Source organism: Ensifer sp. NPDC090286 (genome assembly GCF_044769565.1).
In the GTDB taxonomy this organism is placed as follows: Bacteria; Pseudomonadota; Alphaproteobacteria; order Rhizobiales; family Rhizobiaceae; genus Ensifer.
Genome location: NZ_JBIVYF010000004.1, coordinates 113778 through 170322, shown reverse-complemented (window position 1 = coordinate 170322; position 56545 = coordinate 113778). Strand labels below are relative to the sequence as shown.

General features: G+C 59.7%; 53 protein-coding genes and 3 pseudogenes (2 of these 56 only partly in view). 20 read left to right on the top strand and 36 right to left on the bottom strand.

Annotated features, from left to right (window positions below):
• The 5 genes from ACIQUG_RS21350 to arr all read left to right on the top strand — a co-directional run.
• A protein-coding gene (locus ACIQUG_RS21350; protein WP_402323942.1) for a thiamine pyrophosphate-binding protein crosses the window boundary here: on the top strand, positions 1–1588 show its 3' portion. 173 nt of this gene lie to the left of the window's left edge; the window shows 1588 of its 1761 coding nt (coding positions 174–1761); the start codon falls outside the window, past its left edge; it ends in the stop codon at positions 1586–1588.
• Positions 1589–1685: 97 nt separating this feature from the next.
• Positions 1686–1937 carry a SemiSWEET family sugar transporter gene (locus ACIQUG_RS21345; protein WP_402323941.1) on the top strand — a complete coding sequence of 84 codons (252 nt, stop codon included), beginning with the start codon at positions 1686–1688 and terminating at the stop codon, positions 1935–1937.
• Positions 1862–3067 (top strand): sialidase family protein, encoded by a 1206-nt coding sequence (locus ACIQUG_RS21340; protein ID WP_402323940.1) that lies wholly within the window; start codon positions 1862–1864, stop codon positions 3065–3067. Before ACIQUG_RS21345 ends, ACIQUG_RS21340 begins: the two co-directional genes overlap by 76 nt.
• A gap of 1222 nt (positions 3068–4289) precedes the next feature.
• Positions 4290–5099, top strand: coding sequence for an aminoglycoside 3-N-acetyltransferase (aac(3), locus tag ACIQUG_RS21335; RefSeq protein WP_402323939.1), 810 nt, complete (start codon positions 4290–4292; stop codon positions 5097–5099).
• A 61-nt stretch (positions 5100–5160) separates the two neighbouring features.
• Positions 5161–5574: an NAD(+)--rifampin ADP-ribosyltransferase gene (gene arr / locus ACIQUG_RS21330; protein WP_402323938.1), complete on the top strand. Its 414-nt coding sequence runs from the start codon at positions 5161–5163 to the stop codon at positions 5572–5574.
• Positions 5575–6465: 891 nt separating this feature from the next.
• Here the strand turns inward: arr and ACIQUG_RS21325 are convergent.
• From ACIQUG_RS21325 to ACIQUG_RS21305, 5 genes are all read right to left on the bottom strand, one after another.
• Complete coding sequence (locus ACIQUG_RS21325; RefSeq protein ID WP_402323937.1) at positions 6466–6768, bottom strand: hypothetical protein; 303 nt, start codon at positions 6766–6768, stop codon at positions 6466–6468.
• Positions 6753–6929 (bottom strand): hypothetical protein, encoded by a 177-nt coding sequence (locus ACIQUG_RS21320; protein ID WP_402323935.1) that lies wholly within the window; start codon positions 6927–6929, stop codon positions 6753–6755. Before ACIQUG_RS21320 ends, ACIQUG_RS21325 begins: the two co-directional genes overlap by 16 nt.
• A gap of 88 nt (positions 6930–7017) precedes the next feature.
• Positions 7018–7572: a hypothetical protein gene (locus ACIQUG_RS21315; RefSeq protein ID WP_402323934.1), complete on the bottom strand. Its 555-nt coding sequence runs from the start codon at positions 7570–7572 to the stop codon at positions 7018–7020.
• Between the two features lie 42 nt (positions 7573–7614).
• Positions 7615–8127 carry a hypothetical protein gene (locus tag ACIQUG_RS21310; RefSeq protein WP_402323933.1) on the bottom strand — a complete coding sequence of 171 codons (513 nt, stop codon included), beginning with the start codon at positions 8125–8127 and terminating at the stop codon, positions 7615–7617.
• Between the two features lie 94 nt (positions 8128–8221).
• Entirely contained in the window at positions 8222–8638 is a 417-nt protein-coding gene (locus tag ACIQUG_RS21305) for a SyrB-like regulator (RefSeq protein WP_402323932.1), read from the bottom strand.
• Between the two features lie 413 nt (positions 8639–9051).
• Between ACIQUG_RS21305 and ACIQUG_RS21300 the strand changes: the two genes are divergently transcribed.
• The 3 genes from ACIQUG_RS21300 to ACIQUG_RS21290 all read left to right on the top strand — a co-directional run bounded on the left by ACIQUG_RS21300 (position 9052) and on the right by ACIQUG_RS21290 (position 11091).
• A complete protein-coding gene (locus ACIQUG_RS21300) occupies positions 9052–9423 on the top strand; it encodes a hypothetical protein (RefSeq protein ID WP_402323931.1) in 372 nt (123 codons plus the stop codon).
• Positions 9424–9599: 176 nt separating this feature from the next.
• Positions 9600–9878: an HU family DNA-binding protein gene (locus ACIQUG_RS21295; protein WP_402324612.1), complete on the top strand. Its 279-nt coding sequence runs from the start codon at positions 9600–9602 to the stop codon at positions 9876–9878.
• 760 nt (positions 9879–10638) lie between these two features.
• Complete coding sequence (locus tag ACIQUG_RS21290; RefSeq protein ID WP_402323929.1) at positions 10639–11091, top strand: hypothetical protein; 453 nt, start codon at positions 10639–10641, stop codon at positions 11089–11091.
• Positions 11092–11206: 115 nt separating this feature from the next.
• Here ACIQUG_RS21290 and ACIQUG_RS21285 read toward each other — a convergent pair whose 3' ends face one another.
• Complete coding sequence (locus tag ACIQUG_RS21285; RefSeq protein WP_402323928.1) at positions 11207–11329, bottom strand: hypothetical protein; 123 nt, start codon at positions 11327–11329, stop codon at positions 11207–11209.
• Positions 11330–11615: 286 nt separating this feature from the next.
• Between ACIQUG_RS21285 and ACIQUG_RS21280 the strand changes: the two genes are divergently transcribed.
• From ACIQUG_RS21280 to ACIQUG_RS21270, 3 genes and pseudogenes are all read left to right on the top strand, one after another.
• Entirely contained in the window at positions 11616–12254 is a 639-nt protein-coding gene (locus tag ACIQUG_RS21280) for a hypothetical protein (protein ID WP_402324610.1), read from the top strand.
• 145 nt (positions 12255–12399) lie between these two features.
• Positions 12400–12771, top strand: a pseudogene (locus tag ACIQUG_RS21275) (cupin domain-containing protein).
• Between the two features lie 36 nt (positions 12772–12807).
• A complete protein-coding gene (locus ACIQUG_RS21270) occupies positions 12808–13119 on the top strand; it encodes an NIPSNAP family protein (RefSeq protein ID WP_402323927.1) in 312 nt (103 codons plus the stop codon).
• A gap of 60 nt (positions 13120–13179) precedes the next feature.
• Here ACIQUG_RS21270 and ACIQUG_RS21265 read toward each other — a convergent pair whose 3' ends face one another.
• A complete protein-coding gene (locus tag ACIQUG_RS21265) occupies positions 13180–13362 on the bottom strand; it encodes a DUF3606 domain-containing protein (protein ID WP_402323925.1) in 183 nt (60 codons plus the stop codon).
• Between the two features lie 647 nt (positions 13363–14009).
• Here ACIQUG_RS21265 and ACIQUG_RS21260 point away from each other — a divergent pair.
• The 3 genes and pseudogenes from ACIQUG_RS21260 to ACIQUG_RS21250 all read left to right on the top strand — a co-directional run.
• Positions 14010–14176 (top strand): annotated as a pseudogene (locus tag ACIQUG_RS21260) (DUF982 domain-containing protein); the annotation flags it as partial.
• Between the two features lie 578 nt (positions 14177–14754).
• Positions 14755–17844, top strand: coding sequence for a CheR family methyltransferase (locus ACIQUG_RS21255; RefSeq protein WP_402323924.1), 3090 nt, complete (start codon positions 14755–14757; stop codon positions 17842–17844).
• Positions 17845–17847: 3 nt separating this feature from the next.
• Complete coding sequence (locus tag ACIQUG_RS21250) at positions 17848–18243, top strand: response regulator (protein ID WP_402323922.1); 396 nt, start codon at positions 17848–17850, stop codon at positions 18241–18243.
• An 813-nt stretch (positions 18244–19056) separates the two neighbouring features.
• On the opposite strand, the gene ACIQUG_RS21245 is transcribed toward ACIQUG_RS21250, so the two are convergent.
• Positions 19057–19293, bottom strand: a complete 237-nt coding sequence (locus ACIQUG_RS21245; protein ID WP_402323921.1) for a hypothetical protein — start codon at positions 19291–19293, stop codon at positions 19057–19059.
• A gap of 60 nt (positions 19294–19353) precedes the next feature.
• On the opposite strand from ACIQUG_RS21245, the pseudogene ACIQUG_RS21240 reads away from it, so the two are divergent.
• Both ACIQUG_RS21240 and ACIQUG_RS21235 read left to right on the top strand, forming a co-directional pair.
• Positions 19354–19521: pseudogene (locus ACIQUG_RS21240) on the top strand (PepSY domain-containing protein); the annotation flags it as partial.
• 2435 nt (positions 19522–21956) lie between these two features.
• Positions 21957–22214, top strand: a complete 258-nt coding sequence (locus ACIQUG_RS21235; protein WP_402323920.1) for a hypothetical protein — start codon at positions 21957–21959, stop codon at positions 22212–22214.
• A 475-nt stretch (positions 22215–22689) separates the two neighbouring features.
• On the opposite strand, the gene ACIQUG_RS21230 is transcribed toward ACIQUG_RS21235, so the two are convergent.
• The 11 genes from ACIQUG_RS21230 to ACIQUG_RS21180 form a co-directional block, all read right to left on the bottom strand.
• Complete coding sequence (locus tag ACIQUG_RS21230) at positions 22690–22941, bottom strand: hypothetical protein (RefSeq protein WP_402323918.1); 252 nt, start codon at positions 22939–22941, stop codon at positions 22690–22692.
• Positions 22942–22951: 10 nt separating this feature from the next.
• Positions 22952–23392, bottom strand: coding sequence for a zeta toxin family protein (locus tag ACIQUG_RS21225; RefSeq protein ID WP_402323917.1), 441 nt, complete (start codon positions 23390–23392; stop codon positions 22952–22954).
• Positions 23393–23402: 10 nt separating this feature from the next.
• Positions 23403–23576, bottom strand: coding sequence for a hypothetical protein (locus ACIQUG_RS21220; RefSeq protein ID WP_402323916.1), 174 nt, complete (start codon positions 23574–23576; stop codon positions 23403–23405).
• Positions 23577–24623: 1047 nt separating this feature from the next.
• A complete protein-coding gene (locus ACIQUG_RS21215) occupies positions 24624–25073 on the bottom strand; it encodes a hypothetical protein (protein ID WP_402323915.1) in 450 nt (149 codons plus the stop codon).
• 368 nt (positions 25074–25441) lie between these two features.
• Positions 25442–26419, bottom strand: coding sequence for a siderophore ABC transporter substrate-binding protein (locus ACIQUG_RS21210; protein ID WP_402323914.1), 978 nt, complete (start codon positions 26417–26419; stop codon positions 25442–25444).
• On the bottom strand, positions 26416–27192 hold the full coding sequence (locus tag ACIQUG_RS21205; RefSeq protein ID WP_402323913.1) for an ABC transporter ATP-binding protein: 777 nt from the start codon (positions 27190–27192) through the stop codon (positions 26416–26418). The genes ACIQUG_RS21210 and ACIQUG_RS21205 overlap by 4 nt, the downstream gene beginning before the upstream one ends.
• On the bottom strand, positions 27189–28121 hold the full coding sequence (locus ACIQUG_RS21200; RefSeq protein ID WP_402323911.1) for an iron chelate uptake ABC transporter family permease subunit: 933 nt from the start codon (positions 28119–28121) through the stop codon (positions 27189–27191). The genes ACIQUG_RS21205 and ACIQUG_RS21200 overlap by 4 nt, the downstream gene beginning before the upstream one ends.
• Before the next feature lie 14 nt (positions 28122–28135).
• Entirely contained in the window at positions 28136–29080 is a 945-nt protein-coding gene (locus tag ACIQUG_RS21195; RefSeq protein ID WP_402323910.1) for an ABC transporter permease, read from the bottom strand.
• 34 nt (positions 29081–29114) lie between these two features.
• Positions 29115–30908 (bottom strand): ABC transporter ATP-binding protein, encoded by a 1794-nt coding sequence (locus tag ACIQUG_RS21190; protein WP_402323909.1) that lies wholly within the window; start codon positions 30906–30908, stop codon positions 29115–29117.
• A complete protein-coding gene (locus ACIQUG_RS21185; protein ID WP_402324607.1) occupies positions 30845–32572 on the bottom strand; it encodes an ABC transporter ATP-binding protein in 1728 nt (575 codons plus the stop codon). The genes ACIQUG_RS21190 and ACIQUG_RS21185 overlap by 64 nt, the downstream gene beginning before the upstream one ends.
• Before the next feature lie 138 nt (positions 32573–32710).
• Positions 32711–34669, bottom strand: coding sequence for a TonB-dependent receptor (locus ACIQUG_RS21180; protein ID WP_402323908.1), 1959 nt, complete (start codon positions 34667–34669; stop codon positions 32711–32713).
• A gap of 452 nt (positions 34670–35121) precedes the next feature.
• On the opposite strand from ACIQUG_RS21180, the gene ACIQUG_RS21175 reads away from it, so the two are divergent.
• Positions 35122–35757, top strand: a complete 636-nt coding sequence (locus ACIQUG_RS21175) for a TetR/AcrR family transcriptional regulator (protein WP_402323906.1) — start codon at positions 35122–35124, stop codon at positions 35755–35757.
• A 97-nt stretch (positions 35758–35854) separates the two neighbouring features.
• Here the strand turns inward: ACIQUG_RS21175 and ACIQUG_RS21170 are convergent, their stop codons facing one another.
• From ACIQUG_RS21170 to ACIQUG_RS21135, 8 genes are all read right to left on the bottom strand, one after another.
• On the bottom strand, positions 35855–36463 hold the full coding sequence (locus ACIQUG_RS21170) for a ferric reductase-like transmembrane domain-containing protein (protein ID WP_402323905.1): 609 nt from the start codon (positions 36461–36463) through the stop codon (positions 35855–35857).
• A 10-nt stretch (positions 36464–36473) separates the two neighbouring features.
• The gene (locus ACIQUG_RS21165; RefSeq protein WP_402323903.1) at positions 36474–36962 is read right to left on the bottom strand and encodes a twin-arginine translocation pathway signal; all 489 of its coding nucleotides are present in this window, start codon (positions 36960–36962) and stop codon (positions 36474–36476) included.
• A gap of 124 nt (positions 36963–37086) precedes the next feature.
• Positions 37087–38001 carry a DUF6929 family protein gene (locus tag ACIQUG_RS21160; RefSeq protein WP_402323902.1) on the bottom strand — a complete coding sequence of 305 codons (915 nt, stop codon included), beginning with the start codon at positions 37999–38001 and terminating at the stop codon, positions 37087–37089.
• A 133-nt stretch (positions 38002–38134) separates the two neighbouring features.
• A complete protein-coding gene (locus ACIQUG_RS21155; protein ID WP_402323901.1) occupies positions 38135–39202 on the bottom strand; it encodes a DUF2218 domain-containing protein in 1068 nt (355 codons plus the stop codon).
• Positions 39199–40041, bottom strand: coding sequence for an ABC transporter ATP-binding protein (locus ACIQUG_RS21150; protein WP_402323899.1), 843 nt, complete (start codon positions 40039–40041; stop codon positions 39199–39201). The genes ACIQUG_RS21155 and ACIQUG_RS21150 overlap by 4 nt, the downstream gene beginning before the upstream one ends.
• The gene (locus tag ACIQUG_RS21145; protein ID WP_402323898.1) at positions 40038–41078 is read right to left on the bottom strand and encodes a FecCD family ABC transporter permease; all 1041 of its coding nucleotides are present in this window, start codon (positions 41076–41078) and stop codon (positions 40038–40040) included. Before ACIQUG_RS21145 ends, ACIQUG_RS21150 begins: the two co-directional genes overlap by 4 nt.
• Entirely contained in the window at positions 41075–42121 is a 1047-nt protein-coding gene (locus tag ACIQUG_RS21140) for a FecCD family ABC transporter permease (RefSeq protein WP_402323896.1), read from the bottom strand. The genes ACIQUG_RS21145 and ACIQUG_RS21140 overlap by 4 nt, the downstream gene beginning before the upstream one ends.
• The gene (locus tag ACIQUG_RS21135) at positions 42118–43113 is read right to left on the bottom strand and encodes an iron-siderophore ABC transporter substrate-binding protein (protein WP_402323893.1); all 996 of its coding nucleotides are present in this window, start codon (positions 43111–43113) and stop codon (positions 42118–42120) included. The genes ACIQUG_RS21140 and ACIQUG_RS21135 overlap by 4 nt, the downstream gene beginning before the upstream one ends.
• 304 nt (positions 43114–43417) lie before the next feature.
• On the opposite strand from ACIQUG_RS21135, the gene ACIQUG_RS21130 reads away from it, so the two are divergent.
• Entirely contained in the window at positions 43418–45559 is a 2142-nt protein-coding gene (locus ACIQUG_RS21130) for a TonB-dependent siderophore receptor (RefSeq protein WP_402324606.1), read from the top strand.
• A 37-nt stretch (positions 45560–45596) separates the two neighbouring features.
• Here ACIQUG_RS21130 and ACIQUG_RS21125 read toward each other — a convergent pair whose 3' ends face one another.
• A complete protein-coding gene (locus ACIQUG_RS21125) occupies positions 45597–46496 on the bottom strand; it encodes a helix-turn-helix domain-containing protein (protein ID WP_402323892.1) in 900 nt (299 codons plus the stop codon).
• 333 nt (positions 46497–46829) lie between these two features.
• Positions 46830–47330 (bottom strand): DUF3016 domain-containing protein, encoded by a 501-nt coding sequence (locus ACIQUG_RS21120; protein ID WP_402323891.1) that lies wholly within the window; start codon positions 47328–47330, stop codon positions 46830–46832.
• Positions 47331–47861: 531 nt separating this feature from the next.
• On the opposite strand from ACIQUG_RS21120, the gene ACIQUG_RS21115 reads away from it, so the two are divergent.
• Positions 47862–48539, top strand: a complete 678-nt coding sequence (locus ACIQUG_RS21115) for a caspase domain-containing protein (protein ID WP_402323890.1) — start codon at positions 47862–47864, stop codon at positions 48537–48539.
• Complete coding sequence (locus tag ACIQUG_RS21110; RefSeq protein ID WP_402323888.1) at positions 48536–49630, top strand: peptidoglycan-binding protein; 1095 nt, start codon at positions 48536–48538, stop codon at positions 49628–49630. Before ACIQUG_RS21115 ends, ACIQUG_RS21110 begins: the two co-directional genes overlap by 4 nt.
• A gap of 358 nt (positions 49631–49988) precedes the next feature.
• Here the strand turns inward: ACIQUG_RS21110 and ACIQUG_RS21105 are convergent, their stop codons facing one another.
• The 7 genes from ACIQUG_RS21105 to ACIQUG_RS21075 form a co-directional block, all read right to left on the bottom strand.
• On the bottom strand, positions 49989–50741 hold the full coding sequence (locus ACIQUG_RS21105) for an SDR family NAD(P)-dependent oxidoreductase (protein WP_402323885.1): 753 nt from the start codon (positions 50739–50741) through the stop codon (positions 49989–49991).
• Between the two features lie 6 nt (positions 50742–50747).
• On the bottom strand, positions 50748–51500 hold the full coding sequence (locus tag ACIQUG_RS21100) for an SDR family NAD(P)-dependent oxidoreductase (RefSeq protein ID WP_402323884.1): 753 nt from the start codon (positions 51498–51500) through the stop codon (positions 50748–50750).
• Positions 51497–52528, bottom strand: coding sequence for a proline racemase family protein (locus ACIQUG_RS21095; RefSeq protein ID WP_402323883.1), 1032 nt, complete (start codon positions 52526–52528; stop codon positions 51497–51499). The genes ACIQUG_RS21100 and ACIQUG_RS21095 overlap by 4 nt, the downstream gene beginning before the upstream one ends.
• Complete coding sequence (locus ACIQUG_RS21090) at positions 52525–53994, bottom strand: aldehyde dehydrogenase family protein (protein ID WP_402323882.1); 1470 nt, start codon at positions 53992–53994, stop codon at positions 52525–52527. The genes ACIQUG_RS21095 and ACIQUG_RS21090 overlap by 4 nt, the downstream gene beginning before the upstream one ends.
• Positions 53995–54030: 36 nt before the next feature.
• Positions 54031–55263 carry an NAD(P)/FAD-dependent oxidoreductase gene (locus ACIQUG_RS21085; protein WP_402323880.1) on the bottom strand — a complete coding sequence of 411 codons (1233 nt, stop codon included), beginning with the start codon at positions 55261–55263 and terminating at the stop codon, positions 54031–54033.
• Positions 55264–55328: 65 nt separating this feature from the next.
• Positions 55329–56207 (bottom strand): 4-hydroxy-tetrahydrodipicolinate synthase, encoded by an 879-nt coding sequence (gene dapA / locus ACIQUG_RS21080; RefSeq protein ID WP_402323878.1) that lies wholly within the window; start codon positions 56205–56207, stop codon positions 55329–55331.
• 34 nt (positions 56208–56241) lie between these two features.
• Positions 56242–56545 carry the end of an amino acid ABC transporter permease gene (locus ACIQUG_RS21075; protein ID WP_402323877.1) on the bottom strand. Its footprint extends 362 nt past the window's final position, so 304 of the gene's 666 nt are visible here — the last part of the coding sequence; its start codon lies off the right edge, out of view; its stop codon occupies positions 56242–56244.

Genomic DNA, 56545 nt, shown 5'->3' with positions numbered 1-56545 from the left:
CGCCTACGCCAAATTTACCGGAAAGCTTGGCGTATGCCTTGCCACATCCGGGCCCGGCGGGACCAATTTGCTCACCGGCTTGTACGACGCGAAACTCGACCAGGTGCCGGTGCTGGCAATCACTGGCATGCAGTTCCACGACCTCATCGAAACCTTCACGCAGCAGGACGTTGATCTTACCCGAGTGTTCGACAACGTTGCCATCTACAACACGCAGGTGAATGATGCCGTGCACGTCGAGAACGTCACTAGCCTTGCATGTCGCTCCGCGATAGCAAAACGAGGTGTCGCACATCTATCGATTTCAAATGACGTGCAGGAAAAAGTCGAGGAAGAGCGCTCCAAGCGGAACCGTCCGAACCATGTGCCAAACAACTTTTTCGGCGGTCAGGAGCTGCCCGACGAAGATGCCCTCGACCATGCCGCCGCCATTCTCAATTCCGCATCCAAAGTTGCGATCCTTGCCGGGCGTGGTGCAATTCTCGCTCGCCAGGAGCTGCGCCAGGCGGCCGACCTGCTCGGCGCCCCGGTAGCCAAGGCATTGCTGGGCAAAACGGTTCTCGCCGATGACGACCCGTTTACGACCGGAGGCATAGGCATCCTCGGAACCGACGTATCGCAGAAGATCATGCAGGACTGTGACGCGGTGCTGATCGTCGGTTCGACGTTTCCCTACATCGAATACTACCCCAAGCCGAGCGCCGCCAAAGGCGTGCAGATCGATCGAAACGCTCAGCGGATTGGGCTGCGTTTCCCGGTTCAGTCGGGATTGGTAGGTGATACTAAGGCCACCCTTGGGCTGCTCAACGCCAAATTAGACCGCAAATCCGATCGCTCTTTCCTTGAAGATGCGCAGGCTCGCATGCGCGCGTGGCGCGACAAGATGGTTTTGCTGGAAAGTGATGAAAGCTCGCCTTTAAAGCCGGCCGCCGTCGTGGCGGCCTTCGGAAGGCGGATCGAAACCAACGCAATCGTCGTTGCCGACTCCGGGCAAAATACAGAGCTTGCTGCTCGACATATAAACCTCGGTGAGCAAAACGATTTCGCGGTATCGGGTTCGCTGGCATCCATGGCATCGGCGCTTCCCTATGCGATCGCAGCCGGCATTGCGAACCCCACTCGCCCCATTTATGCAGTCGTTGGGGACGGCGGTCTTGCAATGCAACTCGGTGAATTCTCGACGGCCGTGAGATACGGCATACCGCTCAAAATGCTGGTCGTCCGTAATGACATGCTCAACCAGATCGCCTGGGAGCAAATGATGTTTCTCGGCAATCCGCAATTTGCCTGCGAACTTGCGCCCATCGATTTCGCCAAGGCTGCCGACGCGATGGGCGGCCGCGGATTTACGATCGAAAGCTTCGACAGGATCGAAAGGGTGCTCGGCGACGCGTTCGCGGTTAAGGGGCCCGTGATCATTCAAGCCGTCGTCGACCGGTACGAGCCGATGATGCCGCCGAAGATGCCTGCCGACTATAGGAAGAACTTCGAGAACGCGCTTGCGAAGACGACTGGACGCGAAAAGATCAAATCGAACGCCGCCAAGGAGCCGCTCAAAAGCATGATGGGAAGTAGGACTGAAAGATGACAGCCCAATTGGAAGAAACGGCTGCGGCCAATGCACTCGGTGCGCACGCCCAGGTCACTTCGCCGCATCCGGACCTAAGCTCGAAAGGGACAACTGCATGGAGACAGCGCTCGTTGTTGGTTATCTGGCTTCCGCCTGTTCCGTCGCCAGTTTCGTCCCGCAGGTCTGGAAAGTGCTGAAGACTGGCGACACGGCGGCCATTTCCACGCGCATGTACGCTTTGACAGTGACAGGATTTGCCCTTTGGTCAATGTTCGGAATGTTGCGCCTCGAATGGCCGATCATTCTGACAAATTCGATCTGCTTCATCCTTTCCGGCTTCATCCTCATCAAAAAGCTGCGGGTGTGAGCATGCGCTTGGAACGGCAGGGCGTACGGCACAGCGAAGTGTATCGCCGCAAGGGGCAGTTTGCGGGGTGGCCAGCCAATTATGGTCTCTGGATGTGGGGCAACGAAACGGTGGTTGTCTTCGTAGCAGGTATCTTGGGCAGTGAAGGCCCGCTCCATGCGCGTGACCGCAACCACGCATTTCGTCCCCGTCAGGCACGCAGTTTGGATGGAGGGTTGACATGGGCAATCGAAGCCTTCAGCGGGGCCACGCCGGGCGGCGCTTCCCTTTCGGCGGATGAACACCTCAACGATCCGCTTCGAGCAGGCACGAACATTGCTCCGGGACGTGAATTGCTGATCCTGGATTCCCCGATCGATTTTTTTGATCCGGAAACGATTGTGATGGCGGGACGCACAGGAATTCGAGGCAATGCCATAAGCTGGTTCTATGTCAGTCGCGACCGCGCGCGGACCTGGGCCGGCCCCTTTGGCCTAGGCGATATGGGGTTACCCGGTATATCGGCTCGCACCGACATTGTCGCGCTTGGGCGCCATGACGCCCTCTTCATGCTGACGTCGACCAAATCTGACGGCGAGGAAGGCCGCGTCTTTTGCGCCCGTACCGAAGACGGCGGGCGAAGCTTTTATGTTCAAGCCTTCCTGATGGCGGAGACTGCGGGCTATTCGATCATGCCGGCGTCCGTCATGCGGCCCGACGGCGCGATACTGACGCTCGTTCGGCGGATGGAAACGACGGACACAGGCTGGATTGACGCGTTCATTTCAAAGGACCTGGGACAAAGCTGGAGGGAAATCGGCGAGCCGATCCCGACGGGATGTGGCGGCAATCCGCCGGCGGTGACAACGCTTGCAGATGGACGCATCGTCTTGGTTTACGGTTACCGCGACCGGCCCTACGGAATTCGATGTCGCACCAGTCGCGATGGTGGCGTCACCTGGTCCGCAGAAACCATCGTCCGCGACGACGGCGGCAGTCCGGATCTGGGCTATGCCCGGATTGTCGTTAGGCGGGACGGTTCCATCCTGGCAGTCTACTACTTCAACAGCCGCGAAAATCCCGAACGCTTCATTGCCGCTTCAACGTTCTCAGCCGACGCAGTGACGTGGCGAGCACACCCGCGGCTGTGACGTGGAACACCGTGGAGTCCACGTGCCGATTGTCGCTGGATCAGTGGGTCTTGCAGGCTGCTCCGTCGGTAAACAGAGGTCTGGAAGCGCTCGGCATCGATCGACTAGGGCCCTTCTTAGAGACCGAAGCGACCTCACCGCTGCGGGTTGGATAGGATTCTTGGCTCCCTTGCGCCAGGGCGATGACGACGTCCCTTGACCCCGACCGCCTCAATGCATTTGGTCAGCGCGCGCACCGCGAAATCGGCAGCATGATCTGAATTTCTGGGTAGGCATTCCCATGGGCGCAACTTGACGAGCGTGAACCAACCACCTTAATACCCGCAACTGTTGCTCCCCAGCGCAACGTTCTTGAAAATGGTTTGGCACCGAAGAAACCAAGGTTTGAGATCTCTGGTATTTCAGTAACCAGGCCCCTTGATCGGTTACCCGCGTTCAGCACGGACTGGCTTGTCGGCCGTTAGTGGTGTCTTGTCTGTTCCTTACATAAGGGACCGAACCATAGCAGCACGAGCCCTACGATCAGCGGCAACGCCATCACGAACAGTAATGTAAGGGCTATCATCAAACACTCCGAATGCCGTATGCGTTACTTGGGTATCGCCCACCTGCTGCTTATCTGCCATGACGAGCGGCCACGCCTCGAAGCGTTGCCATACAGAACCTGACGTCGCGGCAAACGTTCCTGTCCCAAATTGTCCCGTAACGATCCAGGCTTTCGTCGGGGAAACAACACGCGCCGGAAATACTGGTACTTCGACCAGCCGCCGGAGGGAGAGGGTATCGCCAACAACGCCGCTAGGTTGGACCGGCTGACGATCCGGAGATCAACAAACGGGTCGACGACTTAGGCATCGAGCAGCCGTTGACCAAGTTCGGCGGTCATGGTGCATACATAGGGTCGATCTGTTTCACGTTGCCTCGCTGTACTAAATGGGAGTTTTTAGTACAGCGAGGCAAGCCATTGAGAAACGATAGACGACGCAGCTGTACTAAATTTCTGCATGTAGCTTTGATCCCACTTTGTTCGCCACCAATCTTGTATCTCGCCTCAGCCTGGCCTGACCAACTTCCAGAACAAGGCAATAGTCGGTCGCCAACTCGGGTCCATCCCGTCCCGCCAATAACATAACGATCTGAACCGCCTATATCGTGGTTAGCCAGCCGGCTTTTTGAACGGATGCGGCAAGTGCGTCGAAATCTTTACAGGGATGGCAGCGGAATGAACACAAGGGAAACAATTACGGCGGACCTTGCACGGCTGGGTGTCCAATCCGGCGCTCTCGTCATGGTTCACGCATCGCTGAAGGCGATCGGCCCCGTCGAAGGAGGCGCAGAACCGGTAGTGTCTGCCTTGCTCGATGCCGTCGGCCCCACTGGAAGCTTGATGGGATACGCCTCGTGGGACCGGTCGCCTTACGACGAAACGCTCAATGGCGCGCGGATGGATGCGGAGTTGCGCCACCGATGGCCGCCGTTCGATCCGGCCATATCAGGCACGTATCGTGGCTTCGGTCTGCTCAACCAGTTCCTCCTCCAGACACCCGGCGCCCGGCGCAGCGCGCACCCAGATGCCTCTATGGTTGCGGTAGGGCCTCTGGCTGGCATTCTGACGCAGCCTCACGAACTTGGGCAGGCTTTCGGCCCTGGATCGCCGCTGGAGCGTTTCGTCGAGCGTGCCGGAAAGGTTCTGTTGCTCGGAGCCCCGCTCGATTCCACTACCGTTCTGCACTATGCCGAGGCCATCGCCCGTATCCCGAACAAACGGCGCGTGACCTACGAAATGCCGATCCGTAGCGAGGACGGCGGAGTGAGATGGAAAGGCGCCGAGGATTTCGACACCAACGGCATTCTGGATTGTTTCGCAATCGAAGGAGAGCCGGACGCCGTTGAGACAATTACCAATGCCTATGTGGAGCTGCGACGCCATCGAGAAGGCTTGGTCGGTCAGGCGCACTGCTACTTGTTTGAAGCGCGGGATATCGTTTCTTTCGGTATCGACTATCTTGAACGGCACTTTGGCGCGCCCTGATTCCACACATGGCATGCCCGCGATATTGAACAGAAGCGCTTAACATCGAAGGAGGGAGCCTATGTCTGCTACCGCAACCATGTTTGCCCAGTCGTTCTTCCATGGCACCAAAGCCGCTCTCGCCCCCGGTGATCTGATCGCCGTCGGCTACCGGTCGAATTTCACAGACGCGAAACCCCTATCGTGGGTGTATTTTACAGGCACCCTCGATGCGGCGATCTGGGGCGCCGAATTGGCGGGTGGCAGCGGAACGGGACGAATTTATGTCGTCGAACCGACCGGCGCCATCGAGGAAGATTCGAACCTGACGGACAAGAAGTTCCCCGGCAACCCGACACTGTCCTATCGCTCCCGCAATCCACTACGCGTGATTGCTGAAGTGACGAAATGGCAAGGACACCCGGCCAAGCGGTTGCGGGAAATGAAGGAGGGCCTAGCTCGACTGAACGCAGAAGGTGCCGAGATCATCGATTAACGTCGCTGGTCGGAGGGCATCACAGTCCGCATCGTCCCCCTTTGTCGCCGGCATAACGGGGTGAAAAACTTGCGTATCGTGTCGCAGGTCAGTCCAAATTTCCGTTGTGCCTACAAGCGGGTATGAAGACGGATTGATCATGGAAAGAGACGCTCATCCGTGAGCGTCAGTAGGATGACGACCTCGGCCTGCAGATCAGCGCAAATTTGCTGGTACTCGTTGATCAGCTCTACGCGAGCCGGATATTCCTGTCGCAGGTCTTCGAGGGTCGAAGCGGCAAGCGCATAAGCCTCGAATAGATCTAGCAGGCAAGGTTCTCTGGCCTGGCGCAGCTGGGGTCGATGACGGGGTAAAGCCATTTCAAGTCGTGCTCGTCCTAAGTGCATTAGCCTCATCGCTGACCCTCTTCCGCCTAAGCCGAGTTTGATAGGGCGACCGGCGTCGGCAGCCCAATGGCGACTGCCTGCGGAGGTTGGTTCGACAGCTCGCTGCCTACAAAAAGGTAGCCGCCGATGAGGACCATCGCCCCCAGCATCACTCCGATGGGAAGCCCAGTTGAAAAATTTCGCTCTGCTCGGCTGTACCGGTCCTGCTCGTACATTCCACGGTCCTGTGATCGTCAGCGACACCAGGGCCAACCGAAGGGACGATAAGCTGCCCTGGTGTCGTTGTTCGCCGATACACGCAGGGAAGCGGTCATCGACCAGAAGGAAATTAGGGCGCGGAACTTGGCAAGCTACGGTGTTAGGACCTTTGCGCGGGGGTTATCCGACTGAAGTCCCATCGCGGAACTTTTTGCGACACCCCTATGTTTTGAGGCGTTGCGTTGTTGGCGCGCATGCGTCCTAGGTGCCCACGCGACGTCGCGCGATCAGCGTAGGCTGCACTGTTTCAGGTCGGGTTAAAGCCCAACACGAAATCGATGACCTTCGATGATGTCATCTCACAGGGCTTGAGAACGACGCCGGTATCGAGCACATAGAAGTTGAAACTTACGACGTCGGTTCCACCGAGCTGTTCGCCGTAGAGCCAGATGCGTCGTTGATCGGCCGAGCGCCGGATCGTTGCGCCCCATGGTCGATCTTCAAAGGTTCCTTGGACGTAACCGTCGGAAAGTTGTGCAAGCGCTTCCTCGAACCGCAACAGCACTTGAGGCGAAGGCCCAGATGCGAGGGCCTTCATGGTGCAAGGCATTCCTCACAGATGCCGCAGCCGTCGGCGTCCATATGCGCGGCGAGCCGCTTTTTCTGACAACAGAGGCACATCACGGCGCCGCGGCCGCTTTCATTCTCCCGTTTTGGCGGAAGGACGTTGACTTCGTCGTCGAAAGTTACTTTGGCTACCAATCGATCCATCTCGGGGCTCCATGTCGAGGACAGCACCAAAGATAAGAAGCTTTCCGATCCGCGCAAGGTACTGGCGCAAACCTGAAGCCGTGCGCAATCACACGACAGGAAGGCGCTTTTGGTTTGTTCCAAACCGCTCGAGCATCGTTCGCAGCCGAGCATTCTCCTGTCGAAGCCGTTGCACCAGAAGCCGTTTCAGTCGGCAGTTTTCTTCCTCGAGTGCAGCAAGGTCATCGACCGAGATGTCTGGGGACGGAATGTCGATTGTCCTATTCACCGCGCGGCGAACGACAGGCGATCGACGTTTGCGCTTCGCAATCCGTGGCGCGTCCAGAGACACAAGCGCCGGCTCTGCCAGAGAGCGGCTAGCTTCTTCGGTGCGATCAGGCAGGACCTCTTCCGCGACGACAATGGGACTGTCGATTGGCAGCTCGCCACCGATCTCGTTTTGATCTTGTGTTGGTTCGCCGCTCCCCAGGAAAGAAAGGTCGCCAGCTCGACCCAAACTTTCGAACAGATGCGGCGCTTCGGTCTCGGCCTCGCGCACCAGTGCCTTGAGATCGGTATCACCCCAGATCGACGTTGGCCGAATTGCCGAACGCCGGCGTGCCGATTTCACTTCGACGATAAACTTTCGCTGCTGTGGCTTCATTGAAATCCAATGGTCAAGAGCGGCAGGCCGAAGCACGGCGCATCAAAATCGCTCAAGCATCTTCTTGAGTTGGGCGTTCTGCAAAGACAGTTTGTCCGCCAGCTGACGCCTCAGTTGCTTGATGTCCTCGTCCAGTGCGGAGACTTCATCGGCAAAGGTGACCGGCGGCACCGGAACGTCGGACTTTGTAGCTTCATACTCGACCTTGGTCGACGCGGCAACATTATCGACGCTCGATTTTTTGCCCCTCGCCTGCCGTGCGAATGATTTGCGCCTGGTCGGCTTCACCGGTTCGACGGCTGAGACCTCATTCATTGCAGTATCCGGCCGCCTGTCGTCGCTGGCAGTCTCGATGGCCGGGAAGACTTCGCCGCCGGGGCCGTTAGCGGTGTCGATCTGCTTGGCTTGAACTGCTGACGCGGGAGCGGCGGCGGTATCGATCGCCGTCGATGACGCCGCCGGGTGCTCGGTGTCGATGCCAGGCGCGGGCTCTGACGGCTGGGCCGTTCTGCCCCTAGACGCCAGATCGAGCAAAAACTTCCATGGTGATTTCATGATGCCATGTTACCCCAGGGCATGCGCCACGTTCACCCTAAAACGATGGGAGGATGAGACCGATCGTATTGCCGACCGGTCTTTCACCAGGTGGTCAGTTGTGCCCGAGCCGTTTGCGCAGGTCCGCATTCTCCGCTCGCAGTTTCTCTGCGAGCGCCTTGCGCAGCCGCGCATTTTCTTCCTCGAGCTGAAGAAGATCTGCGATCTCGTCGAGGACGGAAACCGGAGCGACCTCCGACGATTTTGGCGGCACGCTTTTCGCGGTCGCCTTGGCTGCGCCCTTCACCCTCGGCTTTCTGCCAGTCTTCGTTTGCACCGCATTTACGTCGGCCGGAGCGTCCTTGCGTTTACGACCTCTTCTTGCGGGGGATGCAACGCTGGCTTCCGCCGTCGTTGCGTCCGCGGTCACTTTCTTCGCCCGCGGCCCACGTTTTTTGGGCGCTGCCACTTCTACCGGTGCGACCGCTTCGACGACGACGGCTGCGTCATCCGGTTTGTTTTCGTCTGCCATGAGTTATCTTCTCTCTCCAACTCTAGAAGATATTTCTAACGTGCGGAGCGCGGTGTCAATGACACCACCGGCAACGCCGTCGAGACTTCGTTAACAGAGCTGCTACATGGCGTGACGCCGTCGTTCGAACAGTCGGACGTCTTGATGGCCGAGGCGCCGGCCGCAGCGTTCACGCTGCAACGTTCGTGGTCAGTTTTTCTGCGCCAGCGTACCGGAATCGAGGAAACAGACCTTCTATCGGCTTCGCTATGCGCTTAGCGTACGTGAGCAAATTCTGTTGGACCGCAATTCTCCCCGCGCCCAGTGAGCCATATGGGTGCGATACTCGCCCCGCCTACCGGCGGGGCTCTTCTTTCCGGCACGAAAGTTCCCGGCGTTAGAGCCAGGCATCAGGATACTCCGAGAGGCACTGCATGACAGCTGAACAGATTTCGCTAAGGTATTCCGCTCTGCGTCCCGACGGCGCGGTTGTCGAGATCGAGTTCAATCAGGAGATCGCCGCTTCGCTCGCGCGGCTTCCGGATGACCCTTCGCTTTACTTCGATCTGAGCGAACCCCATCTCCTCGTTCCGCTCGAGCAGTTGGTCAACGCGCGTGCGCGCGAAAGAGGCATCGTCAATGCCAACCGCCACATGGTGGCGGCAGCGAAAGGCAGCCTGGAAAAGCGCAAACCCCTCACTGTTCAGTCTTTAGGCAACGAGCTGTGGCTCGTGGTGGATGGCAATTCCACTCTGCTCAACGCGCGTCATTCTGGTTGGCGGGCGATACCTTGCCATGTGAGATGACCAGACACATCTGAATATCACCATCGATCGAACGGGCACTGCTGGGGGCCAATTTCGCGGAGAAGGGCGATTGCGTTGTGGAAATCCTCGGCATTTCGCTCCACCTCGCAGGGACTCCGGATGACAAGAGGGATCCGGGCGGGCGAGACTTCCCCGTCATCAAGAGGGGAAAAGCAATGACGACAACCAACGAGATTGCAGAGAAGATCGCGACCGAACACGGCTTGACCAAAGTCCAGAGCAAGGCGGTTGTCGAGGCGGTCTTCGCCGCCGTGACCGCGGCCGCTACGTCCGGCGCCGAAACTTCGATCCCGGGCTTTGGCAAGTTCAAGGTCAAGGACACGCCGGAGCGGGAGGCGCGCAATCCGGCAACCGGTGCAACTATCAAGGTTGCTGCTGCGAAAAAATTGACCTTCGCGCCGGCCAAAGCTCTCAAGGACGCGCTGAACGGCTGATACGACTCCGAGGTTCGAGGCGAGAGAGCGCACTACCTTACGGTGGGGCTGACTGGTGGCCTCGAACCTTAAACGATTGCGGATTGTGCGGCAGAACCGGTCGGCTGACGCACTTGAGCTGTGCGGGACCCGCGATGGCGCGGTCTCGCCGCATGCAGCTGCCGATGATACTTATGCAATCTTGGCAGCACAAAAAGTGAACATCGCCGCAATAAACCGACCAGGATCGAGTAAGCACAAGCCTGCCTTCCCCTGAGGCGAGGTCCGGACCATTGGCCCCCGTCCAATCCGTATGCCTCCTCCCTCCTCGGACCGCGACGGTAACTGAGGCGAAGGTATGGATGCGTGGGCCTGCCGTCTTTGCCATCAAACGCCTCAGGCCGCGGAACGACGCGATCGCCTTTCGAGCGCTCGGGAACGATTGTGTTCGGCGCAGGTTCTAGCTGCTCCAATGATCGACAGCCCCAGCGGATCAAAGGACAGGGCCCCTCCTCCCCCGCGGCGGGGCTTTGCTGCATGACAAATTCTGATCCCGTCCGAAATGACGGGATCTTTTTTTGAACTGTGGAATTTCGGCTGTGTGGCGAGAGTTTAGGCCGTCCGATGACCGGCCAAAGGGTCTGCGGGCCCCATGGCATGTCAAAGTGAGTGGTCACTACGTCTTTCTGGGCGCACAATGCATCCATCGCCGGACTGCAGAACGGGCTTCGACGACTGGGAGATTATAAGCGCTTTCGCCCCAACTGGAGGAGATTGCGCCATGTCAGATCAACGGCAATCCGGTTACATCCTGCCTGACGGCTTCTCTATCATTTCGAAGGTTTTCGAGAAGGTCTTGAATACGCGTCGCATTTCAAGACACAGTGAAGATGGCGTTCGTCTCGCTCGACATGCGCTCAGGCTGTATATGAGCGGTACACGTGGACCGTTGGAGCTGGAACACCAGCTCATCGACCTCTGCCGCCCCGAACGAGATGCGCAGTCGGTAAGCGGTGGCACAACCACTGTGATCGACCTGCTACCTGAACTGGCGGCGTGGGCTCGAAGCCTAACGCCGTCCCCGGAGGCAGCGACTGAGCTGACTGAACAGACACTTGAGTATGCCATCGAGCATTTCGATGAATTCGTGAACACCACCGACGTCAGAGGATGGCTCGTTAAGCTGATGGTGGAGGTCCGCTTGCGCCGCAGTCGCCGGCTACACAACTCGTAAAACCCGCGTCGGCGACCTACCACGACTGTAGGGGACGCTTGGCGAGCAACTCGCAGTCGAGGAATCGACGACAAGGCTTGCCGACTTCAAGACGCACGAGGACGGGCTTTGGGCGCTAGAGGAACGCCGGATCGATGCCTACATCGCAGACCAGGTTCTGCTCATCAACCTTGCGAAGCGGGCGCGTGATCCATCCTCGCTCGCGGTCGGCGATCGCCTGATCACGCATGAACCCCATGCGATCGCGCCGCGTCGCAACGGCCCCGACTTTCGTCTGTTGGTAGACCGCGCCCTGACAGACTACTAGCTATCGGATGAGTTTCTGCCGCTGCTAGAAGCCTATTTCGGAGGCGAGCGCCGATGCTGCACACGCAAATCACAATGCAACACGTGCCCTAATCGTGTGCGGAACGCAGATATCGCGGCAGTCGGAGAGTTTCCGGTAAAGGCCGCCCCTGCGAAAACGTTGGAAATCACTCGGAATTCCGTTGACGCTCGCCCCCTTCGACACCATCTGCTGCGACATGCCCACGAAGAAGACGAAAAGCAAGGAAAGGGACGATCCCGAGTTGATCAGGGAGTGGCGGCTACCCGTAGCAGCGACCCTCGGATCTGGTGTCAGGGTCAAGGGAATCTTGCAGGAAATTCGCTCGCGACTGCCATTCTCAGTTCGGAAGTCGCTGGATATGCAGGCAAGCGGGCTCATCCTCATCATGCCAGAGACTTCGAAGACGACATTCAGAGCGACGGTATCGGCCGTTTCCAGCGCGCTGGAAGGCATCGCAGAGCTTCCGGTCATTCCTCGTGAGATAGAGGATATTCTGACGATTACCTCCTCGGAGCGGAAGCGCTGGCTCGGGGACGGTCGCCTCCCCAGTGCCGGAACGCGAACGGTGAGGCTGCAAGGGCGCGCGAGGAGTATCACTTTTTATGTGTTCGACCCTCGTGTCGTCGAAGATATGCTCGATCGCAGCACCGTGGACGAATGGCGAGCGGAAGACGCGGCGGCAAAAGCTGAAAGTCGTAGGCGGCTCGCGCATCAGGCGAAGCTGACGCGCTCGTTGAGGAAAAAGGAAAAAGGCAAACAGGCCGAACGACCCGATGAAGCCGCCACCGGGTTAAGCGAATGGGACGAGTTCGGGAGCGATGGCCTCCTTCGCTAGTGCCAGCACACTGTCGTGTCAGCGTAAGCCGTGATCTTGAGGACATCAGTAGGGTGATCGGGAATGAGGATGTCGCGTCGTTCGAGAGCGGTCGGAGCCGAGGAGTAGCTGCTGCACCACCTGCTGGGCAACTGACAAGGAGAAGCTGAGATTTGCCGTCTCTCAAGCGGCGTCCAAGGGATTCCCCAACCAACAGGCTGACGCAAACGTCGCGCACATGGTCGATGGACGCCACGGCGGGCCAGTCACATCGGCTACGGCCGCTACGGACCCGGCTAAAGCCACACCGAGACCACGCCCGTCCACGATGTCATGGTACTTGAAGGTCGCGTTTCCGTCTCGGCGGACGGAAGCACTGCCACCGGCGAGCCAGGTGACATCGTGTACATGCCCCAAGGGCGAAACGGTAACCGTCCGCTCGCACGCCGCTGGCGCACTGGCAGCGTACGTTACTTATCCGAACGGCGCCCGCATATGCGTAACAGAACCCGCCGCGAAACTCTTCGACGGCGAATGACGCGCCGGCGCTTGCCGGCAAAATGGAGGCTCAAGAATGATTACCTGCGTTGTCGACTACGTCATAGACCCCCGAAAGATCAGCGAATTCGAGGAGTTTGGCAGGCGCTGGATCGAACTGGTCGAAAAACATGGCGGAGACCACCATGGGTACTTCCTGCCTTCGGAGGGAGCCAGCGACAGGGCCGTCGCGCTGTTCAGTTTTCAAAGCCTTGCCGCCTACGAGAAGTATCGGTCACGGTTCGGGACGGACGAGGAGTTTATCGAAGCAGACCGCATACGAGACGACAGTGGCTGCGTCATACGATACGACCGGACCTTCATGAGACCGCTTGCGAGGTGCAAATGAAATCCTTGCGATCCCCTGGCGAATACGAGGGCGCGTTGAGAGCGATATTCCACGGCGCAGCTATCCCTTCAGGCGATTTGCCGCTTTGTCAGCGGCGTCTCGGTCATTGCCGTGCTGCTTGATCAGTCTGCGCGCATCGATGGGTGAGATGCCGTGCTTCTTGGCAAAGTAGTCGACCGAATATGTCTGGGTCCCTGGTGCCAGGCGGGAAGCTTTCGCTTTTATCGTCCGATCCTGTGCCATGGAAATTCTCCTTTCGTTGTCCAATGAAAAACGCAGGCGAGAATCCCAGGTTCCGAAAACCGCCGCCGGGTCGCCCGTCAGCAGCGCCTTGCGCTTGAACGGTCTGCACCGCATCCAAGGCGAAGCCGTGCAGGAGACACGCTGAGCTGAGGGTCGCGGAGGGTGCGCCAATGACGTTTCTCGCAAGACCGATCACGCCACCAATCGACCGCTCGGAGTACTCGCGTCGCGAAACTTAACGCGTCGCTTGCCGATCCCGCCGATAGCCGTCGCTGTCAATCCGGCGAAGCCGTCGCCGGTGCTCGCCGAGTGCCTGCGGCGCCCTGATATTCGGCTGTTCTAGCCTCATGTGTTTCGGGTCCGGAAGCGACTTACTTGGATGTGCTCCATACTCCATGAGAGCTATCTTGTGTACGAAAGGGTTGCACTTATACTTCTGGTAGCGATTCCCAGCTTAGCCACTCCCGGGTGAGCAGCCGTCAACCACGGACGCCGCGAGATACTCCTGAAGCCATTTGGGCCCCCCGCTGAGAGTGGTGGAAATCATGCCGAGTGAAAACAGGCAGCGAGGACTGTTGAAGCTCATGCTCAAGCTGCCTGTCGTCCGGGGTGAGCTTCAGTTGCTCAGCGCAAAGAACTCCAAGGGCGATCGTGATATCGTTCATGACGCGACCTTGAAGACCTGTTACCTCGCCCATGATGGGCACAAGCCGGTTCATGTGGCGCGGGACGCGCTCCACGCTTTCGCGAAGAAGCGCCCGCGGTACTGCCGTGGATGATCAAAGTCCGGCGGGCGTCAGGTCTCGCCGTAGGCTCAACACCAGGAACGAGAGGCTGCGATTGCGGCCTCTCTGCTTTTCGCTCCCACCGACACGTGGCAAAATTCGAAAGCTGTGGCCGCAAACGGAGGCGGCCATTTCAACGATTGCGTTTTCTCCATTCTCGGTTTGGCGCAAGCAACTGACCCGAAAAGCGCTTTTGTATTTCTTCCTCAGTTAAGGCAATTCGCGACAGAACCTCGTAGCTCCGAGCCTTCTGAACCCTCGCTTGCAGCCTCCAGATCGCTCATGACGGAAAATACCTCGTCCTGCGTCATCGCCTCAAGTCGGCCGGCAAAATCTGCGATCGGGATGTTTTGGTGTTTGTCATAGAAAAGCCTCCAACCTTCCAAGCCATAAAGCGTCTCGCCGGATCGAAGTTCCAGCGAGGCGGGCAATCCGGAAAAGTATGAGGTTTGTATGATGCAAATCTCGCAAGATTCTGCTGACCAAGATCAATCGCGAGACGGGTCGCTCAAAGTCCGAACCGAATGCTTCGTTTCAGCGGTTTTCGGCTGTAAAAAGGTTCGCGGCGCGCTACATAGCTTCTTGATTCAAGAAAGCGACACGCCTTATGTCTCGAAATTCCCAATTCCCAATCGCCGGGGTCGGCGCCTCTGCGGGTGGCGTGCCGGCATTGGAGGACTTCCTAAGACCCTTCCCCGACGATCCGGGAATGGCCTTCGTCATCGTCACACATCTCAATCCGGAGCGGGAAAGCCACCTGCATGAGGTGCTGGCGCGATATACTTCCATGCCGGTCGTGGTTGCCGAGCACGGTATCGCGATTGAGAAGAACCATGTTTACGTGATGCCCTCGGATGCGATCCTCACGGTCAAGGACGGCTGTCTCCAGTCTAGGCAGGCCGACCTTAATCACCGAGAGCGCAAGCCGATCGACGTCTTCTGCGCGTCGCTGGCGCAGGACCGGGGAGAGTATTCGGTCGCCGTCGTGCTTTCGGGTGGCGATGGCGACGGCACGCTGGGCGCAAAGGCGGTAAAGGAAGCAGGCGGTCTGACGCTCGCCCAGACATCCGACGGTGACGGTCCGCGCAATCCCGGAATGCCGCAGAGCGCGATCGCCAGCGGCGTCGTCGACATCGCCGTACCGGTCGAACAGATGGCCCATCGGCTGATAGAGTTTGTCCGCAGTTTCGATGTGCTTGATGGGGTGACCCAGCACAGCGGCAGCCAGGATGAAATGGACCAGGAAACGGCACGCCGCGAAATCTGCACCGTGCTGTCTGCTCATTCCGGCCATGACTTTTCCGGCTACAAGACCAAGACCTTCTTCCGTCGGGTTCGTCGGCGACTGCAGGTGCGGCAACTGCACTCGCTGGACGGCTACATCGAGCTCCTTCGTTCGGAACCCGATGAAGTGTCCAATCTCTTCAAGGACCTTCTGATCAACGTCACAAATTTCTTCCGTGACGAGGATGCGTTTCGCCTGTTGGAACAACAGATCGTTCCGAAACTCTTCGAGGGTAAGTCCGCCAATGACGCCGTACGGATCTGGGTGCCGGGCTGCGCCACCGGCGAGGAGGTGTATTCGATTGCGATCCAGATCAGGGAACATCTGGATAAGATACAAGTGGCCCCGAAAGTGCAGATCTTTGCCAGTGACATCGACGAACCGGCGTTGGCGGTTGCGCGTGCGGCACGGTATCCAGCGACCCTGCTCGAAGGCCTTTCCGACGAACGCCGCCGCCGCTTTTTCAAGCCGGACGGTGCAAGTTATGTGATCAGCAACGAGGTGCGCGAACTCTGCATCTTCTCCCCGCACAGCCTCATCCGCGACCCCCCGTTCTCGCGCATGGACATGGTGTCCTGCCGCAACCTTTTGATCTATCTCGGGCCTGATGTGCAGCGGCAGGTTATTCCGATCTTCCACTACTCGCTGCGCTCGGGCGGCTATCTTTTTCTCGGAAGCTCGGAAAGCATCGGGCAATATGGCGAACTGTTTGCCACCATCGACAAGAAGCACCGTGTCTTCCAGGCACGCGACCTGCCCGTCAAAATGCCGCGCCTTGCCGCGCTTTTTGGGCGTGAGCGAGCCGCGTCATTCGATGAGAAGCTGAGCGTTGGATCACGGGACAGCGGGCAGACGCTCAAGCAATCGGTCGAGGCGCGGATTATCGAGCGCCACGCACCGGTCCACGTGGTCGTCAATGCGGAAGCCGAAATCGTCTACTACTCGACAGGCACCGGTCGCTTTCTGGAGCCTCCGCAAGGCGTGCCCAGCCGCCAGTTGCTGACGCTCGCGCGCAAGGGGCTGCGGCTAGACCTGCGCTCGGCGCTGCGCGAATGCGTTGTCTCCCACAAAACCGTCATCCGGTCGCAGATCGTCCTCGATCCCGACGACAACCCGCTGCAAATCGCCGGCATCACCATAGAGCCGATCGATGGCGGCCGGGAGCAGCTCTACATCGTCATTTTCCGCTCCGAAGAGACGACTGACACGACGAGCGACAGCGCGTCGGCAAGTGCGGCGGCCGAAGGCAACCACGAACTCGAACGGGAACTGCGCGATACCAAGGAGCGCCTGCAGTCGACGATCGAAGAGTACGAGACGGCGCTGGAGGAGCTCAAGTCCTCCAATGAAGAGCTGATGTCCGTCAACGAGGAGGTGCAGTCCAGCAACGAGGAACTGGAGGCTTCCAAGGAGGAAACGCAATCCCTGAACGAGGAGCTCAATACGATCAATGCCGAGCTGAATGGCAAGATCGAGGAACTGGATCGCGCTAACAGCGACCTCAGAAATCTCTTCGACAGCACGCAGATCGCGACGATCTTCCTGGATCGGCAACTGGTGATCCGCACATACACGCCCTCGGCCGCAGCGTTTTTCAATCTCCGGCCGTCGGACGTCGGGCGACCGCTGACGGAACTGTCGAGCCGGCTCGAATATCCAAGCTTCAGGGACGACATCCAGGGCGTCTTCGACAGCGGAGAGCCGGTTCACCATCAACTCGCGCGCGACGCCGACGGCAAGCATCACCTGGTCAGGATCATTCCCTACCGCGCAAGCGGCGAGGACATCGACGGTGTGGTGGTGACGTTGGTGGATGTCACGCAGCTCGCCGAAGCGGAAGCTCACAAGGAGGTGCTTATCTCCGAGCTGAACCACCGGGTGAAGAACTTGCTGGTGGTGGTAACGGCGATTGCCAAACGCACCACGTTGCGGGCTTCGTCAATTGAGGCGTTTCAATCCGCGTTCGAGGGGCGTCTGGGTGCGCTCGGGCGGGCCTACGGCACGCTATCCAACGAAGCGTGGAAGGACGTGTCCATCCGGGAAATCTTCGCTGGTGAACTTCAGGCGTTTGGGCAAGAGACCTTTACACTTGAAGGCAGCGATTTGCGTCTGACGCCACAGCAGGGTCTGTCACTGGCCATGGTCGCGCACGAACTCGCGACCAACGCAGCAAAATACGGTGCCCTTTCCAAGGAGGACGGCAGGATCTCCATCCGCTGGTTCGTGTCCGATGACCGGTTGCACGTGGACTGGCGGGAGCGCGACGGCCCGACCATAGGCGAGCCGGATTCGTCCGGCTTCGGTTTGGAACTGTTGCGCGGCGAAATCGAGTATCGCCTGCAAGGAAAGCTGGAAACGAAATTCGATCCGGCGGGTTTGGCCGTTTCATTCAGCATTCCGATTGAAAGGTAGCTCGTGGGCCCTCCGCTTCGCATTCTGGTCGTTGAAGACGAGTTTCTTCTCGCCGCAGATCTAGCCGACAGGCTCGAGGCAGCGGGCTATGCAGTCGCTGGCCCCGCCTCTTCGGTGCGCGTCGCTCTTGAAACAATCGCCGCTGACCCACCCGACGCGGCCATCCTCGACATCCAGCTGACGGACGGCAAAAGCTTTCCCGTCGCGCAACGGCTGGCCGAGCTTGGCCGGCCGGTCGTCTTCTTGACAAGTTTCGGCCGGGACGTTCTTCCCGACGACTTCAAGCAGGCACCGCACATTTCCAAGCTCGACCCGCCTGGTGATCTGCTGGCTGCGCTCCGAACTGCGCTCGAGAGACACGGGAGCGTCGCCGGCCATACGCCTAAAGTTGAGCCTTAAAATTTTAAAGGCACTACCGCGCCGTTGAATTCCGGACGATACCTTATGCGATCTCCGACGCACAGAACGGTAACGTTCCTGCAAGTTCGTCTCAACAAAAGTGCGTTCTGTTGGCCGTGGCTAGAGAACCTGCGGCCATCGTTGGTAAGCGTGCATGACGGTGAGAATCTCCGACGTCCCAACTTATGCGTAGGGAATGATATAGGGGATGTCGACCAGCACGAGCTCGCGCGTGCTCTTGATGCGACCAGGCCGCCAAGTGGCTGGATAGTCCGCCAAAGCATCCACGGCAGTGACAAGTCGGCGGAGCAGAAGGCGCTTAGGTCAGGGCTGCTCGTGCCTATGGCTTCCGCCAGGCGCCAGCAAGCCGCGCACCGGATTTCCTTGAGCGTTTCGCAGGGATGGGCTACCGGTCAGGAAGTTCCGCGCCAAAAAGATCATATGCCCCATCCTAAGCAGCTGAAATGCCGCGATGCCCTCAAAATTAGGGGGTCTGCACGATAGTTTTTAGACAGAATGCGTTCCTAGATTGTTCTAATGTCAATCGAGGACCTTTTCTTGGATTTCAACGGAATACAGGCTCACGCAACGTTGGGCCGCCAAATTTTTGTACTAATCCGAAGGGGTTAGAAGTTCACTTTCGTACACGCCACGTTCTCAGGTCGTTCGGCGCATATTAGAGTTCAAACCTTCAGTAAAAATTCAGGGTTATTGGCAACGTAGGCCGGAGGAACGCGGTGGGGCTCATTCCACGGGTCTGCGGCCGTGGCTGTAGGGGCGTTATCGCGAAGGGGAATAGTTGATGCTTGGTGGTTAGGCGGTGCCCCTCCGTGCCAGTTCTCGTTCCTCCAGCAACCGCGCACGCTCTTGTTTGTGTGTCGCGAAGTTGGCTTCGAACGTTTCCAGCAAGTCCCTCGCGACCCGGGTGCTAATGCCGACCTCTTCGAGCTGTTCGATGATGAGATGTTGCTTGGATATGTGACGCGACGCCTGATCAATGTGCGACTGGTTCAGGGCCAGATGTCGCTCGATGATTTCAAGGTCAACCATTTGACCCACCTCGCTGTGCTCATCGCAACAAACTGCGTCTTCCGATCAAAGTTCCCACCTCCCGTGGAAGGAGCCAATAGCTTTACCGAGGCGGAGGCCAAGGAGCGGATCGAGGCCGCTGGATACGCCGACGTCGCCGGGCTCAAGCTTGATAACAAGGGCGTATGGCAAGCGAGTGCTAAGAAGGACGGCAAGGCCGTGACCGTCGCGCTCGATTATCAAGGCAGTGACAGCCCAATAGTTTGGAAGAGCTCAAACCTACGGAGATCGAAGGTGCGAGCCGTGACAGGTCTTTTTGACAATCATGACACAGCGCGAGATGCCGTGCGAGATCTTGAGGCCGATGTCGGTTTGCATTCACCGACAAGACCCTGACGACGATAGTTTCAGAGACCGGTAACGTGTGTGGGGTTAGGCGGCACGCAGGAGCGGCGGTTTGGTGTTGAACAGCGAAGGCACGGTTGGCCCTGGCTGCCGGAACGGTGCCCGCTATCGATCGCGAAGCTCACCGTTGATCGCGGCCGTCCGAACCTGCATGACCATGTGAGCGCCATAGGGCGTCAAGCGCATCTTTTGCTTCTTGTTGCCGATCAACGAGTTCACCGCTGACTCGGCGAGGGTGGTGGCGACGCGAAGCCCGGCTCGATAGCGCCGACCATAGTTAACGATCGCAATCCGGCCCCTTGGGTGGTTTATCAACAAGGGTCGCTACGCAGAGATCGATGTGGCGCGGCATCAGGTCCAGAAAGAGCGCTGAAACTGATTTCTTTCGCTGTGCTTTAGCCATTACGCATTAACGTCTGAAAACCGCGAAACGGCTCAAGCGATATGCAAGGAACCTTTTGGCGCACCTCCATGTTCTTGGCGTTCCGGTGATCGACAGCCCCAGCGGATCAACGGACAAGGCTCACCGCCCCCGCGGCGCTGCCTTGCTTCATGACACCTCGTGATCCCGCCGAAAATGACGGGTCACATTTTTTTTGTGGCCGGGGGAACATCCTTTACCGGGCGAGGTTCTTTACCGTCCGATGACCAGCCGAATGGGGGTCGTAGGCTGGGCTTCCTCGGTGATTTGAGGGGGGAGTTCGATTGCTTATAGCACGCGCGCACTCATGGCCCTGTCGGCAATGACAGGGCCACTTTTCTGCCGGTCGGGATAGAGGCGTGGGGCCGGCTTCATAGGCTAAGCATTTGAAAGCTCGCGAATGATCCGAGCACGCTCACGCATTGAACGGTACCACTGACGTTGGTGCGCCCTTCGTGCAGTCATAAAGTTCTCCAGGAGTTCACTCAGGAGCTTGAGATTGTCACCGCGCTGTCGCAGCTCCGCCACGATGGCCTCCTGAGGACGTCCATGCCGATCAGCTTCAGCTAGTAGTAGGTGTTCTCTCACCAACTGATGCTCGATGAGTGTTAAGTCGTCCATGCTGAATAATAGCACAAACGCAACTGGACCGGAGCAACTGGACGTCAAGGCTGCGATTTGGGTATCCGCACGAGACACCGATCCCAACAGGTCTCAACCATCTCCCTCGCGTCGCGCGCGCTGTCGCAATAGCCTTGGTTCGCCGTAGGAGGATCCCTTGAAGGTCCGAGGGACCCGAGGGGCGCGCCCCTCCTACTCACCGGGTGCTGGGTCTACGTCGTGGACGTTGATAAGCCGCCATTCGAGTTCTCGCTCTCCTGAAGATCATGCTTGTCGATGGCTAGAAGGTTAGGTCTTTGCGGGTCGAGAAAGTCCCCGGGTAGATTACCTCGCGCACGACGCGCTGCCCGAGGGTGAGGTTGTTTGTCATGAGTTCCGATCGGTTCCGAGTGACCCTCTCTGGATCAGATCAGGCCTCCTTACACCGCGCAATTTGAAGATTTCTCCATAAAGGCGGGAACCTGTCGCCATGATGGCGGTTTGCAAGGGGAGCCCAACTGGTCCCTTCCCTACTAGGGCTCGTTCGGACAGCACACTCCATCTTGGCCCCGTTGGTTGCACTTTGGGGCCATTTTCTTTTGCGGAAACCGGAACTCAAGAGCGGCGTCGGCGTTTCTCGGCTATGGCAGCCTGAGTCCCCCGATCAGGATGACGCCTTCAAGATCCGCCCGGATCTGAAGCCCAGAAAGTGCCCAATAGCCTCGCTCTCCCCGGCGAGGCCATACTTTTTGAAGGGAGCACATTTGCGCCTAACGGCCGGCGCAGCGCCCCCGTCATACCCTCGTCCAGTATTAACGAGGAACTGCCATGACCGAGGGCGAACGCCGCCCAATGAGAGCCAGCGAGGTTTCCCGCATTCGGGGTCGGCATGATCGAAGTTGGTTGCGACATCTATGCCGGGGAACGACAAGTATGTGATCGGTGATCATTGACGGCAGGAGGCCGCGAGTGAGGAGCTTGAACGTATCGGGGAGAAATACGGAGACGGCGATCCGCTCAAGTCCGAAATGGTCGGCTATCTCTGGTCGATCTGCCGATTGGCCGATGATCGGCGCTAGGCCAAACGGAACCGATTGTCCGGGTGGCAGTTGTTAACGGCTCGGAGGGCTAACGCATTTCTCTTCGAGCTCTTAGCGGGTGGCCCTTCCACGCTCCAGGAAGGGCCGCTCTGTACGAGCGTCACACTGCGCGGGAAGCCCAAAGGCGGCCGTGTCGTGTGGAAAACCGAGGGCAAGACATGGGTCTGGTGCAGTTAGGCCGGGCTCGCCTGGCAATGGCGTTGCCTCAACATCGTAAACAGCTTCGCGATGCGAAAAGCCAGCGTCTGTACGATCTCTTCGAAGAATATGCTCGCGCTGCATCCAAACTCGACGAACTGCAGAGAGAAACCCCGCGCCGCGAGATGCTGATTGCCAGATACCAACAGACCTGCCTCGACCTCCAGTCGGACACTATCCTTTTGTTATCGATATTGGACGAGCGGCTGTTTCCCTGAGCACTACCCCGTCCCGATGAAGGACCAAGCGGAACGGTTTCGAGCCGAAGAATGACGAGTTAGCATTCTTATGCTGCCCAGTGCAAAAAAGGTCGGCTAGACAACCCTATCCCACGCCTGAGCGATAAGGGCTGTCGCTACCGTTCGACAACTATCGCTGGAACGACCGGGCCGGCGGGCTTACGGCGGCTCTGCGAGAAATGATGCATTCAACGCAGATCGCTATTCCCGCTGGCCGCTCGTTGGCGCTTCACGTCGATATTCAACGAAGACTGGCCGCTTACCGCAGACGTAAAAGCGAGCGCCGGACGTCTCATTCCAGTCGATACATTATGCGATCTCAAACTCACAGAACGGGAACAAGGGGCGTACACACGGCCAAGGTGTCAATGATGCGCCGTGAAGGGCTACTGCGAATGAGAAGGCCACCGAGAAGCGTCTAACTGTTGATTAATTCGAATATGCGGTACTCACTTCACGCCGGGGGCTTGGGCCGGCCCAGTCCAACTGACGATTGCGCAGAGTCGGGAGCCGCGTCGTCGCCATGGCGAGCAACCAGCCTCGGTGCCTTCCCAAATCCGGTATCGTATCGAACGAGGCCGTACGCCTCGCAGACCTTGGCCGACATCAAGACGTGCAACTCTTGACTGTCGTCGATATCGAAAGACTGGACCACACCGGAGTTGATGGCGAAGACCTCGTGCGGCTCGAGGCCGCTGTTGTCCATCAGGATCACTTCATCCGCAATCTGAAGAGCTTCGGTGAGCTTCTCGAATGACCCTTTGTGCCGCCTGCGAATGTCGCCCTCCGGGATGGCCGCCCTTCAAAACGCGCTGCCTGACACGCTCGACGTTTGTCTCAACGGAATCCAGGGCGACGTAGTAGAGGCCGACCGTGAACCCGGCTGCTTTTGCCTCGCGCATCAGCCGGAGCGATTGCTGGCTGCTTAGTGTAGATTCGAAGATGAAGGACTGCCGGGTTTCGATCATCTCGGCAATCATACGAAGGGCGGCCTCAGAGGCTCGCCGTTCCTTGGATTTGCCTTCGGTGGCCTCGGGAAGCGCACGGGCGATTTCGTCAGCGTTGATCCACACGCCTTCGAGCTTCAGTTTCGCGAAAGCAGAGGACTTGCCGGAGCCGTTCGGCCCACCGAGAATCACACACGACAATTCCGGCATGAAACGATTACTACCTCGCGGTAGCCCGAACGCGATCTTTGCGCTCGTGCTTGGCCCGATCCTTGGCCTCGTTCTGTCGGTCCTTGGCAGAAATCGTCAGACCCAGCCGACGGCTTTCGGCCAAAGCTTCCCGGCCGATCTGCTTCAGGGCTTGTTTGTTCTCGCGGTATTTTTGCAAGAGCATTGTCGATCTCCTATTCCATCCCCAACATAGTGCGTTCAGCCGTCAGCTGCAAATATCGCTTTTGCCAAGTTCCACCGACGGCAATGGACCGAGGAAGACCGCCTCAGTGCGAGCTCCCGGATTTTCCCTTCTTATCTCTGACTCGACCCCGTGGCTGACACTGTGATGGTCTTTTTTGCCTTTACGGCTGAATCGGCGCACCAGCATTTCGACGACCGTCTCAGACCGCACGACCGCTTGCCTCGTCCTCTCCCCCGTTTTCTTCTACTCCCTCATCCGCCTCGAGCTCGATTAATCGGTTTGCCGTCCTTGGAAACTGATCTGGCGGGACCTGTAGATCGATAGTTAGAGCTGCCCGCGAATAACCAACTGGTTGCAGGTTCGGGTCCTGCCGGGCCCACCATGTCACACCCTGCGCGACGGCGATGGCACTCCTTTTTTGTTCGAGTCTATGCCGACGACCCGACAATTCTCAAATGAAAACAGGAACCAAATGCTCGTCATTCCAAATGGCGAGCGGTGCCTTGCAGGACCAAGTGAACGGCTCACGCCCAAAGGCGCCAAATCTGAGAAAGTCGTTATTCCATTGTGGAAATCTTCAGGATCTAGACCACGCCCGCGTAGGACCTGCGATCGCGCCCGCCTGTCTATCAGGCAGAATGTTCTCAAGTCCGCCGACGTCGGAGCCGCCTCCATACCCGCAGCGGTAGACGAACAAAAGCATCGCTCCTTCCCGCTTGCTGCGAAAGACGTGCATCGGGTCGTAAAGTCTGGCGCTGGCACAGAGAATGAACACGATCGGTGGCACGCTCATCGCATTGCTGGTTCAATAAGCACGCTGTTCAGGCTGAAGCCGGCGATATCAACGCGAACCGCCAGCTCGTCGCCCGCCGAACGCGCCGGACCGACAAGAGCGCAAATCACGATCAACCAGAATCCGAAAATCAAGGATATCGGACGGATGCCCCAGATGATCGTGGATCTCAGGCGCTATTACATTGTCGGAGAGCGATCGGTTTCATCCTTGAAACGAGATCTCAGCTTTTTCTAGTCGCCGCACGCCTTGATTGACAAGATGCCTCCTCCGGGGGCCAGCCCAAAGCGGCAAACCACCGTCGTGCTCGGCGAATATGTCGCCGTGCCTTTCAATTCGACGATCGTTTGACCGGCGGAAACCGAGATTTCAGGCTCGCCGAAGCTATAAAACCCACCGTTGACGAGTTCCACGGAATGGACGATCCGGGCCCGGCCGCGTTCGCTCGGCGCGAGTTTCCATTCCGCCACGACGCGCGACGAAACGTGCTCGAAACCCTGACTGACAACGACGACACGGTAGTTGCCCTCGCCGAGGCCATCCTCTCTCCATTGCCCGCCTTCCACGACCGCCACAACGTCAGGGCTGACCAGCGCCCCCTCGGCAACAGCCTGATCTGCGGTGAAGAGAGCAAGAAAGCCGCACAGAACGTGTAATTTGCGGTTTCGCTTTGGGTTGCTCATCGCTCGTTCCCCTCATCTAGCCATCAAGACTTAAAGCCTCTCAAGGGAATCTCAACAACGTATGGGCTCAGCGACGCCTCTTTGAACATGGATCCCTGCTTTTCAATTCTTTGCTTTGGGAGGCTTTGCGGGAGTCATCGGAACGGGCCGAAGGTAATAACCGGGTTTCGATCTCTCCAGGAACACACCAGAATACCGCGTCCGACACTTCGGTTGGTGTTTATTCCTCCCGCATCGCCCAATGCCATTGCACGCGCTGCCGTGCGAACACCGAACCGAGCGCGCTATTGGTTTCTCCGCTGTTTCAACCTACGGCATGCGCCGCGGCCAACGTTCCAACACAAACCGCTGGTCGACTGCCAAAGCAGCTATTGACCACGATACGCGCTTCCTACGTCTTCCATCATGATTTTCAGCGAAGTGACGCTCGCAGCGGTCACGTACCAGGCCTCCGGATCGACGAGCACTACCTTTCCATGCTTCCAGGCATTCGTTTGGCGCAGGAGTGGATTCTCGATCGTTGCAACATCCAAGACCGATCGGCGTTCCATGACCGCGGTGCGGTCGATGACGAAGATGATGTCGGGGTTGGTTGCCTGAATGAACTCACTGGTGACCGGCTGGCCATGGAGGCCGGTCTCGGCCGCTTCATTGGCCGGCTTTACCCCGAAGGCATCGAAAACAAAGCCGTATCGCGAGCGAACACCGAACGCACTGAAGGCGCCATTGTTGTGCATCACGATCAGCGCCCGTTTGTCGCTTGTTCGCGTGACAGTTTGCAGTTCGAAAAGCTTCCCGTCGAGATCGGCGATTTTCTCGCGCGCGACCTCTTCCTTTCCGAAGATACGGGCAAGCGTCATCAGATGGTCTTTTACGACTTCGATGTGCCGAGCCCCGCTATCCCTGTAGTCGACATCGAAGTGGATGACAGGTGCAAAACGGCTCAGCTCTCGGTAATGCTCGGCCTGGAGCGATGTGATGAGAACAAGATCCGGACGGAGGGCGTTGACGCGCTCGATGTTGGGCTTGACGATGAACCCCAGGTCCGCGACATCAGGATCGTCCCGGTATTTCGACAGAAAATGCGGGACGAAGTCCTTGGCCGTCCCGGCCACGGGCACGCCCAGCTGGTCAAGAAAGTCCAGCTCATTCATGTCGAGCGCGGCCACCCGCTCGGGGCGCCGCTCAATTGAGGCCTTGCCGAGCTTGTGCTCCACGGCGACCGGCTCGAAGGCGGCGCTGTCCCCGGAACCCGCGCCCCCCGCGGCGACGGGAGCGACAGCAAACGCTGCCGCCGCCAGCGCCAGTGCCAGAGCCAAGCGGCCAAACTTCATGCCTCGGATCATCGTGTCTTTCCTTTCTGAGTGAAGTAATTGCACAGACACCCCTGCTGCCGTTCTACGATCTCGAGATCGAGGCCGTAGAGCTCTCCGAGACCGCTTTCCGTAACAACCTCGGAAACGGAACCGGTTGCGTGCACGGCGCCGTCCTTCATGGCGACGATATGGTCGGAGTAGTTGGCAGCAAAGTTGATGTCGTGAATGACTGCGATCACCGTGCGCCCAAGGTCGTCGCAAAGCGTCCGCAACGCCTGCATGATCTGGACCGCGTGTTTCATGTCGAGATTGTTGAGGGGCTCGTCGAGCAGAAGGCACTGGGTTTCCTGCGCGATCGTCATGGCAAGAAACGCCATCTGGCGCTGGCCGCCGCTGATCTCGTCAATCAACGCGTTGCGCAGCGGCTCCAGGGAAAGGAAGGCGATCGCCTCGTTGACGGCGCGGCGGTCTTCGGCGGTCAACCTCCCGCGACTGTGCGGAAAGCGGCCGAAGGTCACCAGTTCCTCCACCGACAGCCGCATATTGCAGTCGGGCCGCTGTCGAAGCGTCGCGACGCGCCTTGCATAGTCGCCGACCGCAAGGCTGGCGATATCCGTTCCGTCGATGGCAATGATGCCGCTCGTCGGCGCGAGAAGCCGGGCGATCAACATCAGTAACGTGGACTTGCCCGCCCCGTTCGGCCCGATCAGCGACGTCAGCTGCCCCCTGGAAAATTCCGCCCGCACATCCGACAGGATGGGGCGATTGCCGTAACACTTGGCGAGTGCAGTGACCTTGATCATGCGATGTCCCGGAAACGCAGCGTGAGCGCCAGGAACCAGGCGCCGCAGGCAAGATTGATCAGGATCCCGACGGTGGTCCGGTAGTTGAAGACATGCTCGACGCTCAGTTGCGCGACGAGGAACATGCCGATCGCAATCAGGCAGCCGAGGGGAAGCGTCACCCGATGCCGTTCGCTTCGGGCGCAGGCATAGGCAAGGTTCGCGACGAAGATGCCCATGAATGCTGTTGGTCCGATGAGGCTGGTGGAGACAGCCACAAGGACCGCGATCAGCCCGAGCAAAAGGCGCACGTGCCGCTGATAATCGACGCCGAGCGAAAGCGCCTGGTCGCGCCCAAGCGCCATCAGGTCGAGAACGGCAAGGCTCCTCCAGACGGCGAGGCAAACCACCGCGACAAGCCCTGTCGACCAGAGCAGTTGCACCGGCTCCACACGATCGAACGAAATCAGCGAAAAGCCCTGGAAGATCGCGAACTCGCCTGGACTGATCCGAAGCTGGACGAATTGGGTGAAGGTGCCGATCACCATGGTCAGCACCAGCCCGACCAGAAGCGGCTGGCCGGCGTCGAGCTGCCGTCCCTTGAACAGCCAGTGATGGATGACCAGCGAATAGGCGACCATCATCAGGATCGAGGCCAGAAAGTTGCCGTAGTCCCCCAACACCATCAGACTGGACGTGCCGAGGATCAGCACCAGAAGGGCCTGCAGCAGCAGATAAACCGCCTCGTATCCCATGACGGCAGGTGTCAGAATACGATTGCCGGCAATCGTCTGGAAGACGATAGAGGATAGGCCAACGGCAATGCCGCCGACGATCATTGCGGCGAGCTTGGTCAGCCGGCGCGGGATGATGTAGGCAAAGTCCAGTCCGGAACCGAGCAAGACGAAGCAGATCGACAACGCTGCAATGCCGACTAAGGCGACCAGCAAACTTACCCGTCTCCTCATCGTCTCTGCCTGACGATCAAGAGAAGAAAAAGAAGACCGCCAACACCGCCCATCGTGAGACCGATTGGCACCTCGAACGGGTAGATCAACAGCCGACCAAGGATGTCACAGACAAGGACGAGCGACGCGCCTCCGAGCGCCACCGACGGCAGGGTGCGGGCAAGATTATCCCCTTGTTTCAGCGCAACGACGTTCGGCACGACAAGGCCGACAAAGGGGACCGCGCCGACGGCAACGACGGTCGCCGCAACCGTGGTCGACACCAGGAGCAGACCGAGCGCGACCATGGCGCGGTAGCTGACACCCAGACTGGTCGCCATGTCGCTACCCATGCCCAGCAGCGTGAAGCGATGGGCGAACGCGTAGGCTGCACAGACGACGGGCAGAACGAGCCAGACGATTTCGTAATTTCCCTCAACGATTTTCGAGAAGTCGCCGAGCAGCCACCCCTGCATGCTCTGCAGCATGTTTCGGCTGTAGGCGTAGAATTCCGCGATCGCGCCGAGCACGCTGCCGTACATCAGGCCGATGACGGGAACGAGGACGGTGTTCTTGACCTGCAGGCGTCCGATGAGGCCCACATAGATGAGACTGGCCGCGAAGCAGAAGCCAAGAGCCAGGGACGCACGCACCAGGGCTCCGCTGGCCGGCGCCACGGATAGGGCAACCAGGATGCCGAGCTTGGCCGCCTCCAATCCGCCGGTGGTGGCCGGTTCGACGAAGCGGTTGCGGACCACATGCTGCAGGATCACGCCACAGGTGGCGAGCCCCACGCCGGTCAGGACGAGGGCGGCAAGCCGCGGCAACCGGCTTGCCGTCAGCGTCAACCATGCCTCGTCTGAAAACGAAGCAAGCGCCATGAGGCTCATCCGGTTGACGCCAACGGTGAGCGAAACGAGACAAAGCGCCGTAAAGGCAACCGGAATAGTGGCTTGCTTCACAGCGGCGCGCCCGACGCCGAGGCATACTTCACGACTAGGCACCGATCCGCCATCCTTTGGCGGCCTGGCGCTGCTGCAGAAAGTGTCGATAAAGTCCGACCCGGGCTTCCAGTTCCCTTGGCGAACCTTTCTCGACAACCCGACCGTTTTCCATGACGACGATGGCGTCCGCCATTCGCACGGTCGAAAGCTGATGGGCGATAACGAGAACGGTACGCTTGCCACGCAATCGAGACAGTGTTCTGGCGATGGCTTCCTGGTTCTCGGCATCGAGCGCCGCTGTTGCTTCGTCCACCAGCAGGATCGGGGAATCCTTGATCAGCCCGCGGGCGATTGCGACACGCTGGCGCTCTCCGCCCGACAGGCGCGCACCGCCCTCGCCGACGATCGTGTCGAAGCCATCCGGCAGTCGCTCTGCTATCTCATCGACACCGGCCAACTGCGCGGCGGCACGGATGTCGTCATCCGTCGCACCCGGACGACCGATACGGATATTGTCGGCGATGCTGCCCTGGAAGAGCCAACTTTCCTGGAAAATCTGGCTGATCTGTGCGGAGAGGTCCCTTGAGCTGATGTCACGGATATCGACGCCACCGATCATGACCTGGCCGGCATCGGCGTCGAAGAAACGCGCAACCATGCGCATCAGCGTGGTCTTGCCGGAGCCTGAAGCGCCGATCAGCGCGAGCATGCTGCCCGGTTCGACCCTTAGGCTAACGCCGCTGACGACCGCAGGTTCTCCTCGCCGGTAGCCAAAGGTGACGTCGCGCAGTTCAACTGACGCGTCCCGCGGGCACTGTGGATTGATGGGTTCCGATAGCGGATCTTCGGTGAGAACGCGATCGACTTCCGCCAACTGGTTTCTGGTGCCGCGCACTGCCGCCCCAAAGGCCGCCACATCAAGGAGCGGATCCACGAAGCGGACGGCCAGAAGCATTGCAGCGACGACCGCCACGATCTCGGGAACGGACACATCACTGGTCAGCCGGGAAGCGGCCGCGATCACCAATGCTGCGAAGGCCGCTTGCAGGATCCAGACATTCAGCACGACTGAGAGTGTGGAGAGCCAGATCAGCCTCCGGCCCGAACGATGCTGGCTTTCAATCGCGCCCTCGAGGAACCTGACCCCACCGCCCTCGCCGTTGAAGGCGCGCAAAACGGATTGCGCCTGCGCGAACTCGACCGCGCGCTGGCTGGTTTCGGCGGCGCTCAGTTGATAGGCGGTGTCGGCGGCACGGCCAAGCCGCGCGGACAGCACGAAAACGCCGACCATCAGCGGTAGCGTGGCAAGACCGATCAACCCCATGCTCCCGTCAAGCGCGAAAAGCGCCGATACCATAACGAGGGGGGTCACCGCTCCGCTGACGAGTGGCGTGACGACATGGGCCGGAAGCTGGGCGATCTCCATCATGCCGTGTGTAACGATATGTCCGAGTCTCGCGGTGTTTTCGGACGTGAACCATCCGACCGGAAGACGCGCGACGTGGTCTCCGATGCGCAGGCGAGCGCCGCCAAGAATGGCGAGACCCACGCCGATACCGGCGATCTCAACGCGCAGCCGCAACAACCAGCAGGCCACCACACCCATGAGAAGGATAGCGAGCCAGCGCCCCGCTCCTTCGCCGTCCCCTCGCAGCAGACTGCCGAGAACGGGCACCGCAGCGGCGATCGTGACGCCACTCAGAAGACCATAGGACAGGGCCATCACCACATAGCGCCTGAACACGGGCGCATCGTCCGAAAGCAGCCGCATGAGTGCTTTTATCATGGCGTGACCTCGCAGATTGCTGTTTCCGGCATGTGGTCGCCATAGCGCCCCGCTCGCCAAAGTCGGGCGTAGCAGCAGTTGAGCGCCAGAAGATCGGCATGCTTGCCCACTTCGACTATCCTCCCCCGCTCCATGACGATGATGCGGTCGGCATGCGTGATGGTGTCCAGCCGGTGTGCAATGACGAGGAGAGTTCGCCCAAATGCGAAACCGGAAAGGGCCGATTGGACGGCAGCCTCGCTCGCTGCATCGGCAGCGGCCGTCGCCTCGTCGAGCACCAACACGGGAGGATCAAGAAGGATCGCGCGGGCGATGGCGACACGTTGCTCTTCACCGCCGGACAGACGTGCATCCTGACCGACAACCGTGTCGTAGCCGCGCGGCAGTGCCATGATCCGGTCATGAATGTTGGCGAGGCGCGCCGCGGCTTCGACCGCCTCGCGGCTCGCGGATGGACGCCCGAGCGCTATGTTGTCGCCAAGGGTCGCATGGATCAGACGAACGTCCTGCAGCACGAAACCGATGCGTCGATAGAGATCGGTCGATGCGATCTGGCGCAGATCGACGCCCCCAAGCGTGATCCGTCCGCGGTCCGGGTCGAAGAACCGGAGGAGCAATCGGGCGATCGTGGATTTACCCGCGCCCGACGGACCGACAATCGCGGTGACCGTCCCGGGCTCGAGGGTAAAATCGATATTGCAAACGACGTCGTTCGGCCCGTCATAGGCGTAGCGCACGCCCTCGAAACGGATTTCAGTGCCCTCGGGTCGCATGCTCGCCCCGGGCGCCGGCTGTTCGAGCAGCGGCGTGTCGAGGAGGCTCTGCACTCTTTCAGCAGCACCGGTGGCATTCGCAACAGCATGTCCGAGGAAACCAAGAAGCATCATCGGGCCGGAAATACCCGGCGCGACAAGCGCGAAGGGCAAAACATCAACGGCCGCAATCCAGCCCAGGTGGACGAAGAGCGAGCCGAACGCCAGAGTGAACGCGAGCACCGTGACGGGCGTGATGATTGCGTTGGCGTTGGCGAGCGGAATGACGAGCGGTCCGGTAAAGCGCAGGAAGGCTTTCTGGAAGCCATCGACGGCGTCGCGATAACCCTCATGCGCCCTGCCTGCGGCGCCGAACGCCTTGACGACCGGAATGCCGCTTATGAATTCGACGACTGCATTGCTGATGCGGCTCTGCCCGGCGATAAAATCCTTGAGGCGCTCCTCGGTGATCGACCTTTTCGCGGCACCGAAAATCAAGTGGAACAGCGGAAAGGGCAGCAATGCCAGGACGGCGAGGCGCCAATCGATGGCGAACAAATAGACAACTGAAATCGCAATGGCGCCGACGCAGCGTCCATACGTCGTATAGTAATGCGCGGTCAGCTCATGCAGTGTCGTGATGTCGTCCTGTATCGCCTGCCTGACGGCTCCCGACGCATGAGTGGAGAACCATCCGAGCGGAACCTTGGACAACCTGTCCACCAGCGCTTTGCGAAGGCGCACCGTAAGCCAGTTATCCGCAAGATGGGCCAAAAGCTCGCCCGCCGTCACCAGCGCCATGCCGGCCACGAGGCAGAAGAGGCTGATGGCAACGACACCGGGGATGTCGCCTGAGGCGTCCCCTGCGCCGTCGACAAGCGCAAGCTTTGCAATGAGGGCAATCCCCGCCAGCGGGACGAGCACGAGAGCCTGCCCGACAGTGGCAAGGACCACCGCCACGGCCAATCTCATGCGGACCGGATATAGCAGCCGTCTCACCGGAGACCGTCGCTCCGCTCCGGATATTGCCTTGTCCTCACTCATTTTCTTCTCGCTGATGTGAAGGATATCGCCGGTGCCAGCACGGAGTGCCCTGCACTATTTGGCTCTTCAGAAGTCGACGGATGCCGAAAGCAGATAGGTGCGCGGCGCCCCGAAGCCTCCGGCCAGGCTGTTTCCGCCCCAATAGGCCTCGTTCGTGACGTTCTGGATGGAGGCGCGAACCACCAGCGGCTTGCCGTCCACATCGAAGGTATGGCGCGCGCCGAGATCGAGCGTGGTGAAGGCGGGTAGTGAAAGGGTGTTGTCGCCGTTGATGTAGCGCTTGCCGACATGGTTGATATTGCCTGTCAGCGTCAGCCCCTCAACCGACGGCACATCGTATTCCAACCCGAGCTTCGCCATCACCGCCGGCACCCCGACCGCAGACTTGCCGTTCTGGAGACCGTTGAGGGATTTCATCACCTTGGCTTCAGTGTAGGAGACGCCGCCCAAGAGACGCAGGCCAGAGCGGACCTCACCGAAGACGTTCAGCTCGACGCCGCGATTGCGCTGTTCCCCGTAGGTGCCGAACACGTTGGTAACGGGATCGGTGTAGGCACTCGGCCTTTCAATCTGGAACAGGCTGAGGGTCGTGGTGAAGTCCCCGAGATCCCATTTGGTTCCCACCTCGACCTGCTTGGTCTGATAGGGCGCTAGAATCTCGCCTGAATTCTTCGCGGTCAGCGGTGCTGTCGCTCCCTGGCTCAGACCTTCTATGTAGTTCGCGTAGAAGGACAGCCTTTCATTTGCCCTGTAGAGCGCGGCAATCGCAGGCGTCACCCGGCTGGATTCGTAGCTCGAGGTCAACGCGCCCGTGACAAGGTTATGATTGGCGCTCTCGACGTTCTGATAGCGCAAGCCGAAGGTCATCTGCAGCTGATCTTCAAAGAAGCTCATGGTATCCGACACGGCGACACTGGAAAGCTCCTGGTCTGCCGACGTGGTGGGCCCCATCGCATTGTAGGATGTCAGATCGGGCGCTTGACCGAAGTTGAGGTTATAGTAGTTCGTGAAGGCGAGGTTGGCATACCGCCGATCCTTGAAGACGTTGTGCGCATTGAACCGAGTCGCCGCCACATTCCACTCATGTTCGACTTCTCCCGTCGAGAATTCGCCCCGAAGCCCGACCTCGCCGGAATCCTGCCGGCCGTCACGGGCGGAACGAATGCCGGTCACGCTGATATCGCCGGCATTGTTCAGGAGCGCGTTCTGCGTGATCAACGCGTCGTACCCTCCAAAACGCCATCCCCAGGCGGCATAGGCCGTGATGGCATCGGTGAGGTCGACTTCCCCGCGCAGCACGAAGGCTTCGGTCTCGTTCGCAGTGAACGACCAGGGCGCGGCCAGCGAATGGTCGCCGGTGCGAGGCTCCGGAAGCGCGGTGACCGCAGCGCCGAGGCCTGAGAGGCCGAAGTAGTTCACGCCGTCCATGTCCTCCTTCTGCTTGTAGTAGTCGAAGGACAACCGCGCATTTTCGCCGCGCCAATCAAGAGCGGCGGAGCCGAGCGCCACTTGATCCCTTTCGTTGTCGACGGCGGTATCGCCACCACGCAAAACCCCGTTGAGCCGGACGCCCCATTCGTTCTCCTCTCCGAAGCGACGGCCGAGATCGACATGGGTGCCCCAGAGGCTGTCCGATGCATAGGTGGTAGTCAGGCGGGTCAGCGGCTCGTCGTCGGCGCGCTTGGGCACAAGCGCCACGCTTCCCCCGACGCTGCCGCCCGGCGGCATGCCATAAAGGAATGCCGCCGGGCCCTTCAGCACTTCGACCCGTTCGACAAATTCCGTCGAGCCGCGCATGTTGGGCGCCATGCCGATGAGGCCTGCAAAGGTCGCATCGTCTACGGAGCTGTTGAAGCCGCGGATGAAGTAGGTCTCATAGATGTTGCGCTTGTTTGGAACAAAGACCGAAGGATCGGTCGCGCCAATGACGGCGCCCACATCCTGCGCCTCACGGTTCTGAATATATTCCTCGGTGTAGGAGACGGTGTTGAATGGCGTCTCCATGAGGTCCTTGTTGCCAAGCATGCCGACGCGGCTTCCCGTCGCGACCTGGCCACCAGCATAAGATGCGGGGAGATCTCCAACACCCGTGGCTACAATTGGAGCAAGCGTGGTCGCGCCATCCGCGCTTCCAGACACTTGCGTCTGATCCGCGGGTTTTGCGGTGCGCTTCGTCTTGTGCGTCTCCTGCGCCAAACCCGGCGCCGCAACGAAGGCTGCGAGCGCCGTTCCTGCCAGAAGTGTCCCAAAGCCGTGGCCAAATCTGGCGCCGCGCCTGATCTCGCAACGACGAATAGTGATGTGATCCGAACCCATGCCCCTGCCTTCCACTTAATTAGTTTATGCCCACTAAACTAATTGCCGAAGGCCGTCAACATTCTTGACTTATGAAGTCATGTTTTAATCAAAATATCTCACAACCATCAGAAATCATTGAACAAGTCCGGCTATCGCCCTATAAGACACGGCAGGCGAGCGTGCCGCGCCATAGCGCAACTGAAAGTGTGACCATGACAGAAAGCAACCGGAGGGGGCGACCTGCGACGCTCACGCTCGAACGCCTTGCGGACGCGGGCATCAAAATAGGCCTTCCGAACATCACAATGGTTGCGATCGCAGCGGAACTTGGCGTCAGCCAGGTGGCGCTCTACAAACATGTCAGCGGGCTTGATGCGCTGAAGACGCTGGTTGCCGAAGAGATTTTTCTGCGCTGGTTGCTGCCGATACCGCGTCGCGGCGACCGCGCCGATCTGAAAGCCTATCTCACACCGTTTAGCCTATCGATGTGGAACCTCGTCGAGGCCCATGCAGGCATCGCTCCCTACATGCTTCGAAGGGACATGATCACCGAAAAAATGATGGCCAAGATCGCCGCGCACCAGCGTCTGGTCGCAGACGCTTTCGGCATCACTATGCGACAGTCGACCTGGCTGCTGTTCACGATTGCCTATCATTGCGTTGCAATCGCAGACACCGTCCTCCCGAATTCGGAGCCGGAGGCGCCCGAAACAACCTCGTCAGATGTGCCGAGCCACAGCCCTATAGATGCAGACCATGTCCAAGGAGTAGACGCACTGATCATCGGTGCTCTGGCCATGCTCGACACGATTTGAGCGGTAGGTTCAGGAGAAGCGCCGGCGCTGGATCTGGCCGCGAGGAGACCGATGTCCCTGGACATTCGACCCCGCGACGTTCCCGAGTTCCAGACGCTCATTTCTTGCCGAGGGCACGCCGTCTTGCGCGCAGCCCCGGAGTTGCCACCGCGGCCAAGGTTGCGGCAAGCGCCAGAGCGCAAAGCACGGCCTTCGATGTCGTCTCCATCGTGCCCTCGATCAACAGAGCGTGGACGACGCCGCCAAAAACGACCACGCTGACGAGGCTCCTATGGCCCACCCGCCAGGCATGCGGCGAGAGCCGACGCCGGAGCGCAGCGAGCAATGCGGCCGCAAAAAGCGCCCACATGGAGCCGACACCAAACACGGAAAACGGTGTCGGCGAGCGCAACAGCAGCGCGTCGACTATGTCTGGGGGACTGGTGATCCACAGGCCGGCGACGTGAACGACAACGGCCGCGACCAGCATGACGCCCACTACACGGTGGACGCGGCGTCCGCGCAGCAAGCGGAGGCCGGGAAGCCAGCCACCCGCAAGCAGCGGCTGCACCAGCGCAAGGCAAAGCGCCATGACGCCTGCGAAGCCTGCGGCGATATAGACCGGGTCGCGCCAGGCCAGATATTCACTCGTCGCAGCAAACGTCAGCGGCACGACGATCGCAAACGCCAGGCCGGTCCAGATCAGCAGCGCACGGGCCAAGTGCATCAACGTGAGGTCAGGCCGGCTGCAAGACGAAATGCGCCTCGAGGCTGGTATCCTTCGGGCTAGACAGCAAGGGCCGGAGGAACACGGTCTCGTACTCACCGCTGTCGTAAGTGAGGTGCGCATGTGCCTGGCCGAGCGCCGGCACGATCTGCGGCATTTCAAGCCGGAACGCGCCGTTGGCGTCGGTCAGGGTGGCACCGTGGCTACGCCAATCGCGCTCGCTACCTTCGGTCGTATGGGCCCAGATCTGGATGCGCTGGCCCGCCAGCGGGGCGCCGTCGCCGGCGCGGCGCACGGTCCCCGACATCAAGAAGCCGCCACCGCCGATGCGCTCAACGATCGGAGCCCCGGGCATGTAGTTGTTGGCGCCGCCGCGCATCGAGGGGGTCGCGGCAAGCCCAGCGGCCCTGGCAGGCAATCTAAGCCCAGTGAACCCGGCCACCGTAAAGGCGGCGCCAGCTGCAAGCAGGGTTCGGCGCTCGAAACGGATCTCAGACATGCCGGTCTCCTTCTCCGAATTCGATAGTCAACGGAGTAGAAACTTAGCGCCTTTTCGGCCGTCGACCAATCAAGGCCGAGAACAAATGAGGGCACGGTTTCGTGATCTCGACAACGCCAGCCAACTACCGGGCGACCCTTGCTGAAAACAGACCCGCGGGGATATCGGGGTTGTCGGCATCCGTCACAAGCAGAAGTTCCACAACGCCGTCGCCCGCGGTCGCATGTATGCCCTCTATCTTGTGCGGGTACTCGAGACGATCGAAGAAAACCAGCGTGCCCCGCTCGTCGATAATGCCGATACCAGCGCCGAGACACGGGCCATCAAGGTAGGCGTTCTCCGTATCCTCGACCACGGCACTGAAGACTATCTCTCCATTGGGCAAGGCTGCCGCATCTGTAAAACCGAACGGCGTTCCGTGGATGGCGCCCAGATCGAAACGATCGACCGTTGAGGGCCCCAGCGGATCAACTTGGCCGTTGGAAAGCGCGTTCAGCACCGCAATGAGCGGGTAGTGAGCGATGGCATTGTCATTGCGGCGCTTATTGCCACGCTGAAGCAAGCGAAGTTCTTCACCGACAACCACCGCGCCTTCGATGTTGAGCTCGCCAAACCCCCTCTCGATCGGATCCAGAATGAACGAGAGATCAACGCTTTTGGGAGGTGTGACGATGGCGCCTTGCGCATCGAGACCGAGCAGAACACCTTTCTTACGGTTGGGCCGCGATCCAGACCCGATCGCAAAGAGAGCACCATTCGAAAACTCGCCGAAAGGCGGTAGGACGCTCAGCGCTTCCAAATCAGGTTTCCGTTTCTTGCGGGCGCCCCTCGTCTCAGGCAGTTCACCGTCAAACAGACGGATCAGGCGACCCCGACCTGAGCCAACAACCGGAAACACTCCAAGGTGAAGTTCGTCGTCCGCGATCACATAGAGCGCCGTACCCAGGCGTTGCAGCCCGCTTGCAGCACTCAGGTGCAAGAAGCGGGAAGCCGAGCCGACATCGATGTCGAGGTCGCGCACCTTCTCAAGTTTGATCACGGCCGATGGCTCCTTCGAAACGACCTTGCGTGTCTGTTCTCAAGCTGCAGGCAGCGCCTAGTGGGGTGGTTCCGTGATCGGTCGCGCCAGAGATCCTTCACCCGCAGAAAGAACAGCGTTCCCATCGAACGTTCTAGGATTTCATATCTCGTTCCCAGTACCAGGCAACATACATCATCCTGCGATCATGGTTCTGCATTTTGAGAAATGTCTTGATCGTTCGTACATCCGCTTTTTCGCAGGCAACCCAGACAAATGTCTCGTCGTTGGCCGCCTCAATTGCCGCCTTCGCCTCGGACACGAGAACATCAGCAGCGCCGTTCGGGTAGCTCGCCCGGTGCAACCATTGCAAATTGAGCATGCCAGCGGTTTGAAGCGACTGCTCTTCCGCCCTGTCCTCGACTTCGATGATGGCGCGCAAATTGGTTCCGGCCGGAGCCTCTGCCGCAATCCTTGCTATGGCTGGCAACGCGCTCTCGTCTCCAATCAACAAAATTGAGCGCGCCTCTGGCAGACCGCCGGCGCCCGGACCGAGCAGGGCGGCGACGTCACCAGGCCGCGCGTCGCGGGCAAAGTCCGCACCTGGTGTCGATACACCTGGAGCCGGGTGCTGCACGAAATCGACCCACAACTCGCCACGATCGCTGTCGACGGCGCGAATAGTATAGACGCGAACAAGCAGTTCGTTTTCAGCTTGAGGCCAGGCGATGCGGCCGTCTTCCCGGAAGCCGGGCCAGACCGGCGGTTTGCCCTTTGGCGGCACCAGCAGGCGGACATGCATATCGCCACCCACGAAGGGCGTTACATCGGCGCAGGAAAAAATCACGCGACGCATATGCGGAGTGACATCGTGCGCGGAGACGACCGTTACCTCGTGCAGGTTCGGAAGCGCCGACAAAGATGTCGGTTCAGACCAGGACAATTCGAAAGGCTGGTCTTCGGCAAAATAGAAAAGGTGCTCGGCCAGGACCGTGCGGCTCATGTGCAGCATTTCACGCGTCGGGCAGTCGAGCTCGATCAACAGCTGGGCGTTTTCGATTCTGATCTGCGCGACACCGAGCTTGCTTCGCAGCACCGCCAGGTCGTCTATCCGTTCGACCTCGGCGTGTTCGACAAAATGCTCGCAGATCTCGTCGAGCATTTGGGCTGCGCAGGCCGGGACCGCTACGCCGGACAGTTTGAATGAATGAACAGCGTTCATATGCTCCTCGCCCTTTGTGGTGCATCGCTCACGTCATCGATGGCGACCATCTGGTGTCGTCCGATCGGGAGCATGATTGGCCGGCCCGACGTCGGGTCGCTGATGACGCGACTATCGAGACCGAAAACAAGCCGCACGGTCTCTTCGGTGAGCACCTCTTCCGGCGTGCCCGAAACATGCAGACGTCCATCGGCGATCGCGACGAGATGGTCGGCATAGCGGGCAGCAAGGTTGAGATCGTGCAGCACCATGACGACCGTCGTTCCACGCTCGCGGTTGAGATCGGTCAGAAGATCGAGCACCTCGATCTGGTGGTTGATATCGAGAAAGGTCGTCGGTTCGTCGAGCAGCAGGATGTCGGTCTGCTGGGCCAGCGCCATGGCGATCCAGACGCGCTGGCGTTGACCGCCGGAGAGTTCATCGATCGGCCGTTCGGCAAGGTCGATTGTCTTTGTTGCCACAAGCGCGCTGTCGACCGCCTCGTCGTCTTGTCGCGTCCAGCGGGAAAACAGGCTTTGATGCGGATGTCGTCCCCTACTGACGAGGTCAGTCACGGTGATGCCCTCAGGCGCGATCGGCGATTGCGGCAGCAATCCCAACGTCCGGGCGAGCTCTCGCGACGGCGTGCGGTGGATGGATTTGCCGTCAAGCAGAACCTGCCCCTTGCTGGGCGCGATCAATCGCGAGAGCGTGCGAAGAAATGTGGACTTGCCACAGGCATTGGCGCCGACGATCACAGTGACTTTGCCAGGCGGAATCGTAAGGTCGAGCCCGTGCAGGATTTCGGTTTTGTCGTAGCCGGCCGTCAATCCGCTGGCGACGAGCAGATGATCGGTCATAGCGCCCCTCCGATCCGGTTGATGCGAACGATGAGGTAAATGAGGTAAGGCGCTCCAAGCGCCCCGGTGACGACGCCCACGGGGTAGCGGCCGGGTAACAGGTGCTGCCCGACGTAATCGGCGACAAGCACGAGGACGGCACCCGTCAGCGCTGAGGCGGTCAGCACCGGCCCGTCATGTCGCACGATCCGGCCGGCGATCGGTCCCGACAGGAACGCGACGAAGGCGATCGGCCCCGTCGCGGCGGTCGCCGACGCGATCAGACCGACCGCTGCCACGATCACCAACATCCGGGTTTGCGCGACCCTCGTTCCAAGAGCGGCCGCCATATCGTCGCCCAGGCGCAACGTCTCGAGATCGCGACCGCGAACGAGCAGCAGTCCGCCGAAGAAGAGGAGGGCAAGGACGAGCGGCAGCGCCTGGCCAAGCTGAGCGCCGTTGACGCTCCCGGTCAGCCACCGCATCGCTTCCTGCAAGTTCCAGGCAGGTGCCGACTGCAGAATGTAGGCGATGACACTTTGCAGCATCGCGGAGACGCCAATGCCGACAAGGATCAGCCGGGTGCCGGCGACACCGTTTCGGAAGGAAAGCCCATAAACGAGGAGAGCAACCCCGAGGCCCGCAACAACGGCAATGACTGAAACCATCGGCCCGTTCATCGACAGGACGACAATGGCGAAAACGGCAGCCGCCCCTGCACCGGAACTGATCCCAATGATATCGGGGCTCGCGAGCGGGTTGCGCAACATCACCTGAAACGCCACGCCGCCCAGTCCGAAGCACAAACCTGCAAGAATCGACATCACCGCGCGCGGCAACCTCAGTTGTCCCACCGTGAAGGATACGCCAGGAACCACCTCGCCCATCAACACCCGCAGTACGTCACCCGGGGGTGTGATGGATTGCCCAACCGACAAGGTGACGGCAAAGATCGCTGCGACCAGGGCCAGCAATACGGCAAGAATGAACCTGTGCCTGCGCGCGCGCTTAACGCGGTGTGCGATGACGGCATCAAGGGTCGATGAGGGAATTGTCACAGTTCCCTCACACGCTGGCGCCGGACGATCCAGATGAAGAAAGGTGCACCGATCAGCGCGGTGACGATGCCGACGTCTATCTCCGCCGGGCGCGCGACGATGCGCCCGAAAACATCCGCCGCGAGCAGGAGGCACGCACCTGAGAGCGTCGAAAAAGGCAGCAGCCATCGATGGTCGACGCCGACCAACAGGCGGCAGGCATGCGGCACGACCAGGCCGAGAAAGCCGATCGGCCCGCACACGGCGGTCGTCGCACCACAAAGAAGGATGGCGCCGAGGGAGGCGACGGCGCGCGCGGTTGCAACGCTTTCGCCAAGTCCGGTCGCAAGCTCGTCACCAAGCGCAAGAGAGTTGAGTTTTCTTGCCGACAACAGGCCGATCACCAAACCTGCGAGCAGAAACGGCAACACGGGAACGATGCGCTCGTATGTCGCGCCGCCAACGCCACCGATCTGCCAGGATTGAATACCGCCCACGATATCGCCACGCGGCAGCACGATGGCGATAACCAAGGACGCAAAGGCGATCGATGTTGCGGCGCCCGCAAGCGCCATTTTGAGAGGGGTTGCACCGCCGCGACCGAGCGAACCTATGGCATATACGAAGGTTGCCGCGCACGCAGCACCGAGGATTGCCACCCAGATATATGCATAGAGCGACGACATCCCGAACCAGGCGACGCCGACGACGACAGCAAGAGATGCGCCCATGTTGACCCCGAGAATGCCGGGGTCGGCAAGGGGATTGCGGGTCACGCCTTGCATGATTGCTCCGGCCAAGCCGAGGGCACCGCCGGCCAGCAGTGCCAGCAAGGTCCGAGGTATGCGCAACGCCACTGACGCGCGGCCGATGTTGTCCTCAGCTCCGCCGAGCGCCGCCGCGATATCACCCCACCCGACATAGCGCGTGCCAACCGTAACGGAGGCGAAAAGCAAGAGGATGAGAAGCGCGAAAAGCGCTCCCAGCCAAAGACTTCGCATGCGGTTGGAACGGGAAACAGGCGACCAACGCCCGTCCGATGTTTTGAGGATCCCCGCGTTCATTGCGCCTTCTTGGCTGCCTCGCTCAGCAGCTTCACGTAGTCCTTCAGGATCCAACTGATCGACAGAGGCGTGGGATTGGCGGCATTGCCGACCGCGTTGTTGCCAAGCATGACGATCGCTCCTCGTGCAACGGCCGGCATGTGCAGCATCAGCGCGTTGGTTTTCAAAGCATCGAAAAGCATCCCGTCGCCGTAGGTCACGAGAATATCGACATCGTCGAAGGCGTCGATCTCTTCGGCGCTAACCGAACCTGAGAACTTTCCGGGTTGCGATGCCTGCACCACGCTTTTCGGCGATGCGAGCCCGAGATCTGCGAAGAACCGGACGCGCGTATCGTTGGTCGTGTAGAAATTGACGGTGCTGAGGTCCCAAGAACTCAGATGTGTGATGAACATCGCCGATTTGCCCTTGAGTTCCGGATGTCCGTGAAGCGTTTGGGCAATGTCGGCTTCAATGCTGGCGATCAGCGCTTCCCCGTCAGCAGCCATGCCGAGCCCCGCGCTGTTTAACCGGATCGTCTCGCGCCAGTCGGTCGACCAGGGAGCCTGCGGATAGGCGATGACAGGTGCAATTGCGCTCAAGGTGTCGTAATCCGCCTGGCTAAGGCCGGAATAGGCCGCCAAGATCACGTCCGGTCGTGTGGCGGCGACCGCCTCGAAATCGATGCCATCGCCCTCATCGAAAAGGACCGGCTTTTCGGCCTTGAGCTTGTCCAGCCGTGCGGCCACCCATGGCAGAATGCCGTCACCGTCGTCGTCACCGAAGTTGGCCCGCGCCATGCCGACCGGAACGATGCCGAGAGCCAGGGGTACTTCGTGGTTCGCCCAGGCAACGGTTGCGACCCGCTCCGGCTTCTTTGCCAGAACGGTCGTGCCGAAGGCGTGGTTGATCGTGATGGGATAAGTCGCGTTCTCGGCAGCAAAGACAAGGTCGTGCCTGCCGGTCCAGAAAAGGGCGATCATCGCCAACACGGCGAAACGAACTAGCTTCATCGCCCCACTCCATCCGATATTAAAAGTTGACCCCAATTCTCAGCTTAATTACCCGGCGTCAACGTCAAACCAGCCGATCTTCAGAAAGTGCGCGGAGATTCCCGGAGGATCGTACAAAACCGGGGAAATATACAATACTGGACAAAAGCGCTCCAGTTAATAGCGGCAATGTGGGACAACGACTTCAAGACGGGGACGTTCCGGCGCGGCTTGGCTGCGCACTGGACGGCAAGACGCGATGCGGTTCGGCGACCTCAACGGCATTCATGAGGCAAATCACTACAGCGTTTACGTCAATTGGAAAATGGACATGGATATTCAGATAAGCCGCAGCCCGAAGCGGGCGCCGATCCGCTACCGCAACGCGCTTCTGCTCGGCTGCACGACACTCTTTGCCTTGGCGCCTGCCCTGTCGTTTGCTCAGCAGGCAGACACGCAAGGCGAGGCAACGGTGCTGGAGAAGATTGTCGCCGAAAGTGCTCGTGGCGGCAGCGTGCTGAACACCGACGACGATTCCAAATCGATCGTTGCGACTGAGACGACCGGCGTCGGCAAGATGCCGACCGATATCCTTGTCGCGCCCGCGTCGGTTTCCGTCATTACCTCCAAGGAAATTGAAGAGCGCGGCGCAGACACGGTCGAGCAGGTGGTGCAGTACACGGCCGGCGTGGTGACCGACTTCTATGGCTCGGACGACCGCTTTGACTACTTCGACATTCGCGGTTTCACGCCGTACACCTATCGCGACGGCCTGGCCATCGGCAGGACTTTTGCCGGGGTTCGGGAAGAACCCTACGCGTTCGAACGCATCGAGGTATTGAAGGGCGCGAGTTCCTCGAGCTTCGGGGCGGCGGAGCCGGGCGGATCGGTCAACTATGTCACGAAGACACCGAAGAGCGATCGTTTCGGTGAGGTCTACGGCACGGGCGGCTCGTTCGCGCACAAGGAGCTGGGTTTCGATTTCGGTGATAACCTCACCGCGGACGACACACTGTCCTATCGCCTGACCGGCAAGTTTCAGCGCTCGGATGCTGAGTACGACTATTCCCAGGATGACGAGAACTTCATCATGGGCGGCCTGACCTGGCGCCCCACCGACGCCACGAGCCTGACATTTGTCTTCGATCATCTCGACAAGGATGGCGTGCCCGGTAGCGGCGGCCATCCGCTCGGTACCGATTTCGACAGGGACACGTTTTTCGGCGAGCCGGACTATTATTTCACCGAAACGAACCGCAACAGCTACAGCATCCTGTTCGACCACGATTTCGGCAATGGCCTCAGTTTCAGCTCCAATGCGCGCTACAGCAACCTGAACGACGGGTTCGGAAGCGCCTATATCGGCAGCACACCGACCAACGGATCGACCGTGGCCGGCCGCTATTTCTTCGGAAACGACAAATCGACCGAACAATTCGTCATCGACGCGCACCTCATGTACGAGGCGGGTTTCGACAATGTCGAAAGCCGCACTCTGTTCGGCGCCGACTACAACAAATACTCTGCCGACAGCGCCAATTTCTATACGCCGGCACCGTCTATCGATTGGGAAAACCCTGTTTATTCGGGTGGTCCAGGCGCGATGTCCCCCTATGCCAAGACCAAGAATGACCAGCAGACCAACGCCATCTATCTTCAGCAGGACTTGACCTTCTTCGACAAGCTGACGGTCAGCGTCGGCTTGCGCAACGATTGGCTGGATCTGAGCGAGACAAACGTGCTTGCAGGAACCACTCGGAGTGGCAACCATAGCGAATTCACAACACGCGTTGGTGCAAGCTACAAGATCACCGAGGAGCTAGCTCCCTATATCAGCTACGCTGAGTCGGCGGCACCGCCCGCTGTGGGCAGCGATCCGACGACGGGAAAGCAGTACGAAGTCGGCATCAAGTATCGCCCGGACGCGTTTCCGGCTCTGTTCACAGCATCTGTCTACGATCTGACGAAGGGCAACATCACCGTCTTCGACCAGGTCACCTATCTGCCGCAAACGGTCGACAAGGTTCGACATCGCGGCTTCGAACTCGAAGCCAAGGCAGAGCTGACAGACAATATCAGCGTGATTGCCGCGTATAGCTACATCGATTCCAAGATTGAAGAACCCGGCGGCGCCAATGACGGCAACCGCTTGATGCGCGTTCCCAAGAACATCGCTTCGGTATGGGGTACCTACACGCTGGAAGGCGAAGGCGCGCGGGGCGACATGATGTTCGGGCTCGGGGCTCGCTATACGGACGCGTACTACACAAACATCACCAACACGACGTCATCGGACAGCGCAGTCGTGTTTGACGCGGCCTTCACTTACAAGGTCCAGGAAAACACGACCTTCCAGCTGAACGTCAACAATGTGTTCGACGAGAAACACGTAGCGAGCAAGGATACCGGTGCGGTGTACTACAATCCGGGACGCAGCATTCTCGCGACGCTGCGCCAGACTTGGTAGAGGTGTCGTCCCGCCCGCGATATGCCGGGCGGGATCCTCACGACTGCCCGAATTGCCGCATCCGCCGCCAAGCCGCCGGCGTTTCGCCAACGATCTGGCGGAAGACTTTCGTCAGATGCGCCTGATCGGAAAAGCCGAGCTGGGCGGCGATGCTGGCAACCGGAAGATCACTTTCGCCGAGCAACTGCTTCGATAGCTCGATACGCTTTGAAAGCTGCCACTGCCAGGGAGTGGTACCGGTTGTTTGCTTGAAGACATTCGCAAACCAGCTTTCCGAAAGACCAACGACGGCAGCCATATCAGCGACGGACATGCGATGATCGCCAAGCGCGTCGACATGCGAGACGAGCCGGTTCATTTGCGCCTGCGTGAGCCTGCCGTCGGCCCTTTCCTCACGATTGGCTGGAATATCCAGAAGCCCGGCGACGATGCTTCCTATCAGGCTCTCGGCAAAGACTTCATGCTTGGAGGGGTTCCTGATCTCGTCGGCCAGCAGTCTCGCCAACGCGTCGATTGCCGCCACGTTCTGAAGCTCGACCGGGCGGCGCAACGCCGTCTGCGCTAAAGAACTCCCGACCGATGGAGTCAGATAGCGCAACACCCGATCCTTGTGCAGGTGCAGGTTGAGGTGGGAGAAGCTGTGTGCCCTCCGGCTGCCCGTCCACAAGGGGATACCGGCCGGAACATACACGGCGCGCGCCATGGGGCGCGAATTCCTCGTGAGATCGTTATCGAGGTTGGAGATGCGAACGTTCGGCGAGACGTCGTTGAAGAAGAACATGATGCGCGGATCGTCCGCGAGGTAATAGCCGCTGGCACCGGCCTGGCTTTCCGCTTCCCACAGAACGCTGACCATCCCATCATACTGGCGCCATTGGACTGGTGCCGTGACCCGGATGCCTTCGGTTCTCCAGGACATTGAATGCCAGAAGCCCATTTTTTGATCAGCTCTTCCTCTTCAGGTGTCGGATGCTTTCACGGGCAGGGAAATGCCCTGTCGCTGACCACGTCACCTCAAATCGTAAGTTGACTCTCATTGTCATATTTAACTGGATGTGGCAAGCCGGGCTTCCCACTCTGGTGTAATGTCCGAACAGGATGTCCAGCCCGTCGGAAATCGCACCGCGCCAGATCAGATAGTCATGGTCGCCAGCGTACTCGTTGAGCGTCACGCAGTAATTCCTGGCCGCAAGGGCGTCGTGCAGGTGACGGTTGGTTTAAAAGGTTTCCGCCGACCGCATGCGAGCCCCGTACAGGATGGCGGCCGGCATCACTGTCTCGCGGGCTGAAGCTTGACGAAACGCTTGCGGAACCAGTCGCGCAGCATTTCCTTTTCGTAAGGGTGCCTCTCCATCGCGGAACGGCCTGACGAGCTCCAGAGATAGTTCAGGTCACTTACCACCTCTTCTCCCCGAGCCAATTCCCGTCCCCCTTCAGTTAGCTTGTACCGCAACTTGAACCTCGGCGGGGTCGAATCGCGAAGAATGCGCACGTCATCGAAATAGGGTCGCCATGGCTCGTACTGACCGGCTAGCCTAATATCGAGGACGTCGATCCGAAGCACCTGCCCCTTCTTCAAGTAGCGACCCGCGAGCCTTTCGAAGTAGCTACGGAACTCCGCGATGAGGCGATTGCGCTCGCTGGAGCTGCGGAAGTCGGGATCCCCGAATTTCTCCGGGCGCACGAAGTCGACGGAAACGGACGCGTTCGCGGTGCTGCCAAGGAGCAGTGCAACAGTTACGGCAAAGGCAAAGCGGGTTGCAAAGCGCATGTCAGCCTCCATCGATCAGCAAAAATGTAGGCCGAAAACCCGTCGCCACAAGGGCTTAAAGTGCGCAACAGACATCGTGTGACGCAAGCAAGCTTCGTCGCAGGGATGGCACGCCCATCGCGAACTTTAAATCGCTTGCGAAGACCTCGGATCGAGACCTGCACCGACTAAGGGTCAATCACCTGCGGACTGCCCAGGAGAAGTTGAAGCGCGCTTGTTCCCTTGGCTTGGCCCACAGGACGCAATGAAATGGCAGCCGCACCTTTCTCCACCGGGCTCTCGTGCAAGGTGGGCGTGGGGCAGCAGCTTGAGGCAACCTTGGGAACTGTCCGGATCGTGGTGTCAGACAATCTTGATGCTGCTTCTTGCCCAAAGAACAGCGATTGCTAATATGCTTATCGAACAGCAGCATTGAAGCGAATACCTCGGTCCGCCGGTTGCGGGGAATATTCAAGCGATCTCAAGCGTTCGATTCTGTGACGGCCTTAGGGAGAGGCGAGCACGGTGCGAATGTGGTTTTCATGGTTATCCATGCTCGCACTGACTCTGATCGCGTCCACTGATGCGTTTGCAGCCGAAAGCGGTCGGCGCCTGGCGCTCGTCATTGGAAACTCGACATACGAAGCCGCGGGGTCGCTTCCAAACGCGTCTCGCGATGCGCGCGCGTTTGGAGCGTTCCTCTCCTCCCAAGGATTTGATGCTGAGATCGTTGTCGACGCGAACCGCAGCCAGTTGGCCGAAGCGGTCTCGAGCTTTTCGCGCAGGATAGCTGCCAACGACGTGGCGCTTTTCTACAATGCCGGACACGGCATGCAGCTTCGCGGCGAAAACTATCTGGTCGCCACCAACGCCAAGCTTGCCAACGAATTCGATGTTCATGCCGAGACACTCGCACTTGCCGATGTGGTCCGCGCGATCGAGACGAAGGCAAAGATCGCGCTCATCTTTCTGGATGCCTGCCGCAACAATCCGCTCGCCAACCGGCTCAACGAAGAAATCGAAGGTGCAACCCGAAGCCTTGCGACGCGGGGACTGGCGCCGATTGAGACGGAAAGCGCCGGCACCATGGTTGCCTTTGCAGCCGCACCCGGACAAGTCGCATCTGATGGACGCGGCGAGAACCCCCCTTCACCGCGGCGCTCGTCAACCACCTGGCGAGCCCAGGCCTTGAGATTGGCACAGCGTTCAAGCGCGTCATCCGCGACGTGAGAGACGCGACCGCCGGCAAGCAATCGCCGCAGATCCTGTCTTCGCTCTCGCTCGAGTTCTATTTCGGGCCTGCCTTGCAACAGTCAGAGAAGGCACCAGTTGCCGCCCCGGTGACAGATTCGAAAACAGTGGCGGCCGAGTTAGACTTTCAGAAAGCCCTGCGGATCAATACCCCCCGTATATGGACGTTCTTTCTGGCGAAGCATCGCGATGGAGAAAGCGCCGATGTCGCCAGGCAGATGCTGGCGGTGATGCAACCTGACGCAGCTTCTTCCCCGTCGTCGTCAACGCCGCAGGAACGCGAAAACGAACTTGTCCCTGACAGGGCCAAGAGAACCGAGATCCAGCTGGCCCTTGCCGCGAAGGGCTACGACACGGGAAGCGCCGACGGCATGTTCGGTGCGCAGACCCGAAGGGCCATAACTAACTACCAGAGATCCGTCGGACTTACCGAAACGGGCTACTTCGGTGAATCGACCGCCAAGGCGCTTGGCATCAATGTGGTCAGTGCTGCCGACGGTCTTTATTCTTCGCCCAAAGCGCGGCGGTATCGACCGAAGGATTTTGTCGGCCTCGAAACCGATCAGCGCGTCTGGAAGGCCATTGACTGCGACCCATGGCAGGAGAAGGTCTACGGCTCGTTTAGGGGCCACATGTACTTGGTGATACAGGCGCAATGGGGAACATGGAACTCAGCGAATATGGCCGCGAAGCGCTGCGGCGGTCACCTCGCCACAATCGGCTCGAAGGAGGAGAATGATTTCATAACTTCGCTAATCAGCAAGGAGGATCGCTTCTTCTTCATCAACTTCAACGACGGGTATTCTCACAAGTTTGGCCCCTGGATCGGTTTGGTCCAAGATGAAAGCGGTCGTGAACCGAGGGCCGGCTGGCGTTGGATCACCGGTGAGGCACTGACATTCACAAAGTGGCTGGAAGGTTCGCCGAACGAAGACAATCCAGGCGATGACGTCGGCATGTACTTCGTGGGTATTGAAGGAAAACACGATATGAAGTCGGTGCGGCTGGAGACCTGGGCGGATATGCCGCCGACGGATTCCACCCATAGTTTCGTCATCGAATTCGATTGATTGCAACGCCTCGCATAGTCGCTCTGTGCGCTACGGCGCCGCGCGTCGCTTCAAGATAGCGTTCAACTGTTTGCGGAACAGAGAAATTCCTTGGAAAAATGATTTCTAGCCTCTTGGCTGCGCTTGCTGTTAGCAGAGGTGCTCCAGTCGATACATTATGCGATCCTAGACGCACAAAAAGGAAACACCGGGTGAAAAGGGCTAGCAGGCCTTCGCCTCTCAACCAATTGTTGGAAAGCTCGCTAAGACGTCTCTAATGTTTTCTAGATGCGCTCGCGCGTTACTCACTCGTCCTAGATCAATACAAAGCCAGGAAACTATCGAACAGTGGCCCGTCCAAAAAGACAGCCAAGCGAAGTCAAGCCACCGCCTGCGCGCCAGTAATTTCCACCAGTGAACCACACATGAATGCAGCCTCGTCAGATGCTAGGAACGCAACCAGGGCTGCGACCTCCTCAGGCTTGCCGATGCGGCCGAAAGGCACGAGCTTGTCCAGGTCAGCGATCGTGCGGCCTGATCGCTTAACCCCGGCTTCCAGCATTGGTGTATGGATTTCGCCCGGGCAGACCGCATTAACGCGAATCTTGTTCGGCGCGTAATCGCGCGCAAGGTTTTGGGTGAAGCTGGCCACTGCGGCCTTTGTCACATTGTAGGCGATGTGGTTGGGAGCGGGATAAAGCCCCCACTGGGAGGCCGTGTTGACGATCGCGCCGCCGCCTGCCTCGATCATGTGGGGTAGTGCCGCTTGGCACAGGTGGAACATCGCGTCCACATTGACAGCAAAGCTCAGCCGCCAATCCTCGGGCGTCAGGGAAAGCAGATTGCCGCGGCGGTTGATACCGGCGTTGTTGCAGAGCACATCGACGCGTCCCTCCGCCGCGATGACGTTGCTCACGATGGCTTGGCAGCCTTCGACGGTCGAGATGTTACTGGCGATTGCTCGGGCTTTGCCGCCCTCGGCCGCAATCTGTGCGACCGTCGCCTCGGCGCCTTCGCCGTTCATGTCCGTGACGATAACTCGAGCACCCTCAGCGGCAAAGCGGGCGCTGATAGCCCCTCCGATACCGCCCGCGGCTCCGGTGACAACGACAACTTTGTTCTCAAAACGCATAGCGAATTACCTCATGTAGCTGCCGCCGTTCACGTCGAGCACGGCACCATTCAAGGATGCTTGTGAGGGACGAAAGGCAAAGGCGGTGATTTCGCCAATTTCATCAGGCGCGGCCATCATGGCGATGGGGATGCCTGCCACAGCCGCTGCTTCGCCGTGTTCGGCAATGTAAGCTTCGGCCATTTCGGTACGCACCCAGCCGGGCGCCAGGGCAACTGCGGTCACGCCTTCATGTCCATGGCTTTGCGCAATGGATTTGGTGAGGTTGATCAAGGCCGCCTTCGACGCGCCGTAGGCCATGGCGCTGGAAGTGTAGCCCCGCTGTCCCGCGCGGCTCGCCATGTTGATGATCCTACCGCCGCCGTTGTCCCTAAAGTACTGGATGGCAAGCTTCGACAGATCGACCGCCGACAGAAAATTGACCCGCATCTCACGGTTCCAGACGCGCTGCCATTCGTCTATCGGCGCGTCGATCGGCACTTCGGAGCGGATGCCGGCATTGTTGACGAGACCCGTGAGCTTTCCCGCAGAAGCGACCGCCTGGTCCCAGAGTGATTGCGGGCCAGCCGGGTCCGACAGATCAGCCGCTACGAGCCAGCCCTTGCCCTCAAGCGTTTTCAGGAGTGTCTCGGCTGCATCGCGATTGCGGCCATAGTGGATGACGACATCGGCTCCATCGGCTGCCAGAGCACGGCAGATTGCCTGTCCAATGGCACCCGTCGCACCGGTGACGAGAATGGATTGTCCGACAAGTTTCATAGTTCACCCACCTGCGGACCCCAGGTGTCCGACATAGCAAAGCCTTGTGCAAAAGGGTCCTGCGGATCGAGGCGCAATTGCTGCCGCCCAAAGACGTAGCCCCGGCCGGTGATGCGTGGCAGAACTGCAGGGCGGTCTCCGACCGTGGTCTCACCGAGGATTTCGGCGGTGAAGCTGCCGCCAATGATGCTGCGGGAAACACGCACGTCGCCCGCCCGTGCCTGTCCTCGCGCATGAAGGATTGCCAAGTTGGCTGAAGACCCGGTTCCGCAGGGCGAGCGATCCACTCGGCCGGGTTTGAGCGTTGTGCATGTAATGACCGAACCGTCGGGTCGATAGTCGCGGAACATCACATAGGCGATCTCGTTCAGGCTCGGAACTTCCGGGTGGTTCACTGTAACCCGCTCAGCCAACAGCGACTTGATCTCCATTCCTGCTTCCGCAAGCGCACGAGCGGCTTCCGGCTCGATGCGCAAGCCCACCTGATCGACGTCGATCTGTGCGTAGAAGACGCCACCAAAGGCGACGTCGGCCTTGACACTCCCCCATTTCGGGGTGTCGATCACAACGTCGAGCTGCTGCACGAAGGCCGGCACATTGTCGAGGCTGACCGAGTGGCAACGACCGTTGTCGCAGCGCGCCCTCGCGACGATCAACCCAGCTGCCGTATCCAGCCGGACGATCGTTTCCGGCTCGGTCATGGCAACACGGCCGGTCTCCAGGAGCGCGGTCACCACACAGATGCAGTTGGAGCCGGACATGGGATGTGCGCGATCCGGCTGCAACACGATGAAGGCCGCGTCGGCGTCCGGTCGGGTCGAAGGCAGAAGCAAATTGGTGGTGTGGACGACCTGCGCCCTCGGCTCGCGCGTCAGGAACAAGCGCAACGACGGGTCTACGTTGTTCAGATGGTTCATCTTGTCGAGGATGGTCGCGCCCGGAATGTCGGGCGCACCACTGATGAGCACATTGCCACTTTCGCCCTGGCAATGGACAAGCAGGATGTCGAGCGTGTTGTCGAAGGTCATTTCAGATACCATCCCCACGGCTCGTCGCTGGTCAGACGGGTGATCTGCTTTGTCTCCAGATAGTTGTCGAGCCCCCAGCGGCCGAGCTCGCGGCCGATGCCGGATTGCTTGTAGCCGCCCCACGGAGCTTCGGTGAACGTCGGCTGCGAGCAGTTGATCCAGACTATCCCGGCGCGAAACGCGCTGGCGACACGTTCGCAGCGCTCGTCGTCAGCTGACATAACCGCTGCTGCGAGGCCGAAGCGACTATCGTTGGCGAGGTCGATCGCTTCTTTTTCGGTTTCAAAGGGACGGATGCAGACGACGGGCCCGAAGATTTCTTCAACCCAGGCGTCGCTGTCGAGCGCCATATCGGTCAGGATCGTCGGGGCGACCCAGAAGCCCTTCTCGAAACCGTCGTACTTGCCGCCACAGGCAACAGTCGCCCCCTGTTCGATCGCGCGGTCGATGTGGCGAAGAACATCCTCATACTGTCCCTTGTTGACAAGGGGGCCGAGCAGCGTGCCTGCGTCGAGGCCGTTACCCATCTTTATCTTCTTGGCTTCGTCAATCAGCCGCTCCAACAGCTTTGGATAGAGGGGCGCTTCCACGAGGACCCGCGACGTGGCCGAGCAGACCTGGCCCTGGTTCCAGAAGATGCCGAACATGATCCATTCGACGGCTTTTTCGATGTCGCTGTCTGCGAAGACCACGAAGGGCGATTTGCCGCCGAGTTCCAGGCTGATGCGTTTGACGTCCTTGGCGCCGGCAGCCATGATCCGCGAGCCGACCGGACCCGAACCGGTAAAGGCGACCTTGTCCACCTGCGGATGCTCTACGAGAGCCTGACCCACTACCGAGCCCTTGCCGGAGACAATGTTCAGCACCCCTTTGGGAAGGCCCGCGGCTTCAGCGATCGCGCCCAGCTCCAGTGCCGTCAGTGACGTGGTTTCGGCGGGTTTCAGGATCATGGTGCAGCCAGCTGCAAGAGCCGGTGCGACTTTCCATGAGGCCATGAGAAGCGGATAGTTCCAGGGAACGATTGCGACGGCAACGCCGAGCGGCTCGCGCACGGCCTTCGAGACGAAGCGTGCGTCAGCAAGCTTTACTTGCTCGACCTCGCCATCCAATTCTTCGGCAAGATCGGCGTAAAAATCGAAGCAGCCGGCCGCGTCCGTCAGATCCCATTCCGACTCAGGGATCGGCTTGCCGTTGTCGCGTGTCTCCATACGCGCCAGTTCGGGCAGCCTGTCACGAATGCCTTGCGCCATTGCACGGAGATATTCCGCCCGTTCCTTGCCAGAAAGCCGCGGCCAGGGTCCATTGTCGAAAGCTTCACGCGCCGCCTTAACCGCGACCTCGGCGTCTTCAACACCCCCAGCGGCAATGTGGTGAAAGACCTCTTCCGTCGCCGGATCGATCACCGGAAGCGTGGCTCCGTCGGTCGGGACTACCCAGTGGCCATCGATGAAAAGCTTGTTCTGCATAGTGTCCTCACATGTGATGCGTTTGAGCGTCCGCCGTTAGAAGCGGTCGACGCGATAGGGGCGCATGTCGATGGGCGGGGTGACGCCGGTAATCAGGTCTCCCATCAGCCGTGCGGTCGTCGCTGCATAGGTGACACCCAGATGGCCGTGGCCGGTGGCGTAGAAGACGCCAGGCGTCTTCGCCGAAGCGGACATCACTGGCACGGTATCCGGGAAAGCCGGGCGGTGGCCCATCCACTCGGAAAAGTCCTCGCATTGCAGGTTTGGCAATGCCGTCTGCGCCCGACGAACAGTGATCTTCGAGCGGCGATAATCGGGCGCGGCATCGAGACCTGCCATCTCAACCGTGCCGCCAACCCGAATGCCCCCGGCTGTTGGTGTCACCATAAAGGCGCGCGCGGGCCAAATGATCGAATGGCGCATCGAAATGCCTGGTGCCATGATTTGTGTGTGATAGCCGCGTTCGGTTTCGAGCGGCATGGGCTCTCCGAGCGCCTTAGAGAGACGAGCGCTATAGGCCCCCGCGGCCACCACGACTTCATCGGCAGCAATCGGGTCGCCCGCGACCAGACGAACGCCGGTGACCCGGTCGGAGCGGTCAAAACCGCCAACCGCTCCGCGGCGGATTTCGCCCCCAAGGGCGGTGAACCGCTGCGCCAGGCTGGTTACCAGGCGGAACGGGTCGCGCAGGCTGCGGTTGTGGGGAAAGAGGACGGCAAGGCCAATACTATCTGATAGTTCCGGTTCGAGCTCCCGCGCCTGCGAACCTGTCAGACGCCGGTGCGGAAAGCCGAAGCGTTCCAGAATATCGATATGCTCGCGGTCTGTGTGGAACTCTGCTTCGTTGCTGTAAAGCGAAAGGCAGCCCTCTTCCGTCAGCTCACCTTCCAGACCCGTTTCCCGCAGCAGAGGCAGAAGGTCATCGTACACCCGCTTGCAAAGCGCTGCGCCGTCGGCCTCAAGCTGACGCAGCTTGCCGGGTCGTGACGCGGCGACAAAGCGCGCAAACCATGGAATAAGCTTCGGCATGTAGGCAGGGCGAACACGCACCGGCCCTTCGGGATCGAGCATCCAGCCTGGGATCTGCTTCCAGATCGACGGGCGAGAGGCCGGCATGAATTCCGTCACGGCAATCGAGGCCATGTTTCCATAGGATGCGCCGCGCCCAACCTCGCCCTTGTCGAGCAAAACGACTTGTCGCCCGCGCTTTTGCAGCTCGTAGGCGACGGCCGTGCCGATGATCCCTGCGCCGACAACCACGGTAGTCATGAGTGTCCTTGCTCCAATTGAGATTCAAGTTCGGCCGGGCGCCGCTTGCGCCCGGCCATTGCGGCTTACCAATTCAGGATCGGTTCCATGGCAGCACGGAATTCGGCCTTTTCCTCAATCGTGAGCGAACCGAGCGGTGACCGGCATTCGCCGACCGGCAGACCCTGCAACTCGCAGCCATACTTGATCTTCTGTACGAACTTGCCGGATTCGAGGATGTTCATCGCCCGGTAGAGGGTCTTCATCATCTCGCGGGCCTTGCCAAGGTCGCCCGACTTGTAGGCTCGGTCCAGATCGCAGCAGGCCTTGGCCATGCAGTTGGACGGACCGCAAATCCAGCTTTCTGCGCCCCAAAACATGAAATCCAGCGCAATGTCGTCCGAGCCGCTGACCAGCTGGATCTTGCCTTCGTATCGGCTGGCAATGTGGATTGCGCGCTGAAGCACGCCCGAGCTTTCCTTGATGCCGATGACGCGTGGGTTATCGGCAAAATTATCCATGAGTTCGAAGCTGATGTCGGACCCGTCTTTGGCGGGATAGCTGTAGAGCACCAGGTTGACGTCGACGGCGGCCAGGACAGTCTCGTAGTGCCTGATGAGTTCTTCCTGCGTTGGACGGGTATAGAAGGGCGGAGCGAGAAGAACGGTGTCGTAGCCAATCTCCCTGGCCATCGCCGTTTGTTCGATCACTTCACGGGTCGCCGACGCGTTGGTGCCGGCGATGAGGATTTCACCGGGCTTGGCAAAATCCTTGACGAACTGGAGCACGTCGCGGCGCTCTTCCGTCGATTGGCTGAAATATTCCCCGGTGGACCCGTTCGGCACCCAGCCGGTCACTCCAGCTTCGCGCAGATGGACAAGCAGCTTTTCAAAGGCCTTAAAATCGATCTGACCGTTGGCATCGAAGGGGGTAACGAGGGCGGGCATGACGCCTGTGAGTTTCATTGGATTCTCCATTCGGGTTTCGTGGGGCGGCGGCTCAGACAGCCAGCCGCTTGAGGATGCGTTGTTCGATGATCGTGACAGCACGCGTCAGCGGGAAGGCGATGACGAAGTAGATGAGAGCGACGACAGTCAGCACCTCGATGGGGCGAGCCGTGTTGTTGGAAATGTTCTGGCCGACGAACATCAGATCCGCCATGCCGACAGCCGAAACGAGCGCGCTTTCCTTGAACAGGCTGACGCAGTTCGACAGCAGCGTCGGTGCGGCTCGCAACACGGCTTGCGGCAACACAACGCTGGTTGTGCGTGCCCAGGGTGACAAGCCCAGCGCCACGCAGGCG

Excerpts from the sequence above, each read along its gene's own strand:
- ACIQUG_RS21345 (WP_402323941.1), top strand. The coding sequence starts at position 1,686 with ATGGAGACAGCGCTCGTTGTTGGTTATCTGGCTTCCGCCTGTTCCGTC.
- ACIQUG_RS21340 (WP_402323940.1), top strand. The coding sequence starts at position 1,862 with ATGGCCGATCATTCTGACAAATTCGATCTGCTTCATCCTTTCCGGCTT.
- arr (WP_402323938.1), top strand. The coding sequence starts at position 5,161 with ATGTCTGCTACCGCAACCATGTTTGCCCAGTCGTTCTTCCATGGCACC.
- ACIQUG_RS21325 (WP_402323937.1), bottom strand. The coding sequence starts at position 6,768 with ATGCCTTGCACCATGAAGGCCCTCGCATCTGGGCCTTCGCCTCAAGTG.
- ACIQUG_RS21320 (WP_402323935.1), bottom strand. The coding sequence starts at position 6,929 with ATGGATCGATTGGTAGCCAAAGTAACTTTCGACGACGAAGTCAACGTC.
- ACIQUG_RS21315 (WP_402323934.1), bottom strand. The coding sequence starts at position 7,572 with ATGAAGCCACAGCAGCGAAAGTTTATCGTCGAAGTGAAATCGGCACGC.
- ACIQUG_RS21310 (WP_402323933.1), bottom strand. The coding sequence starts at position 8,127 with ATGAAATCACCATGGAAGTTTTTGCTCGATCTGGCGTCTAGGGGCAGA.
- ACIQUG_RS21305 (WP_402323932.1), bottom strand. The coding sequence starts at position 8,638 with ATGGCAGACGAAAACAAACCGGATGACGCAGCCGTCGTCGTCGAAGCG.
- ACIQUG_RS21300 (WP_402323931.1), top strand. The coding sequence starts at position 9,052 with ATGACAGCTGAACAGATTTCGCTAAGGTATTCCGCTCTGCGTCCCGAC.
- ACIQUG_RS21295 (WP_402324612.1), top strand. The coding sequence starts at position 9,600 with ATGACGACAACCAACGAGATTGCAGAGAAGATCGCGACCGAACACGGC.
- ACIQUG_RS21290 (WP_402323929.1), top strand. The coding sequence starts at position 10,639 with ATGTCAGATCAACGGCAATCCGGTTACATCCTGCCTGACGGCTTCTCT.
- ACIQUG_RS21285 (WP_402323928.1), bottom strand. The coding sequence starts at position 11,329 with ATGGGGTTCATGCGTGATCAGGCGATCGCCGACCGCGAGCGAGGATGG.
- ACIQUG_RS21280 (WP_402324610.1), top strand. The coding sequence starts at position 11,616 with ATGCCCACGAAGAAGACGAAAAGCAAGGAAAGGGACGATCCCGAGTTG.
- ACIQUG_RS21270 (WP_402323927.1), top strand. The coding sequence starts at position 12,808 with ATGATTACCTGCGTTGTCGACTACGTCATAGACCCCCGAAAGATCAGC.
- ACIQUG_RS21265 (WP_402323925.1), bottom strand. The coding sequence starts at position 13,362 with ATGGCACAGGATCGGACGATAAAAGCGAAAGCTTCCCGCCTGGCACCA.
- ACIQUG_RS21255 (WP_402323924.1), top strand. The coding sequence starts at position 14,755 with ATGTCTCGAAATTCCCAATTCCCAATCGCCGGGGTCGGCGCCTCTGCG.
- ACIQUG_RS21245 (WP_402323921.1), bottom strand. The coding sequence starts at position 19,293 with ATGGTTGACCTTGAAATCATCGAGCGACATCTGGCCCTGAACCAGTCG.
- ACIQUG_RS21235 (WP_402323920.1), top strand. The coding sequence starts at position 21,957 with ATGGGTCTGGTGCAGTTAGGCCGGGCTCGCCTGGCAATGGCGTTGCCT.
- ACIQUG_RS21230 (WP_402323918.1), bottom strand. The coding sequence starts at position 22,941 with ATGGACAACAGCGGCCTCGAGCCGCACGAGGTCTTCGCCATCAACTCC.
- ACIQUG_RS21225 (WP_402323917.1), bottom strand. The coding sequence starts at position 23,392 with ATGCCGGAATTGTCGTGTGTGATTCTCGGTGGGCCGAACGGCTCCGGC.
- ACIQUG_RS21220 (WP_402323916.1), bottom strand. The coding sequence starts at position 23,576 with ATGCTCTTGCAAAAATACCGCGAGAACAAACAAGCCCTGAAGCAGATC.
- ACIQUG_RS21215 (WP_402323915.1), bottom strand. The coding sequence starts at position 25,073 with ATGAGCAACCCAAAGCGAAACCGCAAATTACACGTTCTGTGCGGCTTT.
- ACIQUG_RS21210 (WP_402323914.1), bottom strand. The coding sequence starts at position 26,419 with ATGATCCGAGGCATGAAGTTTGGCCGCTTGGCTCTGGCACTGGCGCTG.
- ACIQUG_RS21205 (WP_402323913.1), bottom strand. The coding sequence starts at position 27,192 with ATGATCAAGGTCACTGCACTCGCCAAGTGTTACGGCAATCGCCCCATC.
- ACIQUG_RS21185 (WP_402324607.1), bottom strand. The coding sequence starts at position 32,572 with ATGAGATTGGCCGTGGCGGTGGTCCTTGCCACTGTCGGGCAGGCTCTC.
- ACIQUG_RS21180 (WP_402323908.1), bottom strand. The coding sequence starts at position 34,669 with ATGCTTGGCAACAAGGACCTCATGGAGACGCCATTCAACACCGTCTCC.
- ACIQUG_RS21170 (WP_402323905.1), bottom strand. The coding sequence starts at position 36,463 with ATGCACTTGGCCCGTGCGCTGCTGATCTGGACCGGCCTGGCGTTTGCG.
- ACIQUG_RS21165 (WP_402323903.1), bottom strand. The coding sequence starts at position 36,962 with ATGTCTGAGATCCGTTTCGAGCGCCGAACCCTGCTTGCAGCTGGCGCC.
- ACIQUG_RS21155 (WP_402323901.1), bottom strand. The coding sequence starts at position 39,202 with ATGAACGCTGTTCATTCATTCAAACTGTCCGGCGTAGCGGTCCCGGCC.
- ACIQUG_RS21150 (WP_402323899.1), bottom strand. The coding sequence starts at position 40,041 with ATGACCGATCATCTGCTCGTCGCCAGCGGATTGACGGCCGGCTACGAC.
- ACIQUG_RS21140 (WP_402323896.1), bottom strand. The coding sequence starts at position 42,121 with ATGAACGCGGGGATCCTCAAAACATCGGACGGGCGTTGGTCGCCTGTT.
- ACIQUG_RS21135 (WP_402323893.1), bottom strand. The coding sequence starts at position 43,113 with ATGAAGCTAGTTCGTTTCGCCGTGTTGGCGATGATCGCCCTTTTCTGG.
- ACIQUG_RS21130 (WP_402324606.1), top strand. The coding sequence starts at position 43,418 with ATGGACATGGATATTCAGATAAGCCGCAGCCCGAAGCGGGCGCCGATC.
- ACIQUG_RS21125 (WP_402323892.1), bottom strand. The coding sequence starts at position 46,496 with ATGGGCTTCTGGCATTCAATGTCCTGGAGAACCGAAGGCATCCGGGTC.
- ACIQUG_RS21120 (WP_402323891.1), bottom strand. The coding sequence starts at position 47,330 with ATGCGCTTTGCAACCCGCTTTGCCTTTGCCGTAACTGTTGCACTGCTC.
- ACIQUG_RS21115 (WP_402323890.1), top strand. The coding sequence starts at position 47,862 with ATGCTCGCACTGACTCTGATCGCGTCCACTGATGCGTTTGCAGCCGAA.
- ACIQUG_RS21105 (WP_402323885.1), bottom strand. The coding sequence starts at position 50,741 with ATGCGTTTTGAGAACAAAGTTGTCGTTGTCACCGGAGCCGCGGGCGGT.
- ACIQUG_RS21100 (WP_402323884.1), bottom strand. The coding sequence starts at position 51,500 with ATGAAACTTGTCGGACAATCCATTCTCGTCACCGGTGCGACGGGTGCC.
- ACIQUG_RS21095 (WP_402323883.1), bottom strand. The coding sequence starts at position 52,528 with ATGACCTTCGACAACACGCTCGACATCCTGCTTGTCCATTGCCAGGGC.
- ACIQUG_RS21090 (WP_402323882.1), bottom strand. The coding sequence starts at position 53,994 with ATGCAGAACAAGCTTTTCATCGATGGCCACTGGGTAGTCCCGACCGAC.
- ACIQUG_RS21085 (WP_402323880.1), bottom strand. The coding sequence starts at position 55,263 with ATGACTACCGTGGTTGTCGGCGCAGGGATCATCGGCACGGCCGTCGCC.
- dapA (WP_402323878.1), bottom strand. The coding sequence starts at position 56,207 with ATGAAACTCACAGGCGTCATGCCCGCCCTCGTTACCCCCTTCGATGCC.